The sequence below is a fragment of the Sphaerisporangium sp. NPDC051017 genome (assembly GCF_040683095.1).
GTDB lineage: Bacteria > Actinomycetota > Actinomycetes > Streptosporangiales > Streptosporangiaceae > Sphaerisporangium.
Genome location: NZ_JBFBCI010000051.1, coordinates 1 through 57,671, shown reverse-complemented (window position 1 = coordinate 57,671; position 57,671 = coordinate 1). Strand labels below are relative to the sequence as shown.

General features: G+C 69.5%; 49 protein-coding genes and 4 pseudogenes. 25 read left to right on the top strand and 28 right to left on the bottom strand.

The features are described 5' to 3' along the window. The first annotated feature begins 720 nt into the window (after positions 1-720). On the top strand, positions 721-1,080 hold the full coding sequence (locus tag AB0M95_RS30970; protein ID WP_358526883.1) for an STAS domain-containing protein: 360 nt from the start codon (positions 721-723) through the stop codon (positions 1,078-1,080). A 540-nt stretch (positions 1,081-1,620) separates the two neighbouring features. Here the strand turns inward: AB0M95_RS30970 and AB0M95_RS30965 are convergent. Next, positions 1,621-4,632 (bottom strand): GH92 family glycosyl hydrolase, encoded by a 3,012-nt coding sequence (locus AB0M95_RS30965; protein ID WP_363772130.1) that lies wholly within the window; start codon positions 4,630-4,632, stop codon positions 1,621-1,623. A 196-nt stretch (positions 4,633-4,828) separates the two neighbouring features. On the opposite strand from AB0M95_RS30965, the gene AB0M95_RS30960 reads away from it, so the two are divergent. From AB0M95_RS30960 to AB0M95_RS30950, 3 genes are all read left to right on the top strand, one after another. Further along, positions 4,829-7,246 carry a histidine kinase gene (locus AB0M95_RS30960; RefSeq protein ID WP_363772127.1) on the top strand — a complete coding sequence of 806 codons (2,418 nt, stop codon included), beginning with the start codon at positions 4,829-4,831 and terminating at the stop codon, positions 7,244-7,246. A gap of 78 nt (positions 7,247-7,324) precedes the next feature. Continuing rightward, positions 7,325-7,978 carry a response regulator transcription factor gene (locus AB0M95_RS30955; protein ID WP_363772124.1) on the top strand — a complete coding sequence of 218 codons (654 nt, stop codon included), beginning with the start codon at positions 7,325-7,327 and terminating at the stop codon, positions 7,976-7,978. A 186-nt stretch (positions 7,979-8,164) separates the two neighbouring features. After that, positions 8,165-9,442 (top strand): alpha/beta hydrolase, encoded by a 1,278-nt coding sequence (locus AB0M95_RS30950; RefSeq protein WP_363772121.1) that lies wholly within the window; start codon positions 8,165-8,167, stop codon positions 9,440-9,442. 514 nt (positions 9,443-9,956) lie between these two features. On the opposite strand, the gene AB0M95_RS30945 is transcribed toward AB0M95_RS30950, so the two are convergent. Next, entirely contained in the window at positions 9,957-11,072 is a 1,116-nt protein-coding gene (locus AB0M95_RS30945) for a saccharopine dehydrogenase NADP-binding domain-containing protein (protein ID WP_363772118.1), read from the bottom strand. 73 nt (positions 11,073-11,145) lie between these two features. On the opposite strand from AB0M95_RS30945, the pseudogene AB0M95_RS30940 reads away from it, so the two are divergent. Continuing rightward, positions 11,146-11,340: pseudogene (locus tag AB0M95_RS30940) on the top strand (helix-turn-helix domain-containing protein); the annotation flags it as partial. 108 nt (positions 11,341-11,448) lie between these two features. On the opposite strand, the gene AB0M95_RS30935 reads toward AB0M95_RS30940, so the two are convergent. The 3 genes from AB0M95_RS30935 to AB0M95_RS30925 are packed head-to-tail and all read right to left on the bottom strand — an operon-like array spanning position 11,449 to position 15,580. Beyond that, positions 11,449-12,978 (bottom strand): aldehyde dehydrogenase family protein, encoded by a 1,530-nt coding sequence (locus AB0M95_RS30935; protein ID WP_363772115.1) that lies wholly within the window; start codon positions 12,976-12,978, stop codon positions 11,449-11,451. 30 nt (positions 12,979-13,008) lie between these two features. Next, on the bottom strand, positions 13,009-14,394 hold the full coding sequence (locus AB0M95_RS30930) for a VOC family protein (protein WP_363772112.1): 1,386 nt from the start codon (positions 14,392-14,394) through the stop codon (positions 13,009-13,011). Positions 14,395-14,416: 22 nt separating this feature from the next. After that, positions 14,417-15,580 carry an FAD-binding oxidoreductase gene (locus AB0M95_RS30925; protein ID WP_363772109.1) on the bottom strand — a complete coding sequence of 388 codons (1,164 nt, stop codon included), beginning with the start codon at positions 15,578-15,580 and terminating at the stop codon, positions 14,417-14,419. 107 nt (positions 15,581-15,687) lie between these two features. Here AB0M95_RS30925 and AB0M95_RS30920 point away from each other — a divergent pair, with 107 nt between their 5' ends. Further along, the gene (locus tag AB0M95_RS30920) at positions 15,688-16,590 is read left to right on the top strand and encodes a LysR family transcriptional regulator (protein WP_363772106.1); all 903 of its coding nucleotides are present in this window, start codon (positions 15,688-15,690) and stop codon (positions 16,588-16,590) included. 202 nt (positions 16,591-16,792) lie between these two features. After that, positions 16,793-18,088 (top strand): APC family permease, encoded by a 1,296-nt coding sequence (locus AB0M95_RS30915; RefSeq protein WP_363772103.1) that lies wholly within the window; start codon positions 16,793-16,795, stop codon positions 18,086-18,088. A gap of 86 nt (positions 18,089-18,174) precedes the next feature. Here AB0M95_RS30915 and AB0M95_RS30910 read toward each other — a convergent pair whose 3' ends face one another. Together AB0M95_RS30910 and AB0M95_RS30905 are read right to left on the bottom strand one after the other, a co-directional pair. Then, entirely contained in the window at positions 18,175-18,867 is a 693-nt protein-coding gene (locus AB0M95_RS30910) for a GntR family transcriptional regulator (protein ID WP_363772100.1), read from the bottom strand. Between the two features lie 77 nt (positions 18,868-18,944). After that, the gene (locus AB0M95_RS30905; RefSeq protein ID WP_363772097.1) at positions 18,945-19,874 is read right to left on the bottom strand and encodes an ornithine cyclodeaminase family protein; all 930 of its coding nucleotides are present in this window, start codon (positions 19,872-19,874) and stop codon (positions 18,945-18,947) included. A gap of 74 nt (positions 19,875-19,948) precedes the next feature. Between AB0M95_RS30905 and AB0M95_RS30900 the strand changes: the two genes are divergently transcribed. The 4 genes from AB0M95_RS30900 (at position 19,949) to AB0M95_RS30885 (ending at position 24,723) form a co-directional block, all read left to right on the top strand. Next, positions 19,949-21,163: an FAD-dependent oxidoreductase gene (locus AB0M95_RS30900; protein WP_363772094.1), complete on the top strand. Its 1,215-nt coding sequence runs from the start codon at positions 19,949-19,951 to the stop codon at positions 21,161-21,163. A 226-nt stretch (positions 21,164-21,389) separates the two neighbouring features. Next, positions 21,390-22,637, top strand: coding sequence for a serine hydrolase domain-containing protein (locus tag AB0M95_RS30895; protein WP_363772091.1), 1,248 nt, complete (start codon positions 21,390-21,392; stop codon positions 22,635-22,637). Beyond that, positions 22,634-23,665: a dipeptidase gene (locus tag AB0M95_RS30890; protein WP_363772088.1), complete on the top strand. Its 1,032-nt coding sequence runs from the start codon at positions 22,634-22,636 to the stop codon at positions 23,663-23,665. Before AB0M95_RS30895 ends, AB0M95_RS30890 begins: the two co-directional genes overlap by 4 nt. Further along, entirely contained in the window at positions 23,647-24,723 is a 1,077-nt protein-coding gene (locus tag AB0M95_RS30885) for a Glu/Leu/Phe/Val dehydrogenase dimerization domain-containing protein (protein WP_363772085.1), read from the top strand. Before AB0M95_RS30890 ends, AB0M95_RS30885 begins: the two co-directional genes overlap by 19 nt. 154 nt (positions 24,724-24,877) lie before the next feature. Here the strand turns inward: AB0M95_RS30885 and AB0M95_RS30880 are convergent, their stop codons facing one another. The 4 genes from AB0M95_RS30880 to AB0M95_RS30865 all read right to left on the bottom strand — a co-directional run bounded on the left by AB0M95_RS30880 (position 24,878) and on the right by AB0M95_RS30865 (position 28,757). Beyond that, positions 24,878-25,621: a cupin gene (locus tag AB0M95_RS30880; RefSeq protein WP_363772082.1), complete on the bottom strand. Its 744-nt coding sequence runs from the start codon at positions 25,619-25,621 to the stop codon at positions 24,878-24,880. A gap of 330 nt (positions 25,622-25,951) precedes the next feature. Further along, positions 25,952-26,746, bottom strand: coding sequence for an ABC transporter ATP-binding protein (locus AB0M95_RS30875; RefSeq protein ID WP_363772079.1), 795 nt, complete (start codon positions 26,744-26,746; stop codon positions 25,952-25,954). A gap of 7 nt (positions 26,747-26,753) precedes the next feature. Further along, on the bottom strand, positions 26,754-27,761 hold the full coding sequence (locus AB0M95_RS30870; RefSeq protein WP_363772076.1) for an ABC transporter substrate-binding protein: 1,008 nt from the start codon (positions 27,759-27,761) through the stop codon (positions 26,754-26,756). A gap of 51 nt (positions 27,762-27,812) precedes the next feature. Further along, complete coding sequence (locus AB0M95_RS30865; RefSeq protein WP_363772073.1) at positions 27,813-28,757, bottom strand: ABC transporter permease; 945 nt, start codon at positions 28,755-28,757, stop codon at positions 27,813-27,815. Positions 28,758-29,179: 422 nt separating this feature from the next. On the opposite strand from AB0M95_RS30865, the gene AB0M95_RS30860 reads away from it, so the two are divergent. Continuing rightward, complete coding sequence (locus tag AB0M95_RS30860; protein ID WP_363772070.1) at positions 29,180-32,212, top strand: family 16 glycoside hydrolase; 3,033 nt, start codon at positions 29,180-29,182, stop codon at positions 32,210-32,212. Between the two features lie 181 nt (positions 32,213-32,393). Here the strand turns inward: AB0M95_RS30860 and AB0M95_RS30855 are convergent, their stop codons facing one another. Continuing rightward, entirely contained in the window at positions 32,394-33,416 is a 1,023-nt protein-coding gene (locus AB0M95_RS30855; RefSeq protein ID WP_363772067.1) for a LacI family DNA-binding transcriptional regulator, read from the bottom strand. Between the two features lie 118 nt (positions 33,417-33,534). Here AB0M95_RS30855 and AB0M95_RS30850 point away from each other — a divergent pair, with 118 nt between their 5' ends. From AB0M95_RS30850 to AB0M95_RS30835, 4 genes are all read left to right on the top strand, one after another. After that, entirely contained in the window at positions 33,535-34,686 is a 1,152-nt protein-coding gene (locus AB0M95_RS30850) for a Gfo/Idh/MocA family oxidoreductase (RefSeq protein WP_363772064.1), read from the top strand. Further along, positions 34,683-35,846: a dihydrodipicolinate synthase family protein gene (locus tag AB0M95_RS30845; RefSeq protein ID WP_363772061.1), complete on the top strand. Its 1,164-nt coding sequence runs from the start codon at positions 34,683-34,685 to the stop codon at positions 35,844-35,846. The genes AB0M95_RS30850 and AB0M95_RS30845 overlap by 4 nt, the downstream gene beginning before the upstream one ends. Next, entirely contained in the window at positions 35,843-36,715 is an 873-nt protein-coding gene (locus tag AB0M95_RS30840) for a sugar phosphate isomerase/epimerase family protein (RefSeq protein ID WP_363772058.1), read from the top strand. Before AB0M95_RS30845 ends, AB0M95_RS30840 begins: the two co-directional genes overlap by 4 nt. Before the next feature lie 127 nt (positions 36,716-36,842). Further along, positions 36,843-37,118, top strand: a complete 276-nt coding sequence (locus AB0M95_RS30835) for a hypothetical protein (protein ID WP_363772055.1) — start codon at positions 36,843-36,845, stop codon at positions 37,116-37,118. Between the two features lie 318 nt (positions 37,119-37,436). On the opposite strand, the gene AB0M95_RS30830 is transcribed toward AB0M95_RS30835, so the two are convergent. From AB0M95_RS30830 to AB0M95_RS30820, 3 genes are read right to left on the bottom strand one after another with little or no spacing between them, the layout of a single operon-like run. Continuing rightward, positions 37,437-37,922, bottom strand: coding sequence for a hypothetical protein (locus tag AB0M95_RS30830; protein ID WP_363772053.1), 486 nt, complete (start codon positions 37,920-37,922; stop codon positions 37,437-37,439). Continuing rightward, complete coding sequence (locus AB0M95_RS30825; protein WP_363772050.1) at positions 37,919-39,421, bottom strand: HAMP domain-containing sensor histidine kinase; 1,503 nt, start codon at positions 39,419-39,421, stop codon at positions 37,919-37,921. Before AB0M95_RS30825 ends, AB0M95_RS30830 begins: the two co-directional genes overlap by 4 nt. A gap of 8 nt (positions 39,422-39,429) precedes the next feature. Continuing rightward, the gene (locus AB0M95_RS30820; RefSeq protein WP_363772047.1) at positions 39,430-40,104 is read right to left on the bottom strand and encodes a response regulator transcription factor; all 675 of its coding nucleotides are present in this window, start codon (positions 40,102-40,104) and stop codon (positions 39,430-39,432) included. Between the two features lie 191 nt (positions 40,105-40,295). On the opposite strand from AB0M95_RS30820, the gene vanY-N reads away from it, so the two are divergent. Continuing rightward, a complete protein-coding gene (gene vanY-N / locus AB0M95_RS30815; RefSeq protein ID WP_363772044.1) occupies positions 40,296-40,868 on the top strand; it encodes a D,D-peptidase/D,D-carboxypeptidase VanY-N in 573 nt (190 codons plus the stop codon). 153 nt (positions 40,869-41,021) lie between these two features. Then, positions 41,022-43,079, top strand: a complete 2,058-nt coding sequence (locus AB0M95_RS30810; protein WP_363772041.1) for an AAA family ATPase — start codon at positions 41,022-41,024, stop codon at positions 43,077-43,079. A gap of 49 nt (positions 43,080-43,128) precedes the next feature. Here AB0M95_RS30810 and AB0M95_RS30805 read toward each other — a convergent pair whose 3' ends face one another. The 3 genes from AB0M95_RS30805 to AB0M95_RS30795 form a co-directional block, all read right to left on the bottom strand. Then, entirely contained in the window at positions 43,129-43,821 is a 693-nt protein-coding gene (locus AB0M95_RS30805) for an aspartate/glutamate racemase family protein (RefSeq protein WP_363772038.1), read from the bottom strand. A gap of 134 nt (positions 43,822-43,955) precedes the next feature. Then, the gene (murF, locus tag AB0M95_RS30800; RefSeq protein ID WP_363772035.1) at positions 43,956-45,332 is read right to left on the bottom strand and encodes a UDP-N-acetylmuramoyl-tripeptide--D-alanyl-D-alanine ligase; all 1,377 of its coding nucleotides are present in this window, start codon (positions 45,330-45,332) and stop codon (positions 43,956-43,958) included. Between the two features lie 5 nt (positions 45,333-45,337). Continuing rightward, positions 45,338-46,306, bottom strand: coding sequence for a D-alanine--D-alanine ligase family protein (locus tag AB0M95_RS30795; protein WP_363772032.1), 969 nt, complete (start codon positions 46,304-46,306; stop codon positions 45,338-45,340). Positions 46,307-47,330: 1,024 nt separating this feature from the next. On the opposite strand from AB0M95_RS30795, the pseudogene AB0M95_RS30790 reads away from it, so the two are divergent. After that, a pseudogene (locus tag AB0M95_RS30790) lies at positions 47,331-47,672 on the top strand (ATP-binding domain-containing protein); the annotation flags it as partial. A gap of 54 nt (positions 47,673-47,726) precedes the next feature. On the opposite strand, the pseudogene AB0M95_RS30785 reads toward AB0M95_RS30790, so the two are convergent. After that, positions 47,727-47,903: pseudogene (locus tag AB0M95_RS30785) on the bottom strand (SAM-dependent methyltransferase); the annotation flags it as partial. A gap of 87 nt (positions 47,904-47,990) precedes the next feature. On the opposite strand from AB0M95_RS30785, the gene AB0M95_RS30780 reads away from it, so the two are divergent. Continuing rightward, a complete protein-coding gene (locus tag AB0M95_RS30780) occupies positions 47,991-48,596 on the top strand; it encodes an XRE family transcriptional regulator (RefSeq protein WP_363772146.1) in 606 nt (201 codons plus the stop codon). A gap of 237 nt (positions 48,597-48,833) precedes the next feature. After that, positions 48,834-49,277, top strand: a complete 444-nt coding sequence (locus tag AB0M95_RS30775; protein ID WP_363772029.1) for a hypothetical protein — start codon at positions 48,834-48,836, stop codon at positions 49,275-49,277. Here AB0M95_RS30775 and AB0M95_RS30770 read toward each other — a convergent pair. The 8 genes and pseudogenes from AB0M95_RS30770 to AB0M95_RS30735 all read right to left on the bottom strand — a co-directional run bounded on the left by AB0M95_RS30770 (position 49,274) and on the right by AB0M95_RS30735 (position 54,753). Then, positions 49,274-49,570 carry a hypothetical protein gene (locus tag AB0M95_RS30770; protein ID WP_363772026.1) on the bottom strand — a complete coding sequence of 99 codons (297 nt, stop codon included), beginning with the start codon at positions 49,568-49,570 and terminating at the stop codon, positions 49,274-49,276. The two genes, AB0M95_RS30775 and AB0M95_RS30770, sit on opposite strands and share 4 nt — an antisense overlap. 158 nt (positions 49,571-49,728) lie before the next feature. Beyond that, a complete protein-coding gene (locus AB0M95_RS30765) occupies positions 49,729-51,087 on the bottom strand; it encodes a serine hydrolase domain-containing protein (RefSeq protein ID WP_363772023.1) in 1,359 nt (452 codons plus the stop codon). Between the two features lie 164 nt (positions 51,088-51,251). Further along, positions 51,252-51,662, bottom strand: coding sequence for a hypothetical protein (locus AB0M95_RS30760; RefSeq protein WP_363772020.1), 411 nt, complete (start codon positions 51,660-51,662; stop codon positions 51,252-51,254). Positions 51,663-51,695: 33 nt separating this feature from the next. Further along, complete coding sequence (locus AB0M95_RS30755) at positions 51,696-52,022, bottom strand: DUF1048 domain-containing protein (protein WP_358520711.1); 327 nt, start codon at positions 52,020-52,022, stop codon at positions 51,696-51,698. Between the two features lies 1 nt (position 52,023). After that, the gene (locus AB0M95_RS30750; RefSeq protein WP_358520713.1) at positions 52,024-52,380 is read right to left on the bottom strand and encodes a DUF1048 domain-containing protein; all 357 of its coding nucleotides are present in this window, start codon (positions 52,378-52,380) and stop codon (positions 52,024-52,026) included. Then, positions 52,377-52,703: a PadR family transcriptional regulator gene (locus AB0M95_RS30745; protein ID WP_363772016.1), complete on the bottom strand. Its 327-nt coding sequence runs from the start codon at positions 52,701-52,703 to the stop codon at positions 52,377-52,379. The genes AB0M95_RS30750 and AB0M95_RS30745 overlap by 4 nt, the downstream gene beginning before the upstream one ends. A gap of 501 nt (positions 52,704-53,204) precedes the next feature. Then, a pseudogene (locus AB0M95_RS30740) lies at positions 53,205-53,369 on the bottom strand (transposase); the annotation flags it as partial. Positions 53,370-53,475: 106 nt separating this feature from the next. Next, positions 53,476-54,753, bottom strand: a complete 1,278-nt coding sequence (locus tag AB0M95_RS30735) for a hypothetical protein (RefSeq protein ID WP_363772013.1) — start codon at positions 54,751-54,753, stop codon at positions 53,476-53,478. A 362-nt stretch (positions 54,754-55,115) separates the two neighbouring features. Here AB0M95_RS30735 and AB0M95_RS30730 point away from each other — a divergent pair, with 362 nt between their 5' ends. The 3 genes from AB0M95_RS30730 to AB0M95_RS30720 are packed head-to-tail and all read left to right on the top strand — an operon-like array spanning position 55,116 to position 56,013. Further along, positions 55,116-55,376: a hypothetical protein gene (locus AB0M95_RS30730; RefSeq protein ID WP_363772010.1), complete on the top strand. Its 261-nt coding sequence runs from the start codon at positions 55,116-55,118 to the stop codon at positions 55,374-55,376. Continuing rightward, positions 55,361-55,849 (top strand): hypothetical protein, encoded by a 489-nt coding sequence (locus AB0M95_RS30725; RefSeq protein ID WP_363772007.1) that lies wholly within the window; start codon positions 55,361-55,363, stop codon positions 55,847-55,849. Before AB0M95_RS30730 ends, AB0M95_RS30725 begins: the two co-directional genes overlap by 16 nt. Beyond that, complete coding sequence (locus AB0M95_RS30720) at positions 55,846-56,013, top strand: hypothetical protein (RefSeq protein WP_363772004.1); 168 nt, start codon at positions 55,846-55,848, stop codon at positions 56,011-56,013. The genes AB0M95_RS30725 and AB0M95_RS30720 overlap by 4 nt, the downstream gene beginning before the upstream one ends. Positions 56,014-56,246: 233 nt before the next feature. Here the strand turns inward: AB0M95_RS30720 and map are convergent, their stop codons facing one another. Further along, complete coding sequence (map, locus tag AB0M95_RS30715) at positions 56,247-57,071, bottom strand: type I methionyl aminopeptidase (protein ID WP_363772001.1); 825 nt, start codon at positions 57,069-57,071, stop codon at positions 56,247-56,249. A gap of 286 nt (positions 57,072-57,357) precedes the next feature. On the opposite strand from map, the gene AB0M95_RS30710 reads away from it, so the two are divergent. Then, a partial coding sequence (locus tag AB0M95_RS30710; RefSeq protein WP_363771998.1) for a VOC family protein occupies positions 57,358-57,671 on the top strand: 314 nt, incomplete at its 3' end.

The window sequence follows — 57,671 nt, the reverse complement described above, 5'->3', positions numbered from 1 at the left end:
CCCGTGCACACGCCGCGACTGGGCGGGCGTTCCTGGCGCCTACGGTGACGGCCCCCGCTAGGGTCCATGTCACCAGCCAAAGTAACTCTTTGTAATTGGAGTCCGGCCTACGTTGCAGGCGTTGGGTGCTGTCACTGATTCGTGCATCTCGACCACCGTGCCGTACGAGGTGGCCACACAGTCGCCGGTGTCCCACTGGGCGCGCGACACCGGGTTCAGCCAGTACGCGTGGCGGTCCATGCCGGCCAGGCGCTCGAGGGTGGCCAGGGCGGGCGGTGGTTGGAGCGGGTGTCGCCGAGGATCAGCAGGAAGGGCGCGCGGCCGCGGGGCCACGGCCGCCGCCCTTGATGCCTTGCAAGAACAATTCGGCGGTGGCATAGCGTCTCTGATTGGCTTAGCGATCCTGTGCGTCACACAGAATCAAGGCACAACGAGCTGCCCGGTATTCACCGATCGTCTTCGTGCCCTGGTGCCGGCAACCGGAGCCGCCGGCCCGTTGAGCACGTCCCTCCGGACGCTGACCGGTCAGGCGTGCACGGCCTGACCGGGGAGGGTGCCCGACGTCGCCTGGGCGCCGGGCGTGCTGGTGACAGTATGCCACGACATAACTACGATTCGCTAATCGAATCAGAAAGCCTGGGCGTGAGAACGGGTGTCCGCGCTCGTCTTCGAGCGGCATCGCCTGGCACCCGGCACTCGTGGATCGGATCGGATCGGATCATGACCGCTTTGGCGATCCAGATGTCTCACCGGCAAGATCGCACCGTTCTCGCCCTGGCCGGGGACCTGGACGTGGCCTCGTGCCCTCACCTGGACGACGCCGTGGAGGCGGCGCTGTGCGTCGGCTGCCGGCACCTGGTGGTGGACGCCGCCGGACTTCGCTTCTGCGATTCCCACGGCCTGGAGGCGCTGCTGCACGCTGTTGATGCGTTAGGCCAGGTCCATGGAACCGTGGCGCTGGTCAACGTCCATGGTCTGCTGCGCCGTGTCCTGGACATCACCCAGACGGCCGCCTACTTCGCCGCTGTGACCGATGCCCCGGTCTCGTGCGAGGCGCGCCCACCGTGGCGGGCGCCTTGATTCAGCACAGATAAATTATTCAATTCAGAACAGATGATTTGCATTCGATCATGAGGCAGCGCGGTGCCGGTCTTTCGACCGGTCCGTTTCTTCGGGCCGCTTCCCTCACCCGGCGCGGCACTTTCACGGCACCGGGCGCTCCGCAGGTCCCGTGTGTGACCGCAGTGTCCTCAAGTGCTCGATCAGGGGCGGCACGCCGTAGCACCGGCGGGGACGGGCCCCGACGGCTTGAAGCGGCCCCACCGGGGTGGCTTGGGAGCGTGTTGAGCCTGGCCAGTGGGGTCTTCGTCGGCTTCTTGCAGATCTTTCGCGGAATCCGAGGCGAGCCCGGTCGCGTACTTCAGTATTGGTCCGATTTCGGGGGGTGTCTGCGGTGGCCAGGTGGCCGCCGGCCCGCGCGATGTCGCGAAGGCTCGCGGGCGAGCTCTGGGACCCCCGAAAGAGCTTCACCAGGTCTGCGTCCACTTTCAGCGCGCCGACGATCGCGGTCGGGGAGGCGGCCCCTCGCCACGACACGGTCGCGGCGAGGGGCTCCCGGTCTCAGCCCCGGGTGCTGAGGGCGAACACCTTGAGGTTGGCGGTCGCGGCGCTCGTGAACGACGCGGCTTCACGGGCCGGGTCGACGGGCAGGGCGACATGCCAGATGCGCACGGCGCGGCCGTCGGCGGTGCCGTTCACGTTGTAGCGGGTGCCGGCCGTGATCGCCGTTTCCTCTCCGAAACGCGGTGACGGGCTCGCCCAGTCCGTCACCTTCAGCGGGGCTGTCGACGTCGTCCCGTCGGTGTAGGTGATGATGACGTCGGTCTGCTGGTCTCCGTTCACGGCCGTGACGAGCAGGTCGAGGGCCGCGTAGCGGCCCGGGGTGAGATAGGTCCGCTGGCCGCGCAAGCTCATGAAGTTCCCCGCGGTGCCCGCCGTTTGCGGGATCACATAGTCGCGGCCGACGACGGTGCGCACGCCGGGAGCGGGCAGCTGCTCGGCGGGGAAGCTCCAGCCCTTTCCGTCCAGGTTGCCCTGGGCCTTGGCGTCCGCGGTGGCCACGCCGTCCACGTCGTACTGCAGTTCCTGGGCGCAGTACGACCCGGATGCCACGCACGGACCCGGCAGGTTCGGCACCGGTGTGTCCGCGGCGGGCACGTGGTCGACCGGAAGGTCGCCGGCGTCCGTGGCCCACTCTTTGTTCGGTGCCGGACCCACCTCCACGACGAGGTCGCCGCCGCCGTTGACGAAGGACTCGGGCAGCCATGACCGGGTGGAGGACCTGCCGTCGACCCGCACCCCCTGGACGTAGACGGCCTCGGGCGAGGCCTTCGGCGCGGTCACCGTGATGGTCGGCCCGTCGCCGCGCTTGATCCATGCCTTCGGGAACATCGGGCTCGACAGCAGCATTTCGGCGCGGCTGGGCGTCTGCGGATACATGCCGAGCGCGGCGAAGACGTACCACGCGGACATCGTGCCCAGGTCGTCGTTGCCGGGCAGGCCGCCAGGCCCCGTCTTGTAAACGAGGGACGCCATCGCGCGCACGGTCTCCTGGGTCTTCCACGGCTGCCCGAGCGCGTTGTAGAGCCACGGCGCGTGGATGCCCGGCTCGTTGGTCGGGTCGTAGCGGAACCCGTCCCCGCCGGTCGCCCACGACCCGTTCGGGCGGTGGAAGAACGCGTCCAGCCGTTCGGCCGCCCGCTGCCTGCCGCCCATGGCGGCGGCGAGGCCTGACACGTCGTGCTGCACCATCCAGGTGTAGGTCGCGCTGGTGCCCTGGGCGAAACCGGTCTCGGAGGTCGTGGAGAACGGCCACAGCCAGGTGCCGTCGGCCTTGCGGGCCTGCTGGTATCCGCCCTCGCCCGCGGCCGATGGGTTGAAGGTGTTGCGCCACCAGCTCGCCCTGGGCATCAGCGCGTCGTGGTCGGCTGTTCGTCCGAGACGCTCGGCCCAGTCCGCGAGCGCGAAGTCGGCCGCCGAGTCCTCCAGGGTCTCGGCCGCGCCGCCCCAGCAGTGGCAGGTGCCCTGCGGGGCGTAGCCGAGCCGCAGGTACTCCGCCAGGTTGGGGCGCTGACCTTCGCACTGCCCCGGGCAGCCCTTGTCGGACAGGCCCGCCGGGTCCGGTACGGTCGCCTGCCGCACCAGGGAGTCGAAGGCGCCGCGCACGTCGAAGTTGCGGACGCCGAGCGCATAGAAGCCGGCCAGGGTCGGGGCCGACGGGTCGCCGGTCATCACATGGGTGGGGCCGTTGACGTGCACCCAGCGGTCCCACACGTCGCCGTTCTGCTGTGCGAGGTTGTACAGCGACTGCGCGAAGTCGCCGGCGACCCGGGGTTCGAGCAGCGCGAGAAGCTGGGTGTGGGCGCGGTACTGGTCCCAGCCGGAGAAGTTGCCGTACTGCGCCCGCTGATCGGGGGCCAGCAGGTGCACTCGCTGGTCGCTGCCGAGGTAGGTCCCGTCGACGTCGCTGGCGATGTTGGGCTCGAGATAGGAGTGGTACATCGCGGTGTAGAAGGTGGTGAGCTGGTCCGGGGTCCCACCGGCGACCTCGATCGACCGGAGCTGTTTGTTCCAGTCCCGGGTCGCGTCGGCGGCCACGGAGGCGACATCGTCGTTCGGCTTGATCTCACGCGCCAGGTTCCGCTTGGCCGCGTCCAGGCTCGTGTACGAGATGCCGATCTTCACTCGGACGTCGGCGTCGGAAGCCGTGTCGAAGCTTACGTATCCGCCCGATCCGCGGCCTGCGCGGTCCGCGCCCGTCGCGTAGCCCTCGCCGCCTCGCGCGGTCGTGGCGCCTCGGCGCAGCTCGCCGTCGACCCAGGTTCCGGTGGCGGAGAAGGCGCGGTCGAACGACGCGACGAAGTGCAGCCGGTAGTAGCTCTTCCTGTTGTTCACCCCGCCGTTGGCCCGGCGGCCGCAGAAGGCGCCGGTCAGCACCGAGCCCGTCACCGTACGGGTGTCCGGGTCGATCGTGATCTCCGCGTCCTCGCTGCCGTTGAGCGAGTTGGACACGCGGAACAGCAGGTTGGCCGGGGCGCCCTGGGGGAAGGAGAACTCCCCGATTCCCGCCCGGGTCGTGACGGAGAGGTCGGCCCGCGCGCCGGAGTCGAGCGTGACGGTGTACCGGCCGGGCTTAGCGGTCTCGTTGGCGTGGCTGAAGGTGCCGGCATAGACGGCGTCCTTGGTGTCCGCCGTCGGCGAGGACGTGACCTCGCCCACGTAGGGCATGATCGGGATGTCTCCCGCGGCCCCGGGATGGCAGCCCGCGCCGTTGACGTGCGTCAGCGCGAACCCGCGGGTGCGTGGTGTGCCATGGGCGTACCCGTTGGCTCCGGCGGCGTTGGTCTGGTCGCCCGCGGTGTTGGTCGGGCTCCACGAGATCATTCCGAACGGCCGGACGGCGCCGGGGTAGGTGTTGCCGCCGTTGGCCGAACCGATCAACGGGTCGACGTAGCGGACGGGGTTGGAGACCTTGGCGGGTAAAGGGTCGGCGGCTGCGGGCACGGGGCTCACGGTGGCTCCGACGGCCAGGCCGGCGAACGCGATGGCAAGGTATGAACGGGCAGAAAGCACGCAAAGATCTTCATCGATGCGCTCCGACCGGAACGTGAACGCCTACGTAAGCACAGGCGTCGACATGCGCAACAGGCGGCGGGTGCCGGACAGCGCGCCGAATCTATGACGCGGTGGCCGCTCAGGACACCATCACGCTGATCCGCTCGGCCATCCGGGGTCTGCTGCACGGTCCCTCGCCCATACGCTTGACGGTGTGAGGGAGGGCGAGGCGGAGCGGCGCGACGTGCCGCCGACCCCCGGTGTTGTTGCCCTCCCGCACGAACCCGTGCGGAAGTGGAGATGGCAGGACACGCTGCTGCCCACGCTCCTCGCCGTCACGCAGGTGCTCGTATCGGCATCGCCGGACGTGTCCGCGACGGTCGCTCAGGTGCTCGCCCCGGACTTCTCCGGGGTCACCCACGGCACCGCGCGGATCGTGCTCGTGACGCTGAGCACCACCCTTGCCTGCGTAGCGCTCGTCCTGCGGCGCGTCGCGCCCGAGTGGGCACTCGGCGGCATCCTCGCGGCAGCCCTGCTCGGCATCGGCACGGGCGGCACCGCCGTGGTATGGCCACTCGCGGTGACCCTGGCGCTGTACTCCCTGGCCGTTCACCATACGGCCGGGGTCGCCGCCGCCGGAGCCACGGCGACCTCGCTGGTGGCCGCCGTGGTCGCCACAGCCGCCGACGCCGCCCTGAGGACCGTCGCGGGGATCACGCTGCTGGTGGCCGGCGCCGCCGCGATGCTCTGGGTGGCGGGCAGGTCGAGGCGGCGCAGGCGGGCGGGCCGGTCGGCGGTCGCCGCCTATCACGCGAGGGCCTCATCGATACCGCGTTTCGCGGCGGACGCCGAACGGGAACGACTCGTCGCGGAGTTGCACGACGTGGCGGCGCACCGGCTCACCGGGATCGTCGTGTCCGCGGCCGCCGCGACCCGCCTCGGGGACCCACGGCTCGCCGCTGAGGCCATTGGTCACGCCGCCGACGCCGGACGCCAGGCCCTGACCGAACTGGACCGCCTCGTCGCCTCGCCCGGTCCCATGCCCCCGAAGAACACCAAGCCCCCGAACCAGACCACCGGCCTGAACCCGACCGCGACGCTGAACCACACCGAGCGTCCGAGCCGGTTCACGAGCTCGAACCGCACCGCGCCCCTGAACGACACCCCGGTCTTGGCGGACATCGACGCGCTGGTCGCCCGACACGGGCGCCTCGACTACCTGCGCACGGCCGTGACCGCCCCTCCAGAGGTCGGCGCCGTCGCCTACAAGGTGGTGCGCGAGGCTCTGACGAACGCGATGCGATACGCCTCGGGCGCGTCACGGGTCCGCGTCGAGAGCACCCACGGAGGGCTTGTCGTCACCGTGACCGACCGAGGCGGTACGGCCGCCGCACCCGGCCTCGGCACGGGAAACGGACTGGCCGGGCTGTGCTCAGCGGTGTCACGCCTCGGCGGTTCCTTCACAGCGGGCCCGGCGAAGCACGGCTGGGAAGTACGAGCCCACCTGCCCTACGACCCCATCGCCTCCTCCCCCCGCTCGACACCGCCTCCACGCCGGGAGCACTGGCGGGGGGCGGCTGCGCTCGACGCCGCGCTGGTCGTACTCGCCATCGCGCTGTCCCTCGGCGCGGGGCTTGCGCCGGGTGACGATCCGGATGCCTTCGCCTCGCCGCTACCGGGCCTGCTGCTGGCAACGCTGTTCGCGCTGCACGCTCTCCCCCTGTGGTGGCGGAGGAACGCGGCGCGCCGCGGCCTGACCGTCACGCTCGCCACCCTCGTGGTCTGGCTCGGCCTCGATCTGGCCGGCTGGCCCGGACCTCGTATCAGCGACACCTTCCTGTGGTCCTGGTGGGTGGAATTGGCGCTGCTCTACGCGATCGGCGTCCACCGTACGGGCGCTCGGGGCTGGCCGGCGCCCCTCGCCGTCGCGGGCGTCGGCGGGCTTGTGCTCGCCGCCGGAGACGGCATCCACGGCAACCGGCCGGCGGTATGGGCGGTCCTCACCACCGCACTGGCGATCCCCTGCGTCGCTGTGTGGGCGCTCGGCATGTACGTCGCCGCGCGGCGACGACGGCGCGGCGCGGCCACCGCACAGGGTCGCGACCTGCTCGACCGTGACGCCGCCTCAGCGGCATCGGCCGAGCGCGGGCGGATCGCCGACGGGTTGCGCCGCACGGCACGGCGGCACGCCCAGAACGTGATCGAGGAGGCCGACGCGGGCCGCCTCGACTCCGTGCTGGCCGAGGCCAGGGCAGGTCTGGCCGCGCTGCGGAAGCTCCTGGCGGAACTGCGTAGTCTGGACGACGGTGACGACCCGCCTCCCACCGTGGACGGCATCGCCGCCCTGGCGGCCCGGCGGGGTGCCGTGGCCCGTTATGTCGGTACGCGCAGCCCGCTACCGCCTGCAGTCGAGGTCGCCGCCTATCAGGTCGCCGGTGAACTGCTCGCGAGCGGAGACACCGTCACGGTGACCTTTCCCGGCGAAGGCGTCACACTGTCGTCAGGTCCAATGTCCGTCGACCCCTCCCTGGGTCGGCGACTGCGCGTCCTGCTCGACGCCTGCGACGGTAGGCTCATGACCGACCACGACGGCACGATACGGGTATGGCTGCCAGAGACATTCGTCCCGTGACCCCGAGGGCAGCCGTGGTGCAGTGACCGCCGGAGGTGTCCCTGTCGTGACCAAGGTGCAGGTTAGGGTGCCCGACTCGTGATCCGTGTGTTGATCGCCGACGATCAGGCTGTGGTGCGCGCGGGGATCTCGGCCATCGTGGACGCGGAGCCCGACCTCGAAGTCGTGGGCCAGGCGGCGGACGGTGAGGCCGCCGTCGCCCTCGCCACCTCACTCCGTCCCGACGTCGTCCTCATGGACATCCGTATGCCGGGCGCCACCGGGCTGGTCGCGACCACCAGGATCAGCGCCGCGATCCCCTCGATCCGCGTGGTCGTCCTGACGACCTTCGATCTCGACGAGTACGTGTTCGCGGCCCTGCGCGCCGGTGCCGCCGGGTTCCTGCTCAAGGACGCCGACCCCGAGCGGGTGATCGACGCGGTCCGGCTCGTCGCGCGGGGCGACGCTCTGCTGGACCCCTCCGTGACCCGTCGCCTGATCGACCACTTCGCCACCGGACCCGGGCCGGCCGACACCGACCGGCTGGGCGTGCTCACCCCCCGCGAGACGCAGGTGCTCCGGCAGGTGGCACGCGGCCTGACGAACGTCGAGGTCGCAGCCGTGCTCGGCATCAGCCCCGCGACCGTGAAGGACCATGTCGCGGCGGTTCTCGGGAAGCTCGGCGTACGGGATCGGGTGCAGGCGACGATCGTCGCCTACGAGACCGGCCTCGTCCGTCCCGGCGTCCCCTGACACGACCAGCGACCGGCACGAGATCACCCACCTCTGCCCTACCAGCGTGAGCCGCCGCCCGTGGTCACCGGGTGGGCGTCCGCCGTGGAGCGGGGTGGGTATCCGCCGTGCGGCGGGGTGGCGACCTGGGGAATCTCGTTCCGGAGTGCCAAGAAAGGTCCTCTGCGTGCTTCTAGCGTGACGCGCATGGCATCTAACCTCCCGCGCCGCGCGATCGGTGGCGTTCTCCTTCTCGTCGGTGTCGTGGTGGCTCCGCTCGCCGGTGTCGCCGGCTTTCTCGGCACCGCGGCCATGACGGCCGCCGTACCGGTGCTCGCGGCCGCCGGGCTGGTGGCGGCCACCGGTTCGGGGTTCCTCCTCGCCTGGCCGGCGTTTCACCTGATCGGGGCGCGCCGGGGCCGCGGGGCCGCGATCCTTCTCGCGGTCGGCCTGACGCTCGCGCTCGCCGGGCTCGCGTCCGTCACCGTCTTCCGGCCCGGACCGATCCCCGGCCCGGCCTCCACCGCCCCGGGCGTCCTCTACTGGGATCTGCCCACCGGGTCCAGGATCGCGTACGTCCACGCCCCCGCCAACGGCAAAGCCAGGCCAACGCCGGTGGTGTTCCTTCACGGCGGTCCAGGCACCCCCGGTGAGGGGGTACCCGCGGCCGGCAAGGTCCTGGCGGCGAAAGGCTTCGAGGTGTACGCCTACGACCAGCTTGGCGCGGGACGCTCCACCCGGCTCTCCGACGTCACGGGCTACACCGTCGCCAGGCATGTCGCCGACCTCGAGGCGATCCGCCGTACCATCGGCGCCGACAAGTTGATCATCGTTGGCCAGTCATGGGGCGGGTCGCTGGCGGCCCAGTACCTCGCCGCGCATCCGGAGCACGTGGCCAAGGTCGTCTTCTCCGCACCGGGAGCCCTGTGGCCCGGCGCGCTGCCCGGCGGCGACGGCGAGCCGTGGGACCGGCTCACGCCCGCCCAGAAGGAGCGGTACGACGAGCTGGCCTCCGCCCCGCGGCTGCTCGCGGCGTTCCTCCTCCTCGGCATCAACCCCCGCGCCGCCCACGCGCTGGTCGGCGACGACGAAGCCGACGCCAGATTCCACGAGTTGGCACTCGTCGGGAAGGACACCGCCTCATGCCCCGGCACGCCGCCGAGGACGCCCCACGAGAACCGCCAAGGCTTCTACGTCAACCAGGTCACGAGCGCGGATTTCCAGCAGGTGGCCGATCCCCGTCCCCGGTTGCGGCATGTTCGCGTACCCGCTCTGATCATGCGGGGTGAGTGCGACTTCATCAAGTGGGAGGCGACGTACGACTACCGGCGTACCCTTCCCTCGTCGACGCTGGTCTACATCAAGGGCGCCGGTCACCCCATCGCCGCCGACCAGCCGGCCACGTACACCGCGCTGCTGGAGTCCTTCCTCCTTGACCGGCCGCTGCCCTTGCCCGCATACACGTCGCCCACCCCGCCCCGCTAGCCAGGGGATACACCGACAAGTACGCATCTGGATGGAATTGCCGGAACAAGTCGCCCGGTGGCGGGTAGGTCACCGTAATGACCAAGCACACACCTTGGGACGAGGAGACCGCCGCTCGCAACAGGTCTTTGAGTCGGGTGTGCTTCTGTACGTGCTGCCGGGCGGCCTCTGGTCACAGGCGTCACGCTCTGAGAGCGGTCACGTGGAACTCTTGATCAGCGGACAGGAAAGTCGCGGCTGACGGACACCGGTTCCTGGTTGGCGGCCATAAAAGTGAGCGAATTGGCCGCGGAGACATCGACCAGCGGCTGCGGCAGCTCGCCTCGATGTCGATCCCGCCTGGCGGCAGAAGGGTGAGCAAGCGGGGACTGTAATCGGCGCCCAGCGGATCCAGGACCACGTCCACGCCGTCCTGGAGCGCCTTGCTGGAGTCCGCCGCCGTGTGCGCGCCGGCGGTTGTCGCGGGCACTCGCCGAGGCCCCGGCAGCCGCCGGACGGCGGGCATCGGTGCTCCTCAGTCCAGTACGAAGGTGCCGCCTGCGGTCGTCGCCAGGTCGGGCCCGAAGGCGGCTGCCGGTGTCCAGACGCCGGGGCTGCCGACACCGCGGGCCAGCAGTTCGGTGACGGTGGCGGTGACGTCGGCCGTGAAGTCCATGCCGTCGCCGGCGCGGAGCCATCCCTCGTGCCGGGTGCCGTCCGCCCACTCGATGACGGCGTGCCCCCAGGAGTGCTTGCGCGGACGGGGTGTGGCCTTCGCCTTGACCCGGCCGAGCCGGTCGACGGTGAAGCGTCCCACCGCCGGAACGGACAACAGGCGGCCGAGCAGCGGGAGCAGGGCACGTATCAGCGGAGCGCTCGGCACGAGAGCGGAAGTGGCGGTGACGAACGGTGCTCCGCTCATCGCATGCGCCGCGACGAGGTCGCCGGACGCGGCACCTCCCGACTTCGCCGACTCCCCGTCCGGGAAGGCGAGTTGCTGCGGGTCCGCGCCGAGGCGCGACGTTATCAGCCGCCCGTTCTCGTACCGCCGTCCGCCGGCGGTGAGCATGTCCACGAGGCCGGTCGCCAAGGCGGCACCGAGTACGCCCGCCTCGACGCCCACCGAGGCCACGGCGTCGACCCGCACCCGGTGCGGCGTGGGCCGGCCTTCGCACAGCTTCGCCACCACCGCCTCGGTCGCCAGCACGCCGAATCCGGCGCCGGTGACCAGGGTGCTGCCCGCCCGCACCGCTTCGTCGTGCAGGGCGAGCAGCCCCTCCACGGCGGCCACGTCGTTGGCCTGGTCGACGTAGTGGCCGCCGGGCATGCAGGCACGGGCGATCATCGGTGCCGTGGCGGCGTAGGCGCCCATCGTGTTCACCACCACCCGCGGGCGCTCCCGGGCGATCTCGTCCGCGATCCGCTCAGCCGAGTCGGCGACGACCACCTTCGCGTTCCTGGGCAGACCGGCTTCGGACCCGGCGGAGACCATCCGCTCCCGGCTGCGCCCGACCGGCACGACCGTCAGCCCCCGCGCGGCCAGTCGCGCGGTCACGCCTCGGCCGACACGGCCCGTGGCCCCGACGATCCACACCTCGTCGTTCGTCCTGCTCCCGCCAGTCGTCCCGCCGGTCTTGCTGGTCTTCGTCATGTGAGCGTCTCCCTGCCTGCTCCGGGCCGCACCGGGGATGGGTACCCCTCAGTGATGACACAGCGTGTCGTGAGTGCAGGCTACCACTGATGACACGGTGCGACATCACCCATTACCATCGACCTGTGCGAGATGGGATCCGGGTGCCGAGGAGCGCCTGAAGCGGGCGGCTGTCGAGCTGTACCTGGAGCGCGGCTACGACAACGTGACAGTGAGCCATATCGCCGAGCGGGCCGGACTCACCCGGCGCTCCTACTTCCGCTACTTCCCCGACAAGCGGCACAGGCGGAACCCCGGGCCTTCAGCCCGGGGAGCGCATAGGACGAGAAACCGCCGCGGCCCGCTGACCCGGCCGTGGCGGTTTCTCGTTGTCGCGTCAGAGGAAGCTGACGTTCTGCGCCAGCGTCAGCCGGCTGGAGTAGTTGACCGTGGTGGTGGCACGGCGCATGTAGGCGCGCCAGGCGTCCGAACCGGATTCTCGCCCGCCACCGGTCTCCTTTTCACCGCCGAATGCGCCACCGATCTCCGCGCCCGAGGTGCCGATGTTGACGTTGGAGATACCGCAGTCGGATCCATCCGCCGCCACGAACAGCTCGGCCTCCTGCTGGTCCCGGGTGAACACCGACGACGACAGTCCCTGCGGCACAGCGTTGTTCAGCGCGATCGCCTCGTCGAAGTCGTCATAGGTCAGCACGTACAGGATGGGGGCGAAGGTCTCCTCGCGCACCACTGCGGTCTGCTCCCGCATCCGGACAAGGGCGGGCTCCACGTAGGCCGCGTCCGGCGCCTCGTCCGCCAGCCGCCGACCGCCGCCGACGAGGACCTTGCCGCCCTCGGCCTCCGCCCAGGCGAGGGCGTGACGCATGCCCTCGGCGGCCGCGGTGGTGATCAGCGGTCCGACGAGAGTGCCGTCGGCGAACGGGTCACCGATGGGCAGCTTCCGGTAGGCGGCGGTGAGCCGGTCGACCACTTCGTCGGCGAGGTCTCGCTGCACGATCAGCCGGCGCAGGGTCGTGCACCGCTGCCCGGCCGTACCGGCGGCGGCGAACACGATGCCGTGCAGAGCCAGCTCGAGATCGGCCGACGGGGCCACGATCGAGGCGTTGTTGCCACCCAGTTCGAGCAGGCTGCGTCCGAACCGGGCAGCCACCCTCGGCCCGATCTCGCGCCCCATCCGGGTCGAGCCGGTCGCGCTGATCAGGGCGACCCGCGGGTCGTCGACGAGCTTCTCTCCGATGCCGCGGTTCCCCAGCAGCAGCCGGTGCACCTCGCGAGGCGCGCCGGCCTCAGCGGCCGCACGGTCCAGCAGGTGGCTGCACGCCAGCGAGATCAATGGGGTCAGCTCCGATGGCTTCCACACCACCGTGTCACCACAGACCAGGGCGATGGCGGTATTCCAGGACCAGACCGCCGCCGGGAAGTTGAACGCCGAGATGACGCCCACGACGCCGAGCGGATGCCAGGTCTCGGCAAGCCGGTGGCCGGGGCGCTCGGAAGCGATCGTGCGGCCGTAGAGCTGCCGCGACAGACCGACAGCGAAGTCGCAGATGTCGATCATCTCCTGGATCTCACCGAGCGCCTCGGAGCGGATCTTGCCCGCCTCCACGGTGATCAGGTCGGCGAGATCGCCCTTGTGCTCGCGCAGCAGATCACCGAGCCGCCGCACCAACTCTCCTCGGACAGGGGCGGGTGTGGTCCGCCAAGTGCGGAATGCCGTCTCCGCCTCGGTGACCGCCTGTTCGGCCTGTTCCGCGGTGGTAGCGGCGAGCTCGAACAGTGGCCGGCCGGTGATCGGAGTGCGTGCGGTGAGGCCAGTGCCTTCGGGTGCCGTGATGCCGACGCGCCGGAGGGCGCCCAGCGCCCGCTCCCGGATCGCGTCGGTGCTGAGCAGGGTGTTATCTGACATCAGTGGTCCTTTCCAAGGCGCGAAGAGAAATCATCCGAGCTCGCCGGCGAGGTCGAGTGCCTTGGCGACCTCGGCGATCGATGCGCTCTGCTGCTGTTCGTAGAGCGAGAACGGGTCGTGGATGTCCCGGTCGATCTCCCCTGCCAACCAGTCCAGGTCGTACCGGACGCCTTCGCGGGTGTTGTCCCGCGTTCCTTCGCCGCTGAGGTTCGACTGGAAGATCCCGGCGGCCGAGCGGGGCAGGAAGTCCTCGTAGACGATCGGCTCGGCCCGCAGCCAGCCCTGATCAAGCAGGCCGGTCACACCCGTCGGTGGCTGTCCGTGGCGAGGCCGGTCGTCACGCAGGCGATAGGTGAAGAACGCCAGCCCTTCGTCGATGAGGCCGCGTTCGGTGCCGGGGAAACCCTCCCGCCACACGGTTCGCGCGGCTTCGTCCCACCCGGACTCGGCGGCACGCCGGTCGGTCTCCTCGAGAAGCAGGTCATAGCGCGCGCGCCCCCTATGGGTCAGCGCGATTCCCCGCGCCTCCACCTCACCGAACCGGACCCGCAGTGCTCCGGTGGTGACGCTTCCGTCGGCCAGGCGCATCCGGCGTGGTTCGGCCAGGGCCCGGAAGGATGTCTGGCGCAGCAGGACATCCGGTCCCTCCCAGCGTGGCGGGCCCTGGATCGCGTCGATCATCTCGATACCGCGTTCGGTCATCGTGCGGTACAACTCGTCGATGTCGAGCACGCGCGGGGTGAGGTGGTTGATGTGGGTGCTGCGCACCCCACCGATGTCGGCGGCGACAGCCGACACCTGTTCCAGCGTCTCGTACCACGCCTTGTCGACGGGTTCACCCGACAGCGCGAACGACCCCACCGCCAGGTTCACAAAGCGCTCGGCCTGGGCCTGCGGCAGCTCCTTCTCCCGTTCGGCCCGGTCCGCGAGATCGATCAGCTCCGGCGGGAACAGCTCACGTCCGGCCAGGAAGTTCGCCAGGCGGGCCCGCAGATCATCGTCGAAGAACCGCGGGTCCCCGGGGGTGAGCAAGGAGGTGAACACGCGGAACGGATTACGGGCCAGTTCGTCCGCCTCGATCGGGCGGAAGGCCGTCGAGATGACCGGCACCGCGCTGGTAGCGGCCTCACGCAGGTCGTAGAAACCGACCGGGTGCATGCCCAGGGCGCCGAAGATCCGGGCAACCTGCTGCAATTCCGTCGGTGTGCCGACCCGGATCGCTCCATGCCGCTCAGCGGTCACCCGGGCTATCGAGCCGAGCCGCTCGGCTTCGGCGCCCGATCGCTCCAGCACCGCGGCGTTGACCTCGCGGGAGACGTCGACCAACGTGGTGTAGGCGGGCACTTCGCGGCCGTACATATCGGACAGCCGGCGCGCGAACTCGGCGCGCAACTGCCACTGCCTGATGGTCGTCACTGCTTTCCTCTCGATTCGCGGATCACACGATGTGCGTTTCAGGCCGGGTGAACGCTCCCGGCGCGAACCGCGATGCGCTCAGTGGGCTCACGTCGAGGAATGGCTCGCGCTCCAGGTAGAGGTCCCGGATCACCTCGCCGACGGCCGGCGCCTGCAGGAAACCGTGTCCGGAAAAGCCCGTGGCATAAAGGAAGTTGACCGTCTCCTCGGCCCGTCCGAGCAGAGCGTTGTGATCCGGGGTGACCTCGTACAGCCCGGCCCAACCGGGTTTCAGGCCGACGTCCAGCAACCGCGGCGCGCGCCTCTCGATCGCCTCGCCCAGGCGCGGCAACCAGTCCTCCGCGTAATCCAGGTGGAATCCTGGTTCCTGGTCCGGATCGGACATGCCGAGCAGCAGGCCCCGGCCCTCCCGGTGGAAGTAGAACGATGTGGCGAAGTCGATCGTGAAGGGCACCACCGGCGGCAGGTCGGGCATCGGCTCAGTGAACATCACCTGCCGTCGCAACGGCTGGACCGGCAACTCGACGCCGGCCATGTCGCCGATCGCGGCCGACCAGGCGCCCGCGGCACAGATGACGGTGTCCGTCGCGATCTTTCCCTGGTCGGAGACCACCGCGGTCACTCGATCGCCTGATCGTTCGAGGCCGAGCACCGTCGTGCCGGTACGCAGGGCCGCGCCCCTCCGCCGCGCAGCGTTGGCATACCCCAGCACCACCGACTCCGGAGTGCAGTGCCCGTCGTCAGGCGAGAACGCCGCCGCCAGCACTCCCTCGGTGTCGATCACCGGCGAGAGCCGCCGCGCCTCGTTCACGTCGATCATCCGGCTTGTCACGCCGAGTTCGTTCTGCAGCTTGACATCGCGCTCGAATGCCGCGACATCGTCCTGAGTGGACAGCAGGAACAGGTAACCGACCTGGTGCAGGTCGATCTCCTGCCCAGGCCGCCGGCCGAACCGGGTGAACGCTTCGAGGCTGCGCGCCCCCAGTGCGATGTTGAGCTTATCAGAGAACTGGGCGCGCACCCCGCCCGCGGCGCGACAGGTCGAACCACAGCCCAACTCTCCCCGCTCGAGCAGGACCACGTCGGTGACGCCCGCTTCGGCGAGATGGAACGCGATACTGGTGCCGATCACACCACCGCCGATGACGACGACGGAGGCGCTATCGGGCAGTGGAGTTCGGGACATCGAAAGCGACCCTTTCCTGGAGTGCCTGGACGACCTCCCCCATGGTGAGTCCCGAGATCGTTCACGTCTATTGACACTTCTTTCCATGAATTATTTAGAATCCTTAAATGGAATGGACGAGCGCGCAGCTGCGCTCACTGGTCGAACTGACACGCCGGGGCACGATCACCGCGGCAGCCGACGCGCTCGGCTACACGCCAGGCGCGGTCTCCCAGCAACTGGGGGCGCTGGAGCGGGCCGCCGGGATGGCGCTGCTGCGCCGGGTGGGACGCCGGGTCGAACTCACCGACGCTGGTCGCGCACTCGCCGCCCACGCCGAGCGGATGCTGGGCATCGCGGCTGACGCCGTCGCCGCCCTGGAACGCACCACCCACACGGTCTCGGGCGTGCTGCACGTGGGCCTGTTCGCCACCGCCGCCGCGGAGATCCTGCCACTCGCCCTCGCGCGCGCTCAGAACGAGCACCCCGACCTGACCGTGCACAGCCGGGAAATGGTGGTCGACGAGGTCTACGACGCGGTCGCCGCCGGGTCGGTCGACCTCGCCCTCGGACTGGACTATCCCGACGTGCCGATCCCGCGCGACCCCGCGCTGCGGTTGATCCGTATGCTGCGAGAACGGTTCTCACTCGCCCTGCCCGAAGGCGTGCTGTCCGGAGTCCGGGAGATCGGCCTGGCCGACGCCCGTGATCTCGGCTGGATCCTGCCGGACCTCGGCACCCACTACGGGCAGGCGATCCTTACGGTCTGCCGGCGCGCGGGGGTCGAACCCCACGTCCGCCACCAGGTCACCGACACCGCCGCCTCCCTCGCGCTCGTCGAGGCGGGCGTCGGGATCACCCCGGTCACGGACCTCATGCTCCGGCTGCGGCCGTCCCGGTTCCGGGTCGTCGACCTTACCGAGCGATTCGAGCGGCACATTGTCGTCATCGTGCGCGCCACGGCGCAGAGCCGTCCGACGGTGGCGGCGCTCATCGGTGTCCTCCGAAAGCTGGCCACCGCCGGGGAATGACTCCGGTGCCCCGCGAGCACCGAGGGCGTCACTCAGACCGCTGCCCAGTCCGGCTGCCGGGATCCCTTGCCGTTCTTTGCGAGGTGTAATACCTTACACCTCGATCCAGAGAAAGGTAGGGCCGGCCGTGAGTCAGAGCACTGTCACGCAATACGATGGCAAGAGGGGATTGAGCCGCAACCTCGGGTTCTCGCACTTGGTCATGCTGGGAATGCTCCTGATCGGTGCGCTGGCTCCGGTGAGCGTCTTCGGTCCGATCGACGCGGTCAGTGGCGGCGCTGTCGCGCTCGTTTACATCGTGGCCTGCATCGCCATGGGATTCACCGCCGCGTCGTACGCCCAGATGGCGCGCGTGGTACCCAAAGCCGGTTCGGTGTTCGCCTACGCCAGCACCGGCATCGGCCCCCGCACCGGGTTCATCGCGGGCTGGATGATCCTGCTGGACTACATCCTGATTCCCGGGCTCTGCTATCTGGTGACCGGCCTCGCCATGAACTCTTTCATTCCTTCCATCCCGGTCTGGGTGTTCACGGCGGCGGCACTGGTCATCACCACGGGGCTCAATCTCGTCGGCGCCAAGGTCGCCTCACAGGCCGGAGCGGCGGTGATCGTCGCCGAGGCCGTGATCCTGCTGGTGATCGTGGTCGGCGCCATCCACTTCCTCGGCACGAAGGGCGCCACCCGCGCGGCCCTCTCCCCGCTGACCGGTGCCGGCGGCGGCCTCGACATCATGAGTGTCCTGCACGGTGTGTCCATCGCGGTGCTCTCCTTCCTGGGGTTCGACGCCATCACCGCGTTCGCCGAGGAGAACGCGGGCACCCCGAGCGTGGTCAGCAAGGCGACGTTGACCTGCCTGGTCATCGTCGGCGCGGCCTTCGTGGTGCAGACCTATCTCGGCGCGCTCATCAACCCGGTCACCCCCGGGCAGTTGACGGCCGACGCCGCGCTGCAGGGCGCCACCTACTACAGCGCGGTCCAAACCTCGATCTCGTCCTGGGTCGCCACCGCGCTCGGTGTCGTCAAGGCCGTCGGTGCCGCGTTCGCCGCCATGGTCGGTATGGCCGCCGGCAGCCGCCTGATCTACGGGATGTCCACCGATGGCCGGCTGCCCCGCGCGCTGGGGGTGATATCGGCCAGGACGCGCACACCGGTCAAGGCGACCCTGCTGTCGGCGGCGATCACCATAGCGATCGCGCTGCCTGCCTCCCTGTTCGCCGACGGGCTCTCCGTGCTCGCCAGCCTTGTCAACATGGGAGCGCTGTCGGCGTTTCTGCTGCTGCACATCTCTGTCTTCGCCTACTTCCGGCGGAAGGGCGCATTCCGGCTGGTCCCGCACCTCGTCGTGCCGCTCGCGGGTGGCCTGGTCACCGCCGCGATCCTGGCTTCTTCCAGCCGTTACGCCCAGCTGATCGGGCTCGGGTGGCTGCTGGTCGGGCTCGTCGTGCTGGCCATCCAGGGGCTGCGACCGGTCGTGGCCGCACCCTCCGGCGAGGCATGACGGCCGCGCCAGAGGGCCTTGCCCATCGTTCGCCCTCGCGGCGAGGGGTGAACCACCGTTCACCCCTCGCCGCGAGGCCGGTTCGTTCAGTCGGCTGACCGGCTCTCGGCCATGCCTGCCCAGATCCCGCGGGCATGCTTGAGGTGCCGGCTCATCAGCTGGGCGGCGTCCTCGGCCCGGCCTGCTTCGATGGCGTCGAGCAGTTCGTCGTGTTCCCGGGTGGAGGCAAGGAGCCCCTGGGTGCCGGCTATGCCGTCGAAGCCGTAGAGCCGCGCCTGGTCGCGGAGCTGGCCGACGATGTCCACCAGCCTGGGGTTGCCGAGGTACCCCAGCAGCGTCAGGTGCAGCTCCCGGTCGATGCCGACGAGGCCGACCCAATCGCCGGCTTCGGCGGCCTTTTGCGCGCGATCGGAGAGGTCGCGTAGGGTGGCGAAATCATCGACCAGGCCCTGTGCGGTGATCTCACGGACGGCGCCGACTTCCAGCATGAGCCGGATCTGCAGGGTCTGGTCCAGTTCGGCGTCGGTGAGCACGCGAATGCGGAAGCCGCGATTGCGCACCATCTCGATCAGCCCTTCCTTGGCCAGGTCGAGTAGTGCTTCGCGGACGGGTGTGATCGAAACCTGCAGCTGCTGGGCGACGCGGCCGATGGCGTAGAGCGTTTGGGGCCGGAGTTCTCCGGACACGATCTGCGCCCGAATCGCATCGGCCGCGTCCTCACGCAGGCTGTGGCGTCGAAGCCCCATGGGCGACGTGTCCGCTGCGACCGGACCGGACATGCGAACCCCCTCGATGTCGAAAGCTTGCCGCCGTCAGCATAGATCGGTTGAACCTCATGTGTGAGGTATCGCAGCTCTCACGCCGATGCCGCGACCGACTGGTGGGCGAGCAACCGGGCGATGGCCCAGTCCTGCGCGGCGATGCCGACGGTCTTGAACACCGTGCGCCCTGTCGTCTCCGGACGGGTGCCGAGCAGCGGCGCGAGTTCCTGGATCTCCCCGCGTCGGCGGGAACCGCGGTTGAGCGCGTGGATGATCTCGCCCGCCTCGCTCATCGCCGCCGGCAAGTGCTCGACGACCACGAGGTCGGCCGTGGCGATGAGTTCGTCGGGCAGTTCCCGCATGGTGGGCCGGAACGAACCGATGGCGTTGACATGCACCCGCGGCGGCAGGGCCTCGAGGGGGAACAGGGGAGTACTCGACGGTGTCGCGCAGCAGACGATCTCGGCATCCGCCAGGGCATCGGCGACGCGCCCTGCGATCCGCACCCGGACGCCGGGCAGTTCTGCCGCCATCGCCTCGGCGAAGGACTCGGCCCGGGCGGGATCGAGGTCGTACGCCGTCAATGCGGTCAGGGGCCGGACGGTCTGCACGGCTCGCACCTGATCGGCGGCCTGGCCGCCGGTGCCGAGCAGGGCGAGCACGGACGCGTTCGGCCCGGCGAGAACATCGGTGGCCGCACCGACGACGGCACCGGTGCGGATCGTCGTGATGGCCTCCGCGTCCGCCACCCATCGCTGCGCCGGATCGGTCCACACCACCGTGCCCGTGATCGCCGGCGTCCGGCCGAACTCGACGCTGAGCGTCTTGACGGCCGCGGCACCGGTCGGACGATGATAAGCGGTCATCACCAGGACACGCCCGTCCCCGAGAGGGAGGCGCGGCGGCATCGTGAAGTTCCCCGCCGCGACTTCCCTCAGCACGGCGCGGATCGCCTCGATGGCATCGGGCATGAGCACGCGCGCCCGGATCTCCCTCGCGCTCATTACCTGCTCGGCAGCGGTCACGATTCCCTCCTTCACTCTTGACACCTTATGTATAAGGTATTACACCTAAGGGACTTGACCATCAAGGAGGCCGGATGACCCTGGAACGGGCGGATGTCATCGTGATCGGCGGCGGCGTGGTGGGCAGTTGCGTGGCCTACTTCCTTGCCCGGTCGGGAATCGACGTAGTGGTGCTCGACCCCGCGCCCGGAAAGGGCGCTTCGGCGGGCAACGCCGGCCTGGTCGTGCCCAGCTACACCCTGCCTATGTCCAATCCGGACGCTCTGGTCACCGGACTCCGTTCATTGCTGGGAAGAGCCCCGGCCACGCTGGCCGGTCCGGTGTCGGCGCGCACCCTTGCCTGGCTTGCCCGGTTCGTACTGGCTTCGCGGCCGGGTCGGGCGTGGCGGGACGTGCGGGTGCTGCATGCGCTGGCCGAGTTCAGCCGGCGCGGCTACGACCAACTCCGGTCCGAAGCGGACTTTCCGCTGTGGAGCGACGGCTTCCTGCACCTCGTCCGCGACCGGCGGACGTGGGCGGCCGAGGTGCGCACGGCACGCAAGCTCGCCGCGATCGGGGTGCGTTCCGAAGAACTCGATCCCGACGCCCTCGCCGCGATCGAACCGGGCCTGGCGAGCGGGTTCGTCGGCGCCATCCGATTCCCGGGCGACGCCGCCCTCGATCCCGAGCGCACGACTCAGGCCTTCGCCGAGGCCGCCGTACGGCACGGGGCGGTGTTCCACGCCGAGCGAGTGGTCGGCGTACGGACCGCCGCCGGCCGGATCGACGCGGTGGAGACCACCGGCCCGACCGTTGCCGGAAGGGCGTTCGTCCTCGCGACCGGTGCCGACACCGCCGCGGTCGGCCGGTTGTTCGGCGTCCGGCTGCCGGTGGAGCCCGGCTACGGCTGGAGCCTCACCCTGCCGACGCATGCTCCCCTGCTGCGCCACGCGGTGCAGTTCGCCGACGAGCACGTCGTGGTGAACTCCGGCCCGGACCGGATCCGCATGACCGGCGGGATGGAGTTCGGCGGGCGGGCATCGCAGGCGCCGCGCCCGGAGGCCATCGCCACGCTGCGCGCCGTCGCCGAAGCGGCGATCCCCGCGATGCGCACGATCACCGACTCCGGCGTCGCGTGGCGCGGCGCCCGGCCGATGACCCCCAACGGGCTGCCGATCATCCGCCCGGTGCGCGACAACCTTGTCGCGGCCACCGGCCACGGCCCCCTCGGTGTCACCCTCGCACCGGCCACCGGCCGGATAATCGCCCACCTGTTCACCCGGAAAGGCAGTCCACTTCGTTCCTCCTGAAACCCCTGAAGGGTTCCGCCATGACCGTTCCCACCCCCCCTCCCGAACCGTTCCCGGGCCGTCCTCGCGGCGCTCGTGCTCACGCGCCATGGAGCGACTTCCGTACCGCTTTCGTGGTCGGTGCCGCCGTGGTCGTCGTGGCCGTGCTGTTGAGCCTTGCCCTACCGGCCAGGATCGAGACCACAGCACAGAATGAAATGGCCCTCGCCCGATGAGGAGGATGATTGTGAAACCCGCGATGCTGAACGAGGTTCTCCGGGACGCCTGCCCCCAGCAGGCGGTCGCCGCCGCCTGCGTGCTCGAGGACGGTCACGCGACCGAGGCGGTGGCCGGCCCCGCCGGCACCGCCCCGACGTTCGCCTTCGGCTCGGTGACCAAGGTGCTCACCGCGACGATGGTCGCGCAACTCGTGGCGGCAGGATCGGTCTCGTTCGACGATCCCGTTGTGGCGCACGTGCCCGAGGCCGCCGCCTTGGGCCCGCACGCGAATGAGGTCACGGTCCGGATGCTGCTGTGCCACTCCGGCGGCCTGGCGGATGTGTGGCAGCGTTACGGCGGCTTCGACGAGTTGCTGGCGGCGGTCGGGAAAGCGGGCGTGACCGGCGCGCCGGGCGAGACACATTCCTATGCGAACTCCGGTTACGTCGTGCTCGGCCGGCTGATCGAGCGCGTGAGCGGTTCGTCGTGGGAAAAGCAGTTGACAGACCGGATCCTCGGACCGGTCGGGGCGACCGGAGTGACCACCGAGCCTGCCCCGTCGTTCGTCCCCGATCTGGTTTCCGACGGCCACGGCGGGCTGCGGCCAGGAGAGATGTGGCCCCGTGTCGGGAAGCTGTACGAGGCCTCCGGCTCGACTTTGCACGGCACCGCCCGCGACGCCGCCCTGCTCGCGTTCGCGTGCGCTACGGGCCGCACCGCCGACGGGCGGGAGTTGCTTCCCGCCGAACTCGCCGCCGAGATGCGCGACTGCCAGATCACCTTGCCCGGACGGTCCTTGCGCGTGTCCGGCTGGGGCCTGGGCTGGTCACTGTCGCGTGTGGGGCGGCAAGCGGTGGAGCACATCGGCGGCACATCCGTGCTGGCGTTCGCCGAGCCCGGCAACGGCCGCGCCGTCGCGGTGGTGACCAACTACCCGCAGGGCGAACGGGCCGGCCGCGCGGTCGTGCACGCCATGCTCGGCACGCACGAACCGGCACCGCCTGCCGGGCCTGGCCCCCGTGATCCCGAGCGGTACGCCGGGCGGTACATCTCGTCCAACTTCGCAATCGATATCCGGCTCGACGAGGGCACGCTGTTCGCGTCGAATCCGCTGGGCGGGCCCGAAGCCGCCCTGCGCCACCAGGAGGGCGACGCGTTCTGGGTCGATTTCGACGAGGTCCGGACCGAGCTCTCCTTCTTCGACATGGCCGGCCCGACACCTCGCCGGCTGCATGCCGCCCTGCGGGTGCTGCGCCGGGAAGCGGAGGCGGAATGACCCGGCTGCACCACGAAGCCGTCGTCGCCGACGTCCACAACGATCTGCTGATGCTGGTCGTGCGGCGCCCGCGATCGGTGTGGGCGTCGTACTTCCGCGAACGCTGGTACCCGCAACTGCGCGAGGGTGGCGTCGACGTGCAGGTGCTTCCCGTGTACATCGACAACGAATTCCGGCCGGAGGGCGCCCTGCGGGAATCGCTGCGGATGATCGAAGCGGCGCATCGGATCGCCGAGGGAAACGCCGACGTCGTCGCCTTGTGCCGCACCGGCGCGGAGATCGATGCCGCCCTGACCTCGGGCCGCATCGCGTTGGTGCTCGCCCTCGAAGGATGCCCGCAGATCGACGACGACATCGAACTGCTCCAGACCTTGGCACGCCTCGGTGTGCGGATCGTGTCCTTCACCCATTACGGCCGCACCATGCTCGCGGACGGATCCGCGGAGGACGCCACCGGCGGCCGGCTCACCAAGGCCGGGGTCGACGCGGTCGCCCTGCTCGATCAGCTTGGCGTGCTGATCGACGTCTCGCACGTGGGACGCGCCAGCGTCGAGCACATCCTGGAGCTGGCGACCAGGCCGGTCGTCGCGACGCACTCGTGCGCCTACGCCGTGCACCGGCACCACCGCAACCTCACCGACGACCAGTTGCGCGGGATCGCCGCCACCGGCGGCGTGATCGGGGTGAACTTCTTCGCCGGATTCCTCACCCACGAGAAACCCAGGATCGAGCACCTGGTCGAGCACATCGCGCACATCGTGGACATCGCCGGGGAAGACCACGTCGGGCTCGGCAGCGACTTCATCGCCGAAGTGTTCGAGGAGAAGGTTCCCACGTGCGACCGGCCACTGATTCTCGAAGGCACCAACACAGAGATCCTGGTACCCGGTCTCGAAGGGCCCGCCGGCCTGCCGCTGGTCACCGACGCCCTGCTACACCACGGCTTTTCCGAGCCGGTGATCCGCAAGATCCTCGGCGCCAATTTCGTCCGCATTCTCCAGGGGAAATCATGCAAGATTCCACAGTAGACGCGGCTTTCGACCACGAGCGGGTCGTGCTGCACCACGGCAGACGCTCCGGCCTTCCGGTCATCGCGGCGGTGCACTCGACAACGCTTGGCAACGCCGTCGGCGGCGCGCGCCTGTGGACCTACCCCAACTGGCGCGACGGTCTCACCGACGCCCTGCGGCTGTCGGCGGCCATGTCCCTGAAGAACGCGGCCGCCGGTCTGGCGCACGGCGGCGGAAAGGCCGTCATCGCGCTGCCCCCGGGTACCGTGCTGTCGGCCGAGCGCCGCGAAGCGGTATTGCGGGACCTCGGTGACCTCATCGACAGCCTCGGCGGGGCGTTCATCGTCGGTGAGGACGTCGGGATGCACACCGAGGACATGCTCATCGTCCGCGAACAGACGCCATGGGCGGACTGCCTGCCGACAAGCGTCGGCGGGATAGGAGAACCGGCGGAGCCGACCTCGGTCGGGGTGTACGCCGCGATCGAAGCCACCGCACGCCAGGTGTTCGGGACGGCCGACCTCAACGGCCGCCGCGCCTGCGTGGTCGGGCTCGGGCAGGTGGGGCAGCGGCTGGCCCGGCGGCTCGCCGCCGCCGGGGCCAAGCTCACCGTCTCCGACATCGACCCGGCCAGGCAGGCGATCGCCGGCGAGCTCAGCGCCGCCTGGACCGAGCCCGGCGAAGCCCTGTTCACCGAGACCGATCTCCTCGTTCCCGCGGCCCTCGGCGGGATCCTCACCCCGGACACCGTACCCCGGCTGCGGTGCGCGGCGATCGTCGGGCCGGCCAACAACCAGCTCTCCGACGACGCGGTGGCCGATACCCTGGCCGAGCGGGGAGTTCTCTGGGCACCCGACTTCATCGTCAACGCGGGCGGTGTCATCTACGGCGTCGAGGTGTCTCTGGACGGGATCTCCCCCGAGGTGGCGCTGTCCGACGTGCGGCGGATCGGCGACCGGCTCGCCTCGGTGTTCGCCCGCGCCGAACGAGACGGGGTGACGCCACTGGCGACGGCGCTGGCGGACGCGATCGCACGCCTCACCGACCCCACGACCGCAGAGCCCTTCGTGGACTGATGCGGCCGAATCAGGAGCGAGACGAACGGCGCACGGTCCCTGATCCACACGGGTCGGCGCGGGCATCGACGTGTGCTTCGCCAACCCGGGCACCTCCGAATGCATGTCGCCGCGCTCGACACTGTGTCGGAAATGCGTGCCGTTCTCCCCCGGGTCAACTCACCGGATAGGTGTCGAGCAGGCCGCACATGCCCAACCGGCCACGATCGCGTGGCTCTGCCATCTGGTAGACCTGCGCCTCGGCCAGGTGTGGCGCTTCGCCGCGAGCGAGCGCGTCCAGCTGGTGTCCAGTCTCGTCGGCCGCCCGCCACGCGCCGCTGCGCCATCTCCGCCGCCAGTCGTCCACGTGCGGCCGGACAAGGCGGATCGCTGCGGCATGGAACTCGCGCAACGGGGTGAGATCGCCCGCCAGCGCGGCGGCCCGCAACCGCTCGAAGCCGCGTACGGCGAGGTCACGCCGAGCATATGCGACGGTGATGTCCGCACCCGGCGCACCACCGTCGGGCAGCGCTACGGCGGCCGCGTACGTCGCCGGATCGGCGAGCAGGTCCGGCGGAAGAGTGAGCACGGCGTCGCCCGCCTCTGGAAGACCGCTGTTCTGCATGAGGACGATGATCTCCAGTCCACCTTTGTTGACCAGCCGGTGGATCGTCCCCGGAGCGAACCAGACAACTGCCCCCGGATGCAACCGAGTCTCCCGATATCCGGAAAGCGTGAGAGTCTGCACGAGCCCCGATCCGGCTGTCACCACGTACGCCTCGGTGCAGCACAGGTGCAGGTGAGGGGTGCCGCCGATCTCGCCGTCCGGAGCGACTGCGTCGTAAACGCAGAGCCGGGAGACTCCGACCCCGCCCGGCAGCGGTGCGACGGGCACGACTCGCTGCGACGAAATGCTCATCGGCATCGCCTGTCTCGGGGGGACATGCCGCGGGAAAGGGTTTTCCTGGCCATGGCTCGACGCTAATGCCGCGCACGTTGACCGTCAACACCGGCCGCGTACCACACATACGGCGACCAGGGCGAGTGCGCCGGCGTGGTGAGCACGGCGATCCGGTTGCCGGCTGCGACAGCGCCATCAGTGCGGCACCCCCGGCCAGGCCGAGCACCGGCACGGCCGCGCCGTGCCGGTGCGCGATCCCTAGCGCCCAGGATCAGCGCGGCGGGTGCCGCACCGAGTCGGGCCATGCCCCGCCGGCGTCGGCCTGCCGCCTCGGCGCGTGGCCACCGGTCAGTGGTTGGCTCCCGAACCGAGTAGTTCGCGGATCTGCGTGGCCAACCGGTCGAACCGTTCGTCGGACATCACCTGCGCGTAGTCCCGGCCGGGGGGCAGGTCGACCGCGAGGGTGCGCACGATCCGGCCCGGACGCGGGCTCATCACCTCGACCCGGGTGCCGAGGAACACCGCCTCGGCGATGGAGTGGGTGACCAGGACGATGGTGGTCCCGGTCTCTTGCCAGATCCGGTTCAACTCGGTGTTGAGCTGCTCTCGGGTCAACGCGTCGAGCGCTCCGAACGGCTCGTCCATGAGGAGCACCGGCGGTTGGTGCAGCAGGGCCCGGCAGAGGGCCACACGCTGCTGCATACCGCCCGACAGCTCGTGTGGGAGCGCATTTTCGAAGCCGGTCAGGCCGGTGAGCTCGATCAGTTCGTCGGCCCGCCGGGCAGCCGACGCCCGTCCCAGCCCACGCATCTCTGCCTGCAGCAAGATGTTCTTACGCACACCTCGCCACTCGAGCAGGGCCGCCCGCTGGAAGACGAAGCCGATGTTCTTCTGCGGCTGGGTGACCGGCCGGCCGAGGAGGGCGACCGTACCGCTGGTCGGCTTGACCAGACCGGCGATGATCTTGAGCAGGGTTGATTTCCCGCACCCGGATGGTCCCACGATCGTGACGAACTCGCCGGCGTCGACCCGTAGGGTGACGTTGTCGACGGCCAGGGTCTGGGATCGTTTCGACTGGAACTGGACGGTCAGGTCGGTGATGTCGATCGCGGTGTCGGTCAGCGTCGCCGCGGCTGTGGTCATCGCCGGCTCACCCGTTGCTGCCGTAGGAGCCGTCCCAGTACTTCGACGGGGCGCCGGGGTCTTCGAGGGCGGCGTACTGGCTCATCAGATTGATGGTCTCGGTCCACTTCGTCTCGGCGTTGACCCCTGGCGTGCCGCCGGCGGCGACGTCGAGCAGCGGCACGGCCAGCGTCAGCTGCTTGACCAGTACGTCCTTCTCCGGCTCGTTCTCGGCCAGTTCGGCCATCGCGTCGGCGGCGCCGGGGATGTCCTTGGCCGCCTCGCTCCAGGACTTCTGGGTGGCCCGCACGAACGCCTTCACCATTTCCGGGTCCTTGCTCAGCGTGCTCTCGTTGACCACCAGGCCGGTGCCGAGCATGTTCATCCCCCAGTCGGCGTAGAGCAGGTAATCGACGTCCTTGCCGGTTCTGGCCTCGATGGTCGGCGCCTGATCGTGGAAGAAGCCCTGGATGGCGTCGACCTTGCCCTCGGCGAGAGCGGCGATCTTCCCGGCCGCGTCGAGGTTGACCACCTTGACGTCCGTCTCGGAAAGCCCGTTGGCCTTGAGCCATGCGGGGAAGGTGGCGTAGATGGCATCGCCCGGGGTGCCGCCCACGGTCCTGCCCTTGAGGTCGGCGGGTGTCTTGATGCCGGTCTCGGCGAGGGATTCGATGGAAGCCGGGCCCTTCTGCAGGAACACCCCCACGCTCTTGACCTTCATGCCCGAGGTGATGCCCTTGAGCAGTGGCGGAGTGTCCGCCCAGCCGAAGTCGGTCTGCTCCTGGGCCACCGCCTGGACGGTCTTCCCGGACCCTCCGCCGGGCTTGATCGTCAGCTGGATTCCCTCGGCATCGTAGAAGCCCTTCTTGAGCCCGTAGTAGAACGGAGCGTGTTCGCCGTAGGGAACCCAGTTCAGGGTCAGGCTTACCTTTTTCTTGCCGTCGGCGGCGCCCGACTGCTCGCCGTCGCTGCCGCCGCAGGCGGCCACCGTTCCCGCCAGCAGGAGCGCGGCGGCGATATATGCAAGACGTCTCATTGGTGATGCCTCCTGAAGCATCCGACGGGGGGTTGGGGGGCGAGGAACGATTCAGGACGTGGTCAGCGGTACGCCGGTGCGGCGGCTGGCGTGCCACGGGATGAGCAGTGCCTCCGCTACCTCGACGACGACGAACAGGACGATGCCGATCAGCGACATCAGGAACAGGTCGGCGAAGAGCAACGCGGCGTCCAGATTGCCGTTGGCCAGCAGCAGTACGTAGCCGAGGCCCTCGTCGGCACCGACGAACTCGCCGACGACGGCCCCGACCACCGCCAGGGTCACGGCGACCTTCAGCCCGGCCATCAGATGCGGGAGCGAGTTCGGGAATCGGATCTTGCGGAACGTCTTCCACGGGCCGGCGCCCATGGTCGCGGACAAGTCGATCAGCTCCGGATCCGTCGATCGCAGGCCGGCCACCCCCGAGATGACGACCGGAAAGAACGCGATGAGAACGGCGAGGACGATCTTCGGTGCGAGTCCCACGCCGAACCAGACCACGAGGAGCGGGGCGATCGCGATCTTCGGAATCACCTGGGCGAAGAGGACGATGGGGTAGATGGCCTTCTCCATCGTGCGCGAGTAGGCGATCAGGACGGCGGTACCCAGACCCAGCAGGGCGGCCAGGATGAAGCCGATGACCGTCTCATACAGCGTCACATACGTGTTCCGCATCAGAAACGACCAGTCCTCGATCACGGTCTCCCAGACCTGGCCCGGGGTGGGCAGCAGGTAGTTCGGCATCCATCCGAGCGCGGCGACGAGCCACCAGGCGGCGAAGACGGCGGCGAGCAGAAGCGCAGGCCGCCAGAGCGCCTCGGCGAAGCGCAGCAGGCGTATGCCAGGACGGTCGGCTCGCCCGGTCGGGGCGGGCGGGCGAGCCGACCGTGCGGTTACCTCGGTGGACGTCCCGGCCCGTGCCCCTGTCGGAGTCGTCGTCTCAGACCGGTTCTCCGCAGCCAGGCCAATGCCGTGGTCAGCCGCTTGGTTCGGCACGGGCACTCCTTCTCTAGGTCGGATCACCGTGGGGCGGAAGCTGGGAGCGACCGTCTCACAGGGGTGGGAAAGGGCTTTCCTAGCTCCGATTGCCATGACCGTAACCAGCCGGGCACACCCCCGTCAACGGTTCTTTTCAATCGATTCAGCCCTGAAAGGGACGCAGCTTCTGAAATGCGCATCACTGTCCCCTGAGGACAGCGGTGCGCCGGATGTGAGCAGCCAACCCCCCGACCAGCCCGCCTCTTCCAACCCCAGCGACAAAAAGGGACATCAACTCGCGAACTGCCCTCCGAGGGGACCCTTGACCATCGGCCTATTCTCTGTTTACCTCGAAAGCGCTTTCCTAGGAAAACGCTTACCCGACTTCGTTGATCCTGGTCACAGGTCCGTTCGAGGTCACCCAGCCACTGTGAGGGAAGATGGATCACAGCACAGCCCCCCCGATCACCAGCCGGTCGGCACGCAGGCGACGGTGGCTTGGCGCAGCCGCCGCCGCGGCCGCCGCCGCGTTGCTCCTGCCGCTCGCGTCGACGCAGGTCCCCGTCCACGCGTCCGCCCAGGCCGACATCCCGCCCCAGGAACCGGGCGTGACGTTGCGCGTGTTCGACGTGCAGGTGCCCCTGAACGACTACTGCACGCTGAAACCAGGCCAGACGCCCAACATCGACAAGGTGATGCCGACGATCGACTGGTCGACCACCGCGGACTTCGGGTTCGCGGACCGGTTCGTCACCGAGGTAAGCGGTTACCTAAACATATCCACCGCCGGGGCCTACGACTTCCGGCTCACCAGCGACGACGGCGCACGGTTCTCGCTCGACGGCACCAAGGTGATCGACCACCCCGGCCGCCACGGCGCCACCGCGAAGGACGGCTCGATCGACCTGACCGCGGGCTACCACGCGCTGCACATCGACCACTTCGACGCCGACTTCGACCAACGGCTGAAGCTCGAGTGGCGGCCGCCTGGCGCGGCCGGTTATACCCTCGTGCCGAACTCGGTACTGAGCACCGACTCCGAGGTCGTGCGGGTCACCTCGCCCGGCCGCAAGCAGTGCGAGGGCGTCACCGACGCCCCTGGCGACGGTCTGCCGCTGACCGATGTGCACCCGGACTACACGCTGACGAACCTACGTCCGGACGGCTTCGAGCCGCAGGTCACCGGCATGGACTGGCTGCCGGACGGCCGGCTGGCCATCGCCACCTGGGGCGGCGACCGGGAGACCGTGATCGGCGAGGTTTACCTTCTCGACGGCGTCACCGGCAACACCGACCCGTCCAAGGTGACCATGAAGCGGATCGCCCACGACCTGCGGGAACCGATGGGGCTCAAGTACGTCGACGGCACCATCTACGTGTCCGAGAAGCACCAGCTGACCGCGCTCGTCGACAAGACCGGTGACGAGGTCGCCGACGAGTACCGCAAGATCGCGACCTGGCCGTTCGGCGGCAACTACCACGAGTTCGCGTTCGGCCTGCTGTACAAGGACGGGTACTTCTACATCACCACGGGCATCGCGATGGTCCCCGGTGGCGCGACCGCGAACCCGCAGCCCGTACCCAACCGCGGCAGCACCCTCAAGGTCAACAAGCGCACCGGTGAAGTGTCCTATGTGGCGGGTGGGCTGCGCACGCCCAACGGCCTCGGCTGGGGGCCGGAGGGCGACATCTTCGTCACCGACAACCAGGGCATGTATCTGCCGGCGTCGAAGCTGTTGCGGATCAAGAAGGGCGCCTTCTACAACCACTACACCAACCCGAGTGGCCCGTACGACAGCCAGCCGGTGACCGAACCCGTGCTGTGGTTACCGCACAACGAGATCTCCAACTCGCCGAGCAACCCGATCGTGCTGCCCAACGGCGTGTTCAAGGGCCAGATGGTGTTCGGCGACGTGACCTACGGCGGCCTGCAACGCGCATACCTGGAGAAGGTCGCCGGCGAGTACCAGGGCGCCGTGTTCCGCATGACCCAGGGGCTCGAGTCCGGGGTGAGCCGGATCAGCCTCGGCCCGGACGGCGCGATCTACACCGGTGGCATCGGCTGGGCGGGCAACTGGGGCCAGGCCGGCAAGCTCAAGTACGGCCTGCAGAAGCTCAGTGTCAACGGCACCAACGCGTTCGACATCTACAAGATGCGGGCCATCAGTGGCGGCTTCGAGCTCGAGTACACGCAGCCGCTGTCCGACGAGACCGCGCAGTACCTCGCCGCCAAGTACAAGGCCGAACAGTGGCGGTACGTGCCGACGCCCCAGTACGGCGGCCCGAAGGTCGATCAGCAGAACCTCGACGTCACCTCGGCGACGCTGTCGAAGGACCGCAAGAAGGTGACGCTGAAGCTCGCGGGCCTGAAGCCGGGCCACGTGGTGTACGTGCACTCCCCGCGCCCGTTCGCCTCGGCGTCCGGTGAGGAGCTGTGGAGCACCGAGGCGTGGTACACGCTCAACCGGCTGACCGACGGCACGGTGGCGCCGCCCGAGTACGAGGCGGAGTCCGCCAAGTTGGCCGGCGGGGCCGGGTGGAACACCAACCACACCGGCTACTCGGGCGCCGGTTTCGTCGACCGAAACTGGGAACCGGGCAGCAGCACCACGTTCGCCGTCCGCGCCGACCAGGGTGGCCGCCACGACATCGCACTGCGGTACTCGAACGGCCCGAACCCGAGCCCCAACCCGGTATCGAAGTCGATGAGCCTGTACGTCAACGGCAAGAAGGAGAAGCAGATCTGGCTCGCCGCCACCGGCAGCTGGGACAAGTGGGCGACCCAGGTGGAGGCGGTGACGCTGCGCCCCGGCGCCAACACCATCTCCTACGTCTATGAGGCGACCGACACCGGACACGTGAACCTGGACAAGATCACGGTGACGCCGACGAAGCGGATCACGCTGTTCAACGGCGCCAACCTCGACGCGTGGGAGAAGGCGTCCGGCGGCCCGGCGACGTGGCCCGTGGCGAACGGGTCGATGGAGTCGTTGGGCGGTGACATCCGCACGAAGGATCGGTTCGGCGACTTCCGCATGCACGTCGAGTGGTACGAGCCGAGCTACCCGCCGGAGGTCACCGGGCAGGCCCGCGGCAACAGCGGCGTGTACATCTACGAGAGCTACGAACTGCAGGTGCTGGAGTCCTACGGGCGCCCCCCGGAGCTCAACGGCGCCGGTGCCATCTATCTGAAGAAGGCGCCGGACGTGAACGCGGCGCGGCCGACCGGCACGTGGCAGACGTACGACATCGAGTTCCGCGCGGCGCGCTTCGACAGCTCGGGGAAGAAGGTGGAGAACGCGCGGATGACCGTGCGGTGGAACGGAAAGCTGGTGCACAACAACGTGGCCATCGACGGCCCGACCGGCGCGGGCAAGCCGGAAGACCCGGCCCCGGGCCAAATCAAGCTACAGGACCACGGCGACCCCGGCGCCAACCCACGATTCCGCAACATCTGGATCGAACGGCTCTGACACCGAGCCGCCGACACCGCGAGGGTGACCCTTGCGACGCAAGGCGTCGCGAGGGTTCCCCTTTGGCGCCACCAAGCACCCGGACCACGGCGGCCCTCCTCAGACCATCGCCGCCTGGCGCCGCGAAGGCCTCACGGGCGTCGCGGCTCGTCCCGCGTACGTCCCGGGACAACGAGGAGTTCTACCGCCGCGCCGGGCCGGCGCTCTCCCGGCGGATGAGCTCCGCTCCCACCTGCACGATACGCGGCGCGTCATCGCCTTCGGCCGATTGCAGGGCGAGGGTCACGGCGCAGGCGCCCATGTCGGCGAGCGGGAGACGGATGGTGGTGAGCGTGGGGGTGACATCCGACGCGATAGGCATGTCGTCGAAGCCGACCACGCTGACCTCGTCGGGAACGGCGATGCCCCGGGAGCGCAGCAGCGCGAGGGCGCCGATGGCCATCGAGTCGTTGAGCGCGGCAATGGCGGTCAGCTTCGGCTCGGCGTCGAGGAGCGCCGCGGCGGCGGTCATTCCGCTGGCGCGGTCGAAGTCGCCGTAGGCGATGCGCCGGGCCGGCAACCTCAGCCCATGCTCCCGCGCACCGCGGCGCAGCCCGGCGAGCCGGTCCGTGGTGGTGGTCATCTGCTCAGGACCGGCTATGACCCCGAACCGCCGGTGGCCCAGGGCGTACAGCTCAGCGCCCAGCAGGTAGCCGCCCTTCTCGTTGTCGGGCACGACGGCGTCGCCGACGTGGTCATGGCGGCCGATGACCACGGTTCTGCCGCCGGTGGCCTGGTAGACGCGCAGCTTGCCGTTCATCTTGGCGGTGAAGGCGTCGTCGTGGTAACCGGAGCCGGCGAGTATGATCGCCGCGACCTGATGGGCACGCAGCAGCTCGACATATTCGAGTTCTCTGTCCGGATTGCGGTAGCTGTTGCAAATGATGACGAGTCGCCCGTTTTCGGTGGCGACACGTTGCAGTCCACGGGTGATCTCGGCGAAGTACGGGTCGGAGACGTCGTGCACGATGACGCCGATCGTGCTGCGGTGAGAGCGGGCGAGCAGCTGAGCGTGCGCGTTGGGCACGTACTGCAACTCCTCGACGGCGGCCAGCACCCGCTCACGCAGAGCTTCGGCCACGGGCTTGCTGCTGCCGTTGATGATCCGCGACACGGTGGCCGGCGATACGCCGGCCAGACGTGCGACGTCAGCCAGTGTCGCCACAGATCCAACCCCTCCCCATGCGGTTTCACCCAGGATAGCCGCTCAGGAAAGCCCTTGCCGCAGCGATCGGGGGCGGTTAGTGTAAATCGGGAAAGCGCTTACCTAGAAAGGACACCGCATGTCCCGCACCACCATCGGGATCGTGCTCAACGGCGTCACCGGGCGGATGGGATACCGGCAGCACCTCGTCCGTTCCCTGCTCGCCATCCGCGAGCAGGGCGGGTTGCCGGCACGCGACGGCAGCCGCATATGGCCGGAACCCGTGCTGGTCGGCCGCAACGAGACCAAGCTCGCCGAGATCGCCGCCCGCCACGGCCTCACCGCATACACCACGGATCTGGACACCGCGCTTGCGGACGGGGCCAACCAGATCTACTTCGACGCTCAGGTCACCGCCCAGCGGGAGAAGGCGATCCGGGTCGCCATCGAGGCGGGCAAGCACGTGTACACCGAGAAACCGCTGGCCGAGGACCTCCCCGCGGCCGAGGAACTCGCGCGGCTCGCGGAGGCGAGAGGCATCAAGAACGGCGTCGTCATGGACAAGCTGTTCCTGCCCGGGCTGCGCAAGCTCAAGCGGCTGGTGGACGGCGAGTTCTTCGGCCGGATCCTCTCGGTGCGCGGAGAGTTCGGCTACTGGGTCTTCGAAGGCGATTGGCAGGCCGCGCAGCGGCCCAGCTGGAACTACCGCAGCGAGGACGGCGGTGGGATCACCGTCGACATGTTGCCGCACTGGAACTACCTTCTCGAGCAGATCTTCGGCCGCGTCGAGGCGGTGACCGCGCGCACCGCGACGCACATCCACGAGCGCGTCGACGAGAACGGTGACACCTATCGCGCCACGGCCGACGACGCCGTCTACGCGGTCTTCGAGCTGGCGGGCGGCGTCATCGCCCAGATCAACTCCTCCTGGGCCGTACGCGTCTATCGTGACGAGCTGGTGGAGTTCCAGGTCGACGGCACGCATGGCAGCGCGGTCGCAGGCCTGCGCAACTGCCGAGTGCAGCACCGCGCCGCCACTCCCATGCCGGTATGGAACCCCGACCTGCCGGCCGGTGAGGACTTCCGCGGACAGTGGCAGGAGGTGCCGGACAACGAGCACTTCGACAACGGCTTCAAGGTCCAGTGGGAGGCGTTCCTGCGTCACGTCGTGGACGACGAGCCGTTCCCATGGAACTTCAGGTCCGGCGTGCGCGGGGTGCATCTGGCCGAGCTCGGCCTACGGTCGGCGCGCGAGGGACGGCGCATCGAGGTCGAGGAGGACGGACGGTGACCACGGCGGTCTCGCTCCCCCGCGACGACGGCACGATCGAGCGGCTGGTGTTGCGGGAGCCCGTGAGATGGCAGCGCCCAGAGACGGCCCCGGACAGCCGGATCGCCTATGCCGCCGTCCACGTCGTCGCCGACCCGCTCGGCCACAACGCGCCGGGGCTGCCGGCCCGCCTCGACTGGGAAGCCACGATGTCGGTGCGGCGGGACCTCTGGTCATGGGGACTGGGGGTCGCCGAGGCGATGGACACCGCGCAGCGCGGGATGGGGCTGGACTGGACGGCGACGCGGGAGCTCGTCCGGCGGACGGCCGCCGAGGCTCGCGCGTGCGGCGGACGTGTGGTGGCGGGAGCGGCGACAGACCAGGCTCCGCCCGTGCTGAACGGCCTCCCGGAAGTCGTCGCCGCCTACGAGGAGCAGGTCGCGTTCGTGGAGGGTACCGGAGCGACGGCCGTCATCATGGCGAGCCGCCAACTCGCGGCGCTGGCCGCCGGCCCCGATGACTATCTGGGAGTTTACGATCGCATCCTGTCCCAGGTCGCGGCCCCGGTCGTGCTCCACTGGCTTGGCGACATGTTCGACCCTGCGTTGACCGGCTACTGGGGTTCCACCGATCTCGACGCCGCGACCAAGACGTTCGTCACGCTGGTCCACGCCCACGCCTCCGTCGTCGACGGCGTCAAGGTGTCGCTCCTGGACGCCGAGCGCGAGGCACGGCTGCGTGAGCTGCTGCCGCCGACGGTACGGGTGTACACCGGAGACGACTTCAACTATCCGGAGTTGATCCTCGGCGACGGCGAGCGGTTCAGCCACGCGCTGCTCGGCGCGTTCTCGGCGATCGCCCCGGCCGCGTCGGCCGCCCTGCAGCGGCTCGACCAGGGCGACGACGAGGGGTTCCTGGAGATCCTCCGGCCCACCGTGCCGCTGTCGCGCCACGTCTTCTCCACGCCCACGCAGTACTACAAGACCGGCATCGCCTTCCTCGCCTGGCTCAACGGGTTTCAACCCGGATTCACCATGGTCGGGGGCCTGCAGAGCGGCCGGAGCGTCCGGCATCTGGCCCAGACGTTCCGCCTGGCCGACGCGGCCGGCCTGCTGCGCGACCCCGAACTCGCCGCACGGCGCATGGAGCGGTACCTGTCAGTGGCGGGGGCGGTCGCATGACGCCCCTTGAGTGGCGCTCGGCGCCGGACGTGCCCGCGGACGACCCACGCCTGTCGCGGCTGTCGCTGAACCAGAAGACCACGGATTCGTGGTCCGTCCGCGAGGCGATCGAGGGGTGCGCGCGGGCGGGCATCCCGTCGATCGGGCTCTGGCGGGAGCCGGTGGCGGAGATGGGCGTGAAGGCGGCCGTCCGCGCGGTGGCCGACGCCGGCCTTCGGGTGTCATCGCTGTGCCGTGGCGGTTTCCTAACCGCCGAAGGTCAGCAGGGGCAGGCGGCGCTCGATGACAACAGGCGTGCCATCGACGAAGCCGCCGACCTCGGCACCCCGTGCCTTGTCATGGTCGTCGGCGGCCTGCCGTACGGCTCCCGCGACCTTCAGGGGGCACGCCAACGGGTGGCCGATGCCGTGGCCGAGCTGGCGCCGTACGCGGGAGAGCGAGGCGTGCGGCTCGCGCTCGAGCCTCTGCATCCGATGTACTGTGCCGACCGCGCGGTCCTGTCGACCCTGGCCCAGGCGCTCGATCTCGCCGAGCCGTTCCCCACGGAGCAGGTGGGCGTGGTCGTCGACACATTTCACGTCTGGTGGGATCCCGACGTGTGGCGGCAGATCGCCCGGGCGGGCGCGCGCATCGCGAGCTTCCAGGTGTGCGACTTCCTGACCCCGCTCCCGGCCGACGTACTCCTCGGCCGCGGGATGATGGGCGACGGCCACATCGAGTTCGCACCCTTCCATCGGGCTGTGCGCGGCGCGGGGTACGCCGGGGACACCGAGGTGGAGATCTTCAACGCCGATGTCTGGGCGACCGATCCAGAAATCGTGCTCACCGCGATAAAGCGGCGATACGTCGATCTGGTCCTGCTGGACTGATGCCAGCTGGCTTGAGGACGGCTACGTCGACCCGCCGTTCGTTTACTGCGACACCGGCTCCGCCCTGTGGCGTCGCATGGCCTCCCACCTCACCGAGCCCGACACGTCCCCTCCTCGCCGAGTCTCCGTGATCGACACTGTCCACGCCGTCGCCATCGCCGCCGAGCACCACGACGACCTGCCGCTGCTCGCCGATTGGTACAACCTCGGCCCCGAAATCCTCGGCGTCCTCGACCCGTTCGACGACCCCGCCGCCGAGGCGCTCCGCGAGATCGTCCACCGGACCGGCGCCCTGGACGGCACGCCCGCCCACGACTTCCGGCCCCCGCCCGAGGTCATGGCCGACGACCCACTCGAATCCTGGTGGTGGGGCATCTCCACCCGCACGCTCCATTCAATCTGACCAAGACCACGGCGATCTGCCTAAGTCGCTACCGGATTCGTCCGTAGTGCTCCGGCCTTCAGGCCGGGGGTGAAGCGGACTCTCCCGCATAGCGGGGCAGGGAAAGCCGATCCGCCGCCAAGGCGGATCGGCGTCTGTTAGCCTGCTCGCGTCAGGTACCGCCGGACGGGTGGGAACGGAGCCCTCGGGTTCGAAAGCCTGTGGAGACCCGGTAAGACCACTTCGGTGGCGCAGGTCGGTGAAGCAGGAAGCCGCAGAAGTGCCGCACGTGCGGCACAGGCTGAATCTCCGGCATTCATGCCGGGGAGCGCGTCAACGTTACCCCGGGCAGTTCCGGGGGCTGACGCTCTGCCCAGCACCGACGACGGTGATCTGGGCAAGGCTTTCCGGCACCGTGGCGGCAGCCGTGCACACGATCTGCTCGACGGCCAGTGTGGACAGGTCGCCGGCCGGAGTGGACAGGGTCACCACCAAGTGGCCGGCCGGCTCGGCGGTTACCGAGAACGGGCCGGCTTCGGGTGGGACGTCGGTGGTGAATCCGTGCGCCTTCTCCCTCGCGCTGGGTCCGGCCGCCAGCAGCGCGAGCGTGTCCGCTGGGAACAGTGGACGACCACCGGGCCGCGTTACCGCGCTGAGTCGGCCGTTCTTCACCAGGTAGAGGGTGATCGTCATGGTTGGTGCGACGGCTCCGCTCGGCGGGTCGCCGGCGGGGACGACGCCGCTGGGTCGCACGCCGCAGCCGGCCACGGCGACGAGCGATACGAGGCCCGCGGCGAGCACGCGGCGGGCGAGCCCGGTACTCACTCGGGGCCTCCGTCCGGATCGTGTGCCCGGCGTGGCAGGCGCAGCGTGAAGATGGCGCCGCCGTCCGGGGCGTTGGTGACGGTGAGGTCGCCTCGGTGCAGGCGCACGTTCTCCCGCGTGATGGCCAGGCCCAGGCCGCTGCCCTCGGACCTGGCCCTGGCCGCGCTGGCCTTGTAGAACCGGTCGAACACGTGCGGCAGCACCGCTTCGTCCAGCCCCGGCCCGTGGTCGCGGACCTCGAGAGCGATCCAGTGCGGGTCGGCGGACAACCGTACCGACACCGGTGGCTCGCCGTGCCGCAGGGCGTTGCCGACCAGGTTCGCGAGGATGACGTCCACTCGGCGCGGATCCAGACGTGCCGTCACGGCGGCTGGAAGCTCGGTGTGCACCTGCTCCGACCAGCCCCGCGTACGCAGGGTCGCGCGCACCAGCTCGGCCACGTCGACCTCGTTCAGTGCCAGGGCCGCCACGCCGGAGTCGAACCTGCTGATCTCGATGAGGTCGTTCACCAGCCCGGTGAGATTGAGCGTCTCCTGGCTGACCAGCCTGGCCGCCCTGCCGGCGGGCTCGGGCAGCCGGGCCGCCTCCTCGTCCAGGACGTCGGCGACCGCGGCGAGCGCGGCCAGCGGGGTGCGCAGCTCGTGGGACACGTCGGCCACGAACCGGCGGGCGTCGGCCTCCATCTTGCGCAGCTGCTTGACGTGCCGCTCCAGCTCCGCGGCGGTGTTGTTGAACGTGCGTGCCACCTCGGCCAGCTCATCGGAGCCGCGGACCGCGATCCTGGTCCGCATCTCGCCCTCGCCCAGCAGGCGTGCCGCCCGGCCGAGCTCGCGCACCGGGCGCAGCACGCCCCGGGTGGCCAGCAACGCCAGGACGACCGCGAACGCCAGGGCTCCCCCGCCGAAGAGCCAGGCGCGTACGGCGAGCCGGTCGATGCTGAACTGTTCGGGACGCAGGCTGCGCATGGTGTAGACCTCGATACCGGACACCCGCGCCGTCCCGTCCGGCTCGGTGATCAGCAACGGCGTGCCGATGATCAGGATGGGCTCGCCCTGCCACACCACACGTTGCCACGCGACGACCCCGCCGGCCACCGTCCGCCGCAGCCCCGATGGAATCACCCCGGGATCCAGGATCGGGGGTGGAATCACCCCGGGATCCGAGATCGACGCGTTCCCGCTCGGCGCCGGGCGCCCCGGCGGCGGTCCGACCGGCGAGTGCATCTCGTGGTAGAAGGCGATCGCGCGGCTGTTTCCATCGGTCATGGTGCTGGCGATCTCGCCGAGCTCGTCCGGGCCCGGCGTCGCACTCCGCAACGGGTAGAGCGCCTCCAGGCGGCTTCTCATCGCCTGCACCGCGGCATCCTGGGCCCGCTGCAGGATGTCGATGCGGGCCTGGACGTACATCCCACCGGCCACCACCGCCGCGGTGACCACGCACAACAGTGCGAACGCGAACAACAGCCGGGCACGCAGCCCCAGGCTCGGCCGAGGTACCACCGGCCGCTTCACACCGGCCCGAACCGGTACCCGAACCCGCGCACCGTCTGCACGTAGACGGGCGCCGCCGAGTCGTCCTCGATCTTCGCGCGCAACCGCTGCACGCACGCGTCCACGAGACGCGAGTCGCCGAAATACCCGTGCTCCCACACCGACTCCAGCAGCTGCTGGCGGCTGTGCACCCGGCCCGGCGTGGCGGAGAGCTCGAGCAGCAGGCGCAGCTCGGTCGGGGCGAGGCTGACCGGCGCGCCGCGGGTGGCGACCACCAGCCCGGCCCGATCGATGGTCAGGTCCCCGTGCCGCTCCAGCTCCGCCTGGTCCCGGCCGATCCGCCGGAGCACCGCGCGAATGCGTGCCTCGAGCACCCTGGGCTGCGCCGGCTTGACCACGTAGTCGTCAGCGCCCGCCTCCAGCCCGGCCACCACGTCCATGTCGTCGCCGCGCGCGGTCAGCATGATGATCGGTACCTCCCAGGCGGCCCGGATGCGGCGGCAGACCTCGAACCCGTCCATGCCAGGCAACATCAGGTCGAGCACGACGACGTCGGGAAGGTCCGTACGCAGCCGGTCCAGCCCCTGCTCGCCGGACTCCACCGCGCGCACCCGGTGCCCATGCCGGGTCAGGGCCAGCTCAAGGCCCTCCCGCACGGCAGGGTCATCCTCGATCAACAACACTCGCGACACGCCGCCGAGTTTCACCGCACGCTCCGTAACTTGCCCGCCGGTCAACCCCATCCACTGTCGGCCGGCCGTGTCCCCGCCTCGTCCGCGCCGTGTCATGGTTGTGTCACGGTCGCGCCGACGGTGGCAGCCGTCGAGAAACCGTGACATGCGGCGGACAACGCGCGCACATCCGGCGCCAATGGTAGTTCGTCATGAACGAACCACGTACCATCCCACCTCGGCCCCGAGACCGGCTGTTCGCCGTGGTCACGCTGGTGCTCGCCGTGCTCCTGCTGCCGGCGGCGTTCGTCCGCCGTCCTGGCCGCGCCCGCGAACTGGCCTGCCGCTGGGCGTTGCGGATGCGATTCCCCGCCGAGGATCTCACCGGGCTCACCGACGGTGCCATGTCGGCGTTCACCGCGGCGCGCACCGAGGCGCTCTGGCGTCACGGCCAGCTCATCGGCCTCACCTCGGGGTACCGCGATCCCCTTGTCCAACAACGGATGTTCGACGAGGAGGTGCGCCGCTCCGGGTCCCCGGCCTCGGCACGCATGCTCGTGCTACCACCGGCGGAATCCAGCCACGTCAAGGGCATCGCGCTGGACGTGCGCCCCCACGAAGGCGCGCGCTGGCTGGAGGAACACGGCGCCCGCTACGACCTTTACCGCATGTACGACAACGAGTGGTGGCATTTCGAGTACCGCTCGGACAGCGGCGGCAGGCCACCACGACGACGACCCCACCCCGGCGTGGGCTACGTGATCGAGAACAGGGGCCAGATATAGCCCAGGTCCGGGTCTGGGGCCACGTGTGCGATTTGGGGACGTTGACGGCTTTGCGCCCGAGAACCGAACCGATAATCCGACCGGCGCGCCCAAGGGCTCGGCCCGGGCATTCAACAGCGGTATCGACCGGGCGTTCGGAGAGGGATTAGGGATATGTCATCGGGGAGTAACAACAAGTCCGGATTGCTGGGATGGCGCCTGCAAGCAGCGCGCGAGATGGCGTTTGTGGGGCGGGAGGAAGAGCTCGCGGTTTTCAACGCGGCGTTGTACGGCGGCGGCTGCAGCGTTCTGTACGTGCACGGTCCCGGCGGCATCGGGAAGTCGGCCTTGTTGCGGCGGTTCGCTCACGAGGCCGCGGTGGCGGGGCGGCCGGCGTCCATGGTGGACGGGCGCATGTTGGATCCGTCGCCGGCCGAGGCTGAGGCCGAGTTGGTGCTTCGCGATGCGGACGCGGTGCTGCTGGTTGACAACTTCGAACGAATTCAGGGCTTGGAGGGATGGCTTCGCGAGCGGTTCCTGCCGCGGGCGCCCATGGGGGCGCTGATGGTGATCGCGGGGCGAAACCCGCCGGATATGCGGTGGCAGGCGGATCCGGGATGGGCAGGGGCGCTGGAGGTGCTGCCGCTGCGCGACCTGCGGGCCCGAGATGCGCAGACCCTGCTGGACTCCTCCGGGGTGCCGGCCGAGTCGCGCGAGCCGCTGCTGGCCTTCGCCGGTGGTCATCCGCTGGCGCTGCTGCTGGGGGCGGCCGTGGCGGTGAAGGACGGAGGGGCCGGCAGGCGGTGGACGCCGAATCAGGACGTGGTGGCCACGTTGCTGGATCAACTGGTGGGCGAGTCGCCTTCGGCGGCGCATCGGCATGCTCTGGAGATCTGCGCGCATGCGTACATGACGACGGAGGACCTGCTGCGCGCGGCCTTGCCGGAGGACGCCGGGACGTTGTTCCGGTGGTTGCGGCGGTTACCGTTCGTGGAGTCGAGCAGTCTCGGGCTGTTTCCGCATGACGTGGTGCGGGAGGTGCTGGAGGCGGACCTGCGATGGCGGGACCCCGAGGGGTACGCGGTGATGCACGACCGCATCCACGCGCACCTGGCGGAGAAGGTGCGCACGGCGAGCGACGCGGACGTGCTCGGCGCGGTGGCGGCACTGTTCTACCTGCACCGCGACAGCGACGCGCCGGCCGACTTCCACGGCCGCCACGTAGAGGGCGAGTTCCAGGAACAGGTGTTGCGGGAGGAGGACCTCGGGACGCTGCTCCGGGTGGCGACGGCGGCCGAGGGCGCGGAGGGCGCGGCCTGCGCCGCCTTCTGGGCGGAACGCCGGCCGGAGGCGTTCCGGCTGTATCGACGGACCGAAACCGGCGAGCCCGTGGCTTTCTCCGCGTGGTTGCGGCTGGCGGAACTCGATGAGGAGGAGCTGACGGCCGATCCCATCGTGGCCATGGCGTGGGCGCATGCGCGTGCTACCACGCCGTTGCGCGCCGGTGAACATTTGGCGGTCAGCCGGCTATGGGCGCTGCCGCCGTATCGCGGAAACTCGCCGGTGATGGATTTGATCCAGTGGCGAGTGATCGGCAATTGTTTGCGGTCCGAGCGGATGGCATGGTCATTTATCGAAATACGGTCTCCGAACCAAGCGTGGGTGGAGCATTTACGGCATTACGGGATGCGTGACATCTCCGAGCAGCCACGGCTGGGGGATGACGCGTACACCCTGTTCGTTCATGACTGGCGCGCGGTGCCGGCGCAGGCGTGGCTGGAGCGGATGAACCAACCACTCGTCGCGGGGCCTGCCGGCGACCCGAGTGCCGCGACGGCGAAACTGGCGGTGCTGTCCCAGGCGGAGTTCGCCGAGGCGGTTCGCAAGGCGTTGCGCCAGTTGTCGCGGCTGGACGCGCTGGCCGCTTCCCCACTGACGCGCACCAGGCTGATCGCCGAGCGGGCCGGGCAGAACCCGGCCACGGCACTGGGTGACCTACTACGCCAGGCGATCGACGACCTGCGCGAGGATCCGCGCTCGGTCAAGTTCCACCGGGCGCTGTCGGTCACGTTCCTCCGCAGCACGCCCACCCAGGAGCTGGCCGCGGAACGACTCGGCCTCCCTTTCACCACCTACCGCCGCCATCTGACGGCCGGCATCGAACGTGTCTGCGCCGACCTGTGGCACCGGGAACTGTATGGCACCGACGCACCGGCGTACCGATCCACCTGAGCCGCCACATCGCGCCGGCGCGGCGGCAACGAACGCGACCGAGGGCGTGTCAGTCGGCAAGCGCGAAGCCGGCCGCCGCCTCCGCGTGCAGTCGAGCGGTCGGCAGCACCGGGATGGCGCTGTCCTTCTCACTGATCAGCAGCTCGATCTCCGTGCAGCCGAGGATGACGCCTTCAGCGCCGTCGTCTGCGAAATCATCGATGATCTGAGCGTACGCGTCCCTGGACGATTCCCGGAGCACCCCGCGCACCAGTTCGTCAAAGATCACGCGATGGACCAGTTCCCGCTGCTCACGCCGCGGGACGACCACGTCGAAGCCGTGGGCGGCCAGCCGATCCCGGTAGAAGGGCTGCTCCATGGTGAAGCGAGTGCCCAGCAGACCGACCTTGCGCATGCCCCTCGCGCGGACCTCGGCGCCCAGGGCGTCGGCGATGTGCAGCACGGGCACGCTCACGGCCCGCTCCACGTCGTCGCTCACCCGGCTGAAGGTGTTGCTGCAGATGAGCAGGAGGTCGGCGCCGAGATCCTCCAGTTTCCTGCCCGCACCGGTCAGCAACGTACTCACCTCGTCCCAGCGGTCGGCGAAGATCAGGTCCTCGACGGTCGTGTAGTCGACCGACCAGATGAGGCTGTTGGCGGAATGGCTGCCGCCGAGTCGCTCGCGGACCCGCTGGTTGATGATCTGGTAGTAGATCACCGTCGATTCCCAGCTCAACCCGCCGATGAGACCGATAGTGCGCATGGAACTCCGTTTCGCCAGCTTGTGCCGGAAAGCTAAACGGAGTGCCTGCTCATTTAGCAGACCAAAAGCTGTTCAGCCGTTCCGGCCGTTCGGCGCCCCCTTCCAGCATCGCCTCGAAGACGGCGTCCGCTTGCTCAGCTCAGCGGCGCTGCCAGCGCACGGGCGCAGGCAGCGAGCCCGATCTCGCTGGAGGCCTTGACGAACACCACGTCTCCCGGTTCGAGCAGCGCGGTGGCCAGCCTGATGGCCCCGGCCACGTCCTCGGCGGTGTGGACGGCCACGCCCGGGTTCGAGGACTCCGCCGCCTCCGCCATCGCGAGCGGATCCCCCGCTCCGACCGCGATCAGCACGTCGAAGCGAAGGTCGGCGACGAGCCGGCCCATCTCCGCGTGCCGCGCGCGGGAGGCGTCCGCCTGCTGCCCCATCGCGCCGAGCACGGCGACGGTACGACGGTCGCCGGCCAGGGCCTTCACCGCCCGCAGCCCGGCCCGCATGGATTCGGGGTTGGCGTTGTAGGCGTCGTTGACGATGGTGATGCCGTCAGGTCGTTCGGCGATCTCCAGCCGGCCCGCGGAGCGCCGCCGTGCAGCGTTCAGCCCGTCGGCGATCTCGGCGGCGCCCAGGCCGAGCGCGGTGGCGACGGCGGCGGCGCCCAGGGCGTTGCTCACCTGGTGCTCGCCTATGAGGTCGAGCTCGACCGGGGCGCGCCCTGAGGGTGTCACCAGCTCGAACGCGGTCCGCGCCCGCTCGCCCAGCCGCACGCTTTCTGCTCGCACCTGCGCCCGCGCCGACCTGCCGTACAACACGATGCCGGCCCTGGTGCGGCCGGCCATGCCCATGACGTACGGGTCGTCGGCGTTGAGCAGTGCGAACCCGTCCGCCGGAAGTGCCTCGACCAGCTCGCCTTTGGCCTCGGCGATGTCGGCAGGCCCGGTTCCCATCCGCTCCACATGTGCGGTGCCGACATTGAGCACCAGCCCGACGTGGGGCGGTGCGATCCCGGTCAGGTACGTCAGGTCGCCCTTCCGGCCTGCACCCATTTCCAGCACCAGGTATCGGGTGGTGGTATCGGCACGCAGCACGGTGAGCGGCAGCCCGAGCTCGTTGTTGAACGACCTGTCGGTGGCGACCGTCGCGGCGTGCCGTTCGAGCACCTGGGCCAGCAGGTCCTTGGTCGTGGTCTTGCCCACGGAGCCGGTCAGGCCGATCACGGTCGGGCTGATGTGTTCGAGCAGGTGCCTGGCCAGCCGGCCGAGCGCGAGCTGGACGTCCTCGACCACGAGGGCGGGCACGCCGACGGGCCTTGAGGCCAGCACGGCGACGGCGCCGCCCGCGATGGCACCGGCCGCGTAGTCGTGACCGTCAACGCGGGCGCCGACCGTCGCGGCGAACAGGCCGCCGGGCACCACCTCGCGGGAGTCGACCGCCGAGGGTGCCGTCACCAGCGCCTGCGGGTCGCACATGTCATGCAGGCTTGCGCCGACGACCTGCGCGATCTCAATCAGCGTCATGGGGATCATGAGCCACTCCTGGCGGCGCTCCTGGCGAACGCGAGGTCGATGAGGCGGCGCAGCAGGTCCGGGTACGGGACACCGCTTGCCGCCCAGGCCCTGGCGTAGACGGAACGGGAGGTGAAGCCGGGCATGGTGTTGATCTCCAGCACGTACAGGCGTCCCGTGTCCTCCTCATAGAGGAAGTCGACACGGGACAGGCCGTAGCCACCGAGCACCCGGAAGGCGCGCAGGGCCAGCTCGCGCACGCCCTCGGCCACCCGTTCCGGCAGCACGGCAGGGATCATGGAGATCTCGGCCTGGCTGAGGTACTTGGCCTCATAGTCGAGCCAGTCGCCGGGCACGATGAGCTCGCCGGGCACCGAAGCATCCGGAGTGTCATAGCCGCCGAGCACGCCGCAGATGACCTCGCGCGCGGTCACACCCTGCTCGACGATGACCACCCGGTCGTAGGCCAGCGCCAGCTCCACGCCCGCGCGCAGCTCCTCCATGGAGGTGACACGTGAGATGCCGATGGAGGAGCCCATGTTGGCCGGTTTGACGTACATCGGCCAGTCGAGCGACTTCACCAGACCCCAGTGGTCGGTGGTGGTGCGCCATTCGTGCTCGGTGAACCACACATGTGGGGTGACCGGAATGTCCTCCGCCAGGAACACGCGCCGCATCGCGACCTTGTTCATGGCCACGGCAGAGGCCATGACGCCGCAGCCCACGTACGGGATGCCCAGCGTCTCCAGGTGACCCTGGACGACGCCGTCCTCGCCGAACGGCCCGTGCAGCACAGGGAAGACCACGTCCGCCAGATCGCGTCGCAGCTCCACCGGCCACCTGCCCTGCCGGTCGATGATGACGACGACGGGCTCGTACAGATCCCTCGGCAGAGCATCCAGCACAGCCTGCGCCGACTGCAGCGACACCTCGTGCTCGGCGGACGGCCCACCCGCCAGCACAGCCACGCGTACGCGTTCAGTCACGATCAGCCTTCCTCAGTGGCACGGAGACAGCGCCGCCAGCGGCACGGTGTTCGCCGCCGCGGGACCAGCCTGCCGAGTGTCGGCTCTTCGCCTGACCAGTCGCCAGGCCATTCGCTGTCCAGTTCCTGACCGAAGCGCGCCCGCGGTGCGCCGCGACCGGGGTCGACCACCAGCAGCCGGGCCGGCCGCGCCCGCGCAGTCACATCGGCGATCTGCCGGACCCGTGCCGCCTCGTAAGTCACCCCCCCAGCCGCTTGTGGACGAACGAGCGATGCCTGCTGGCCGACTTCAAGCGCCGCCCGCCGCATTCCACCTCATCAGCCAATTCCAGCGCGCTGCGAACATGACCGGCCGCCTCGGCCTCGGTCGGCGTGAACGCCTCCGCCAGCTCCCGCCCCGACACCACCGGCGGCTGACGTGTGCAGGTAAGTCAAGCCTTACTTTCACGGAAATTCGGTCGCATAGTGGAGGGCCTTGACGAGGGGAAGGCTGGCTACTGGTGCGGTTCGATGACGATGGCGCTGCGCGCCAGGTGGAGTCGGAGCAGCTGCGGGTGACCGCCGCTTACCGACTGTTGGATGAGCGGCTTGCGGAGGTGCGGGCGCAGTTGGCGGACGTGCTGCGGTCCGAGGCGGTGGGCCCGGGCGAGGTGTATGCGCGTGAGGCCGCCGCCGGGCGTCTGGCCGGGCGGGTCCGGCGGCTGGAGGGGGCCGAGGAGGGACTGGTCTTCGGTCGGATCGACTCGGTGAACGGGACGGTGCTGCACCTTGGGCGGATCGGCCTGCACACGGACGGGTTCGAGAGGCCGCTGGTGGTGGACTGGCGGGCGGAGGCGGCGCGGCCGTTCTATGAGGCGACGCCGCTGCGTCCGCTGGGGTTGCGGCGCCGCCGTCACCTGCGTGTCGAGGGCCGCAGGGTGCGAGCGGTGAGTGACGAACTCCTGGACGGCTCGGCACCGGCTGCCGGCGATGTCGTGGGCGACGGCGCGCTGGCACAGGTGCTGGAGGCCGGGCGGACGGGGCGGATGCGGGCCGCGGTCGCCACCCTGCAGGCCGAGCAGGATGCGATCGTGCGCTCCACGCACCGCGGGGTCACGGTGGTGCAGGGCGGCCCGGGTACGGGCAAGACGGTGGTCGCGCTGCACCGGGCTGCCTTTCATCCGGGCGATCTGCTCGCGGTGATCTGCGCGGACACCAGAGCAGCCGCCCTAGCGACTTCCGGGATCGACCGGTGGGCCCGCGTCATACCGGTCTCCCAAGCCCGCGGCCTGGAATTCGACGCCGTGGTTCTCATCGACCCACCGGAGATCGCCGCAGCCCACCCAGGCGGCGAACGTGACCTGTACGTCGCCCTCACCCGCGCCACCAAACGGCTCTGCACCATCACCATCCAGTCGCCATGTGGATTCCCCAGCACTGGTCCCCTGGCGGGCGAGCCACAGCGCGTCGCCACCATTACCGCATCCGAGGTCCAACGCGTAGCCGGGCGCCAGGCCAGTAACCGTCTCGGTGAGACGAGCGTTCGGCCGCGGGTCGATGGCCGCCGGTCGGGCCGCGTGGAGGTCGTCCCAGAACGTGACCGCATCGGTGGTGCTCATCAAGACTCCTTCTGCCGGTACGCGCACAGTCTGACCAGGCTCGCCGCGGTTTGGCACGCAAACTTGCGGTTCTGGCAAGATGGCCTCGTGGACCACGAAATGGACGAGGTGCTTGACTCTGTGGGGCCGCGACTGCGTGCGCTGCGTCGTCACCGCGGCATCACCCTCGCCGCCCTCGCGGCGACGACCGGCGTGTCGGAGAGCACCCTGTCCCGGCTGGAAAGCGGGCAGCGCCGGGCGACCCTGGAGTTGCTGCTGCCTCTGGCTCGCACCTATGACGTTCCGCTGGACGACCTCGTCGGCGCACCGCGCACCGGCGACCCCCGGATCCACCTCACGCCGATCCGGAGCTTCGGGATGACCTTCGTGCCGCTGTCCCGGCGGCCGGGCGGGACACACGCGTTCAAAATGATCATCCCCGCCCAGCCGGAACCGCTCGCACCGACCCCGCAGACCCACGACGGCTTCGAATGGCTGTACGTGCTCAACGGACGTCTGCGGCTCATCCTCGGCGAGCGCGACCTGACGTTGCCGCCCGGTGAGGCAGCCGAGTTCGACACGTCCTTGCCACACTGGCTGGGCACCGCCGACGGCGGCGTCGTCGAGCTACTTATCCTGTTCGACCCGCAAGGGATGCGTACGCACATACACGCCGACCCACATCGGCCGTCCTACGGCGGGAGCCGGCGGTGAACTCAACGAGAGATACCCGGACAGCTGCAGTCACCCGCCGCGAGGTTTCCCTTTGGAAGGACCCGCGCGCCGAATGCCGAGGCATGCGGGGCTGATCACCAGCACCCGCCGCAGCCCGGCCGTCCCGCACGACCTCACCCCGCTGGGCCGCAGGCTTCTCGACGGCGCCGGGCAAGACCTTTGCGTTATCACGTAAAGGTCTTGTGGGGGGTATGGCACTGATCGAAAGTAACCGCTATGAAACTCACACGATCACTGATGTCGGCGGTGTTAGCCCTCCTCTTCTGCGTGGCCCTCCCGCTGGCCATCACCCAGCCCGCGAGCGCGAGCACGAGCGCGTGCGGGGGCGCGGCCTCCGGCAGTTACCGATGGGACGGCACCATCAGCACGCATGTACGCGGCTCTGGCTGCACCACGCGCTGGGCGCACCTCACCGTGAGCGGTAACGCGAGCTGCTGCAGTGCGTTCTGGGTGAAGATCGAGCGGCAGCTGTGGGGCAGCTACGGCTGGCTGACCACGCACAAGCAGAGCAGGAAGAACCTCTGGAACTCCTACATCGAGTTGGACACCTCGTCCGTTCCCTGGAGGCCCCAGGACGGCGACCAGCGGTTCCACGCCTGCTGGGCCTGGGGCGGTGATTCCGAACCCAGCTCCTGGCTCTGCGGCCCCTGGGTCAGCTAGGCGACCGCGATCACGCGTGCGTCCGGCCCTCGAGGGCCGGACGCCGTAGTGCGGTGACCCGGGCAGCCGGGGACCGCCAGCGCCCCCAGCAGCTCAACCTGTCTCTCCGGTCGTACCGGAACAAGATTGAGCGTGATGTGCATCTCCGCCGCGCCCAGGACCAGCAAGAGGAGGCGGACACCACCGGCCTGCGGCGGCCGGTTCGCGCCCGGATCACGGGACCGGGCAGCAGTGCCGATCTTGAGCTGATGGAACGGCTTGAACAACAGGTCTTCGGCCCACGAGACTGACATCCCAAGCTGAACACCACTCAAGATCATTCTTTGGCTTGGATTCTCTCCCCCATTCTTCCCCCGCCGCTGGCGGTCTGAGCACCACATCTGACCAGCGATTACGCGCGGCCACGGCCCCTTTCTGGCGTATTCGGCGTCCCACCCCCACGAGGGCTGTCTCAACCAAGGCAGGATCGGACGGCCTTGGCCAGGTTCGACGCCCGCGGGTCGTCGGGCCGGAAGTTCCAGAGGTTGGTGACGTAGCCGAAGCCGACACCGGCATCGGGGTCGCCGAGGGCGATCGATCCGCCGGAGCCCGGGTGGCCGAACGACCCCGGCCCGACCATCGGCGCCGGAGGGCATGCTCGCCAGAACCCCAGCGACATGTAGAAGGAGCGGTCGGCCGGGATGTCCAGGCCCGGCGGCAGCCCGTACATCCGCGTCTTGTCGGTCTGGACGACTGTCATCCTCTCGACCGTTGACGGATCGAGCAGCCGAACCCCGTCGACGTCGCTGACCGTGGCGGCGTACATCCGCGCCAACGAGCGCGCGTCCGCGAGCATGTTCGCGGCAGGGAACTCCGCCGCGCGCCAGGCACGCGTCAACATGTACTCCCCGGACGTGTTGTCCAAGGCGCCGCCGAGCTCGCCGGCGCGCATCTGGATCGAGCCCAGGCTCCACATGGATTCGACCCATGCGGTGACCGTATCCGCATCGAGCCCAGTAGCCGCGATCATCCCGGCGAGCAGCTCCTCCACGCTGAACGCATCGGCGAAGTGGAGCCGGGCCACCCGTTCCTCGTGTTCCTCGGGCAGCCCGATCCAGGCGCTCAGCCCGAGAGGGGCGGCCACCTCCTCAGCGAAGAACGTGCCGAGTGACTTGCCGGTGATCCGACGCACGACCTCCCCGACCAGAAACCCGTAGGTGACGGAGTGGTAGACGTGCTCGGTGCCCGGCTGCCACAGCGGCTTCTGCGCCTCGAGTGCACGGATGACCGGGTGCCACGCGCACGCCTGCTCGAACGTCAGCGGTCCGTCGACGAGCGGGAGACCGGCCTGGTGTGACAGCAGCCAGCGCACTTTGATCTGTTCCTTGCCGTTGGCGCCGAACTCCGGCCAGTACCGGGCCACCGGGGCGTCCAGATCCAGCTCACCGCGCTGTGCCAGCATATGGGCACAGATCGCGGTAGCGCCCTTCGTCGTGGATGCGACCTGGACGATGGTGTTTTTGCGCCACGGTCGGTTCGCCTCGCGATCGGCGAGCCCGCCCCACAGATTGGCGACGGGGCGGCCGCCCACATAGACGCTGCACGCCGCGCCGACCTCGCCGGGGGCCTCGAAGTTCGCGCGGAACGCGTCAGCGAGCTTTCCCCAGCCTTCCTCTACACCGTGCTCGAGGTCGTCACCACCACTGCTCACGGAGGCGTTGTCGCGGCCCTGATCGGCTGTCATTCGGATGTCCATTCTCTCGTTACGGTTTGTCGCCCGGGTGCCGCCATCGATGGCGTTGGTCAGCCGTTCCCGCTCGGACTGGTCCACTGACCCTCCGGGTAGCTCCGAACAGACTCCTCGGCGAGCTCCGCAGGGTCCTCCCCGGACGACTTCGCGGATCGGTTCCGTTCGCCGCGCTCTGCTGTAGCGGGCGGCGGCCTCGGAGGGGGTGTTCCCGCACCCTCCCGGGGGGCCGTCCAAGTGGACGGCGCCTACTCGCAGAAGACACGCAAGTGGTCCTCGCCGGCGTCGAGGGCCTGGCGGTCGCGGGCGGTCTGCAGCAGGCGGGCGTGGCGACGCTGGGCGGCGCGACGGTCGCCGACCCGCAGCACCGGCGCGAGCTCGTCCCAGGTGATGCCGACGTCGTGGCAGGTCGCCTCAGGGATGCGGGCTAGGCTGGCAGGGTCGAGACGCCATTCCAGATGGTTGCGTTCGATGACGATCGCACCCGGATCTCGCCGTCGGCCGCCCGCTGGAAGTGCGGGCGGGTGTCCACCAGCCGAGCGCCGCAGGCGACCGCGACGGCGGCTTCGGCGGGAGACAACCGGCGTGATTCGGCGCGCGCAGCGGGCAAGCAGGCTGTCGACGGTCAGGGGCCCGATGTTCTCCTTCGGCTCACCCATCGAAGAAACTCCGCCGGCACCGGTCGACGGGTGCTACTTCTCGGCCGTGCCGGGTTTCCCGCTGATGGACGCCTGATAGATGTCCGCGTAGGTGCGCGAGTCCTTGATCAGGTCGTCGCAGAAGGCAGCGACATCGTTGCCGATGAGTTCCAGGACTCCCCTGTTGGCCGCCACGCCCTCCTCGAAGAAATCGATGATCCCTGAGAGCAGGGACCCGTCAAGCAAGTCGATCGGTCCAACCTTGAAGATGTACCTCTGAATCTCCTTGTAGACGATCTGATAGTCCGGCGGGAGCGCCTTGACCCGCGCCATGTGCGCCCGCCACTGCTTCTTGCCCTCGATGATGTCTTGGATGCCCACGTCAGCCTCCTAGCCGGCCCAATTTCTTTGCGACGTTCCTGTTCAACTGGGCGCGCCACCGGTCGCGATGGCTCCGAGCCCCTTCTCCGCCGGCCAGCGCCGCGCAGAAGCCCTCGATGTCGTCACCCAGCACCTCGTGAATGCTCTGCCCATCGGACGCTGTCTCTTCGAGCAGCACCAGAGCATTGTCGAGAATCGGCATCAGGTTTCGACCTGTGAAGTCCGAGTAGGGAGAAAGATGACCCTTGATCTCTTCCCACGCCGCCCGGTAGTCGGCCGGCAATGCCTCGGCCCGGGCTTCGAACGCCTTCCATTCCCTGGTGAGATCGCTGCCTGTCATGGTCTCCCAGAAGTTCATCTCCCGCTCTCCTTGAGCTTGTCGATGCGTGATGTGATGTACTCCCATTTAGCCCAGAACATTGCGAGTTCTTCGCGCCCCGCGTCGTTGAGCGCATAGAACTTGCGCGGCGGGCCCAGCCCGGACGGTCGTTTCGTCGCCTGGACGAGCCCGTTCTTCTCCAGCCGCATCAGGATGGTGTAAACCGTCCCCTCGACGACGTCGGCGAAGCCGAGTTCGTTCAGTCGACGCGTGATGGCGTACCCGTAGGTCTCCTCGCTGCCGATGATTTCGAGCACGCAGCCCTCAAGCGTGCCCTTCAGCATCTCCGTCAGGTCGTCCATCGTGGGTCCTCTTCGGTCCGCCTGGTACTTTGTAGTACCGAGTACCACTACAAAGTACCACAGAGTAGTGAACCAATGCCTAGCGGGCGGCGAGCGCAGACCACGGAAGCGATTCGAATCATCGGCCCGCGACTGGATGCTCGACATCACCACCTGGCCCGGCGACGTCGACTCCTTCGTTGACGCTCGAATAGGAGCGGATCCCCCGTGGGCCGCCCGAGCCCACCGGCCCGGCCGACCCACAGCGTGCCAGAGGAGGCAGGCGACCGGACCACTCCCCACGGGGACAGAGAGAGCGATGACTCAGCAAGATCCCCGACCCCCGTCCACGCACCCGAACGCCTCCGGCTCGGTCCCGGGAACCACGGTCGAACGCCGCCCTTCGCGGACGAGGCCACGGATCTCAGCTCCGCTGTACCTCCTGGTGTTCGGGACGATCTACCTGATCGCTGTCCGCACCCCGTTCGGGCAACGGGCGAAGAACGGTCTGATCAACTAGACGGTCTTCCAGTTCCCGTGGAACTCCGGCAGGTCCCGCCGCGGGCATGCCGTCCGGGCTCGGAAGAAGATCCCGTTGATCACCGTCCGGTGATCGTTCCACCGAAGCCCCTGGCGTGGGTGGGCCGGCAGCAACGGCACCGGCCGCGCCCACTCCTCCTCCGTCAGATCGTGACGTTTCAGGCGTTCATCCACGAAGGAATGATCTACACCAGCACAGGAAGGACAGGCCCTAGGACTCCGGGGCCATCTCGGCGCGTGCCTCGTGCCTGAATCACGAGGCCGGGGGCCTCGACGCGTGGAGTTCGGCGGTGACGGCGCGTTCGCGGAGCTGGGCGGACTCGGCGCGCAGGGACTCCACCTGGGCGCGCAGGTCCTCGACGCGGGCCCGTTCGATCTCCAGCGCCCCCGACAGCCGGTTGCGTTCGGCAGTGGCGGCGCGCTCGAGGTCCCGCGCCGAGGTCGCCTGTTCCTCGGCCGCGCGTACGCGCTCGGACGCCTGAGCCTCCGCCGCCTCGACGCGCGCGGTCGCTTCACGCCCGGCGGCCCGTACCCGCGCGGCGGCCTCGCGTTCGGTGGCGGCCGCCCTGGTGGAGGCCTGTTCTGCGTCGGCCGCGGCGCGCGCGGCCTGCCCCACGGCCTCGGTACGCACCCGTTCGGCCTCTTCGGCGCGGGCCTGGGCCCGGTCGCGCTCGGCTTCGGCGGACTGGGTGCGGGCGGCCGCGGCCGCGGCGGACTGCTCGGCCTCGGTGCGCGCCCGCCGGGCCTGGCGGACCTCGGCACGCGCGGTGTCGCGCTCGGCACCGGCCTGTTCCGCCAGCTGCGCCGTGCGGGCGGCTTCGGCGCGGGCCTCGGCCGCCTCGGCGCTCGCCGCCTCGACGCGCTCCTCCATCTCGCGTACGGCCTGGTCGCGGGCGGCTTCGGCGCGGGTGGCGCGCCGGGTGGCCTGGTCGGCGGCCTGTTTGGCCACGCGTTCGGTGGTGGCGGCCTCGCGCAGCGCGGCGAGGGCCTGCTCGCGGGCGGTCTCGGCGTCCGATAGGGCGGTATCGCGTTCGGCCAGGGCCTCCTCGGCCTGGCGGCGCATCTGCTCGCGTTCCCTGCGGGCGTGCTCGGTGGCCTCGCGTGCCAGGCGTACCTGCTCGAACGCCTGCTCACGCTCGGTGCGGGCGATCGCCACGCGGGTGTGGGCCTCGGCCTGCACGGCACTGATGCGCGCCTCCACCCCCGCCGGGCTGAGCTCGTCCGCCAGAACCTGGGCCAGCGGGCCGATGGCGGCCGCCAGCCCTTTCTCCATGCGCTCGTACAGTTCCTCGGCCCGCGCCAGCGCGCCCTCCAGCCCGGGGGTGGCGCGTCGCATCTCGCGCTCGCGCTTGGCGGCGGCCTGGCAGTCGCCCTGCGCGCAGTACTCCTTGGGCCTGCCGCGTCCCCCACGCTGCTCGACCACCGCCCCGCAGTGCCTGCACAGCCGTACCCCGCCCGGGGCGGCTTCCCCGGAAGCGTCCCGCCCCGACCCGGGCGCCGTGCGCCCCTCGTCCACCGTCTCCGCCGTCACACGCCGACCCTAGCATTTTCTGTTTTCTAGAAAATCAAATTCGAAAAACCAGATTCGTTGCGCGCGCCGCGATGGCCTATCACTCACGAGAAGTGCAGTTCCCGCAAGCTATCGCCCATCGCCCGGCACCGGCGCGAGCACCGTCAAGCGGTTGTGATCGGGGTGCCTGGTTGGGTCGGACCGGGGCGCCCTGTCGTGAATGCTCACGGTGGGTCTCACCCCTCGGGGAACATCGGTACAGCGGTTAACGCCAAGCCGTTGATCATGAGCCTCTAGCACAGGCGGAAGCCCCTACGGCCGACTTCGGTGGAAGCTCCCTGACCGACGTCGAGCGGCATTACCGTCGGTCGTCGTGCCAGGCGATGCTGAAGACGCCGGAGGGCAGGCGGATTTCGGAGCTGGAGCGGCTGCGCCGGCCGTCGACGCGGACGACGGGCACGGCGATCGCCCGCACGCTGGAGCGGGTGGACGAGATCTCCGCGTTCCAGCTCGGACGCCTGAAGCTGTCGCAGATCCCCCCGAACCGGCTGGCAGCGCTGGCCCGGTACGCGCTCGGGTCGAAGGCGCCGCTGCTGGAGCGTGCGGCTCGGAGCCGAAGCGCACGGCGATGCTCACCGCGGTGATGCGGCGCCTGGAGGCGAAGGCGATCGACGAACCCCTGGACCTGTTTCAGGTGCTCGCGGCCACCCGGCTGCTCAGCACGGCGAAGCGGAGGACGGACAAGGAACGGCTGTCCACGCTGCCACAGCTGGAGAAGGCGTCGCGTACCCTCGCGCGGTCGGCAAAGGTGCTGTTCGAGGAACTGGAGCTCGTCGAGGAGCATGGCGCGGACGTGGACGTGGACGTGGCCGCGCTGTGGGCGGCGGTGGAGGAAGTCGCCCCGCGGGCCGCCGTGCTGACCGCGGCCGCCACGGTCGTCCCTGGTACCAGAGGACGAGGACTCGGCCGAGATCGCCATGCGCAACGCGCTCGCGACCTGGTACAAACGGTGAGGCCGTTCCTCGCGTTGCTGGGTGAGTCGAACGCGCTGGGTGCGGTGGCAAGCGGATTCTCGCCGGGGTCCGTCGCCTTCCTGCGCCGGCGGGGCGGAAAGTGAGCGTCAAGCCGCTGCTGCCGCGCGAAGTCGACGACAAGCTGGTGCCGCTGGCGTGGCGCAAGGCGGTGTACGCCAACCCGAATCTGCCGCAGGGCGCCATGCGGCCCCTGCGCGACCCGGACACGGCCGAGCTGGAGACCCGCTTTCCTGGACACCACGTCTGAGGCGATGATCGTCTTGGGAAGGAGTCCGTCTCGCAGCCCTGGCGAGGACTGAGCCGATGGTGATCGGGTAAGCGATCCGCCGCGTACTCGACGGCCTGCGCACCGACCGGCTGCCGTCCTGCTCGGTCACTCGGCTCGTGCGCGGCACCCAGCATATCCTCGACGTGCTCGACGTGCTCGACGTGCTCGACGTGCTCGACGTGCTCGACGTGCTCGACGTGCTCGACGTGCTCTTAGGCGTCCTTTATGGATAGCCGACTGGCGGAATCAGCCCGCGTTGCCGGGCTCTCCGATTCACGCCGGGTGAGCACCACGGGGGCGTCCTCGGTGATGGCTACCGTGTGCTCGGAGTGGGCCGTGCGCGAGCCGTCCGCCGACCGAATGGTCCAGCCGTCGGCGTCGTAGACGATCCGGTCGGTCGTGCGGGCGAACCAGGGTTCGAGCGCGAGGGTCAGGCCCGGCCGGAGCGTAAAGCCGCGCCCTGCCCGGCCCTTGTTCGAAACGTGGGGCCCCTCGTGCATGGTGCGGCCAATGCCGTGGCCACCGAACTCGGTGCTGACCGGGTAACCGTAGTCGTGGGCTACCGCCCAGATGGCCGCCGAGATGTCACCCAGGCGGTTGCCCGGACGTGCCACCTCGATCGCCGCCTCCAACGCTTCCTCGGTGGCGCGGATGATCCGCAGGTCCTCCTCGGCGGCGGTCCCGACGACGACCGTGCGCGCCGAGTCGGCCACCCAGCCATCGACGCTGACCGCGAGGTCCGCGCTGAGTACGTCGCCGTCACGCAGCGTGTAGTGGTGGGGTAGGCCGTGCAGGACGGCGTCGTTGACCGACAGGCAGATGACGTTGCGGAACGGGCCGCGTCCGAAGGACGGCGCGTAGTCCCAGTAGCACGACTCTGCCCCACGCCGTTTGATCATGCCGCGCACATGGTGCTCCAGGTCCAGGAGGTTGACGCCCACGTCGGCGAGTCGGCCGACCTCGGAGAGCACCTCGGCGACGAAACGCCCGGCCACGTGCATGCGTTGGATCTCCGCAGGCGTCTTCAGTTCGATCATGAATACCTCGCTTCATAGGGTGGCGGTATAGTTATACCGCCACCCTAACACACTGGCCGGTATAGTAATACCAGCCCTATCCTGGGAGCAGGGTCCGCCAACCGCTCACACCTGAGCAGATCGAAGCCGGCAGGCGTCTCGGTGCCCTGGCTGCGCCACACGCGAGCGGGACGCGACCTAGCGAGTCGCGCACGCGGCCGGCATCTCGCCGGAAACCCTGCGCAAGCAGGTTCCTCAACCCCGGGGACCGGTGGTTCATGATCGGCGCGGGCATAGGATCGGCGGCATGGCGATGCGGCTTGTTCAGATTGCGATGAATGCTCGTGACAACTCCGCGCTCGGCCGGTTCTGGGCGGAGGCGCTCGGCTGGAACGTCACCGGCGACGAACCCGGCGAGACCAACGTCGAACCCGAGGGTTTCGCCTACCCCGACCCCGTCGCCGTCTGCGTCGACGTCCTTGCCGTCCCGGAACACAAAACGGTGAAGAACCGCGTGCACATCGACCTCGCCACCACCTCTGCGGCCCATCAGGCGGAGTTGGTCGCGCGCCTCCAGGCTCTCGGTGCGACGCCCGCCGACGTGGGCCAGCGCGACGTCCC

Excerpts from the sequence above, each read along its gene's own strand:
- AB0M95_RS30970 (WP_358526883.1), top strand. The coding sequence starts at position 721 with ATGACCGCTTTGGCGATCCAGATGTCTCACCGGCAAGATCGCACCGTT.
- AB0M95_RS30950 (WP_363772121.1), top strand. The coding sequence starts at position 8,165 with ATGGCATCTAACCTCCCGCGCCGCGCGATCGGTGGCGTTCTCCTTCTC.
- AB0M95_RS30945 (WP_363772118.1), bottom strand. The coding sequence starts at position 11,072 with ATGACGAAGACCAGCAAGACCGGCGGGACGACTGGCGGGAGCAGGACG.
- AB0M95_RS30935 (WP_363772115.1), bottom strand. The coding sequence starts at position 12,978 with ATGTCAGATAACACCCTGCTCAGCACCGACGCGATCCGGGAGCGGGCG.
- AB0M95_RS30925 (WP_363772109.1), bottom strand. The coding sequence starts at position 15,580 with ATGTCCCGAACTCCACTGCCCGATAGCGCCTCCGTCGTCGTCATCGGC.
- AB0M95_RS30920 (WP_363772106.1), top strand. The coding sequence starts at position 15,688 with ATGGAATGGACGAGCGCGCAGCTGCGCTCACTGGTCGAACTGACACGC.
- AB0M95_RS30915 (WP_363772103.1), top strand. The coding sequence starts at position 16,793 with ATGCTGGGAATGCTCCTGATCGGTGCGCTGGCTCCGGTGAGCGTCTTC.
- AB0M95_RS30910 (WP_363772100.1), bottom strand. The coding sequence starts at position 18,867 with ATGTCCGGTCCGGTCGCAGCGGACACGTCGCCCATGGGGCTTCGACGC.
- AB0M95_RS30900 (WP_363772094.1), top strand. The coding sequence starts at position 19,949 with ATGACCCTGGAACGGGCGGATGTCATCGTGATCGGCGGCGGCGTGGTG.
- AB0M95_RS30890 (WP_363772088.1), top strand. The coding sequence starts at position 22,634 with ATGACCCGGCTGCACCACGAAGCCGTCGTCGCCGACGTCCACAACGAT.
- AB0M95_RS30885 (WP_363772085.1), top strand. The coding sequence starts at position 23,647 with ATGCAAGATTCCACAGTAGACGCGGCTTTCGACCACGAGCGGGTCGTG.
- AB0M95_RS30880 (WP_363772082.1), bottom strand. The coding sequence starts at position 25,621 with ATGAGCATTTCGTCGCAGCGAGTCGTGCCCGTCGCACCGCTGCCGGGC.
- AB0M95_RS30875 (WP_363772079.1), bottom strand. The coding sequence starts at position 26,746 with ATGACCACAGCCGCGGCGACGCTGACCGACACCGCGATCGACATCACC.
- AB0M95_RS30870 (WP_363772076.1), bottom strand. The coding sequence starts at position 27,761 with ATGAGACGTCTTGCATATATCGCCGCCGCGCTCCTGCTGGCGGGAACG.
- AB0M95_RS30860 (WP_363772070.1), top strand. The coding sequence starts at position 29,180 with ATGGATCACAGCACAGCCCCCCCGATCACCAGCCGGTCGGCACGCAGG.
- AB0M95_RS30850 (WP_363772064.1), top strand. The coding sequence starts at position 33,535 with ATGTCCCGCACCACCATCGGGATCGTGCTCAACGGCGTCACCGGGCGG.
- AB0M95_RS30840 (WP_363772058.1), top strand. The coding sequence starts at position 35,843 with ATGACGCCCCTTGAGTGGCGCTCGGCGCCGGACGTGCCCGCGGACGAC.
- vanY-N (WP_363772044.1), top strand. The coding sequence starts at position 40,296 with ATGAACGAACCACGTACCATCCCACCTCGGCCCCGAGACCGGCTGTTC.
- AB0M95_RS30810 (WP_363772041.1), top strand. The coding sequence starts at position 41,022 with ATGTCATCGGGGAGTAACAACAAGTCCGGATTGCTGGGATGGCGCCTG.
- AB0M95_RS30805 (WP_363772038.1), bottom strand. The coding sequence starts at position 43,821 with ATGCGCACTATCGGTCTCATCGGCGGGTTGAGCTGGGAATCGACGGTG.
- murF (WP_363772035.1), bottom strand. The coding sequence starts at position 45,332 with ATGACGCTGATTGAGATCGCGCAGGTCGTCGGCGCAAGCCTGCATGAC.
- AB0M95_RS30775 (WP_363772029.1), top strand. The coding sequence starts at position 48,834 with ATGAAACTCACACGATCACTGATGTCGGCGGTGTTAGCCCTCCTCTTC.
- AB0M95_RS30770 (WP_363772026.1), bottom strand. The coding sequence starts at position 49,570 with ATGTCAGTCTCGTGGGCCGAAGACCTGTTGTTCAAGCCGTTCCATCAG.
- AB0M95_RS30760 (WP_363772020.1), bottom strand. The coding sequence starts at position 51,662 with ATGGGTGAGCCGAAGGAGAACATCGGGCCCCTGACCGTCGACAGCCTG.
- AB0M95_RS30750 (WP_358520713.1), bottom strand. The coding sequence starts at position 52,380 with ATGAACTTCTGGGAGACCATGACAGGCAGCGATCTCACCAGGGAATGG.
- AB0M95_RS30745 (WP_363772016.1), bottom strand. The coding sequence starts at position 52,703 with ATGGACGACCTGACGGAGATGCTGAAGGGCACGCTTGAGGGCTGCGTG.
- AB0M95_RS30730 (WP_363772010.1), top strand. The coding sequence starts at position 55,116 with ATGCTGAAGACGCCGGAGGGCAGGCGGATTTCGGAGCTGGAGCGGCTG.
- AB0M95_RS30725 (WP_363772007.1), top strand. The coding sequence starts at position 55,361 with ATGCTCACCGCGGTGATGCGGCGCCTGGAGGCGAAGGCGATCGACGAA.
- map (WP_363772001.1), bottom strand. The coding sequence starts at position 57,071 with ATGATCGAACTGAAGACGCCTGCGGAGATCCAACGCATGCACGTGGCC.